This window comes from Domibacillus sp. F004 (assembly GCF_057814295.1).
In genome coordinates this window covers 403,355-461,025 of the sequence record NZ_JBVATB010000003.1, presented here as the reverse complement: position 1 = coordinate 461,025, position 57,671 = coordinate 403,355, and the positions used below count along the sequence as shown (strand labels likewise).

Genomic DNA, 57,671 nt, shown 5'->3' with positions numbered 1-57,671 from the left:
CAAACAAAAAATAATTTTGCGTCTCATTAGTTATTAGTTTTCAATATATTATCTAAATATTCAGAAAAAGGAGTGTTTAATTTGTCTAATGATGTGAATGTAATTGAAACATTGGAAGATAAGGCTTGTGATATTCGCAAAAAAATATTGACTCTTGCCCATCATGCAGGTTCTTTGCATGTTGGAGGGGATTTTTCTATGACGGATTCTTTGGTAGCGCTTTATTATTATGCGATGAATCATGATCCTCAAAATCCAGAATGGCCCGAGAGAGATCGATTTGTGCTAAGCAAAGGGCATGGGGCCGGAGGATTGTATACCATTTTAGCGGATATGGGCTACTTTGATGAAGAAGAATTAATGACTACTTATGGTCTGCTAGATAGCAAATATGGAATGCATCCTTGTAAAGATACAGTTCCTGCGGGGATCGAGATGTCTACAGGATCGCTTGGACATGGTTTATCAGGATGCGTAGGTATGGCTCTTGCAGCAAGAATGAATGACGAAAAATTCAGGATATTCACGCTAATAGGCGATGGTGAGTCAAACGAAGGTTCTGTCTGGGAAGCAGCGATGTCAGCTAGTCATTTTAAGCTTGGAAATATTGTAGCCATTATTGATAGAAATTCATTGTCATTAGATGGAAATACAGAAGAAGTTATGGGGATAGAACCACTAGAGGACAAATGGGAAGCATTCGGTTGGAATACCGTTAGAATTGATGGCCATGACATGTCAGCTATGGTAGATACACTGAATTCACTGCCTTCGGTTGATTCAGATAAACCAACTTGTATTATTGCTAATACTGTAAAAGGCAAAGGAATTCCTTTTATGGAAAACGACCCAGAATGGCATGCAGGTTCTGTTGATTCAGAATTACTTAAGACGTGTATGGAAATATTGGATAACTCAAGACATTCAAAACAAAAGGTTGAGGGGTGACTGATTTGACTAGTCAAGCAACAGGACAAACGATTAACTTTACTCAATGGTTTCACGAAGCAACAGCAAGAGAAGTGTATGGAAAAGAATTAGTAAACTTAGGTAAACAGAATAAGGATGTTGTCGTCATGACAGCTGATCTTATGCGTAGTAACAAGACAGGTGAGTTTAAAGATATGTTCCCTGATCGATTTTTCAACTTCGGCATTGCGGAACAAAACATGATGACTGCAGCAGCTGGAATGGCGATTGCAGGGAAAATCCCCTTCGTTTCAACATTTGCCGCATTTGCATCTATGCGAGCTTGCGAACAAGTGAGAACAGATATCGCTTATCCTAATCTGAATGTAAGAATTGTAGCGACTCATGCCGGTTTTACTGCAAATGGAGGAAATACTCATAATGCAATGGAGGATATTGCCATTATGAGAAGTATAGCCAATATGACAATTATTAACCCAGGAGATCCAAATCAAGTAGGAAAAGTGCTGCAAGCTTCAGCTGACCATAATGGCCCTATTTATATCCGAATTGGACGTGGCATGGAGCCTGTCGTATATACCGAGGATTATGAGTACGAAATCGGGAAAGCGATTACAGTAAAGGATGGAATGGACGCTACTATTGTTGGTACAGGCATTACTGTTGCGTATGCACTTGAGGCAGCGAACCGTCTAGCTGAAGAAGGCATCAATGTGAGAGTGATAGATATGCATACGATTAAACCGCTAGATACAGAAATTATTATGAAATCGGCTAAAGAAACAGGCATTATTGTTACGGCAGAAGAGCATAACATCATTGGTGGACTTGGAGGGGCTGTAGCAGAGTGCCTTGCGGAAGAGGGGACATTTGTTAAATTCAAAAGGTTAGGAATTCAGGATACATTTGTATCTATAGGACCGCCTGAGCAGCTCCATGCTAAATATGGTTTTGATAGTGAAGCGATTTATAATCAAGTAAAAAACATGTTGTAATCAAAGCATTCATTAAAGCTGAATACTATTAAATGACAAGTAAACATCCTTCTTTAAGAGAAAGGATGTTTACTTTCCTAAAGAAATGAAGTACGTATTATAGCCCGAACGTTCGAGATCTAATCCTTATTTATAATTGGCAAAAGACTTGCAAGAATGAAGGGATGAGTAAGAAGAAATTAATCATAAAACAACAAGGGGGGATAGCTTAATGAGTAACAATTCAATGACTCTAAATAATAAGGGAGTTGAAGGTTTAAATAAAAAGTTAACGTGGGGTATGATTGCTGTATTTTTCTTCATGGTAGGAGACGGCATTGAACAAGCTTTTTTATCAAAGTATTTGGTTGATTTAGGCTTTTCAGTCGGTGATGCAGCTCTTGTGTTTAGTGTATATGGGGTTACCTTGACAATTGCCTCCTGGCTTGCTGGCGTGTTATCTGAAATGTTTGGGCCGCGTCGTGTGATGCTAGCAGGTTTACTTATTTGGGTAGTATTTCATATTGGTCTGCTAACTTTTGGATTAGAGGCGAAAAATTACGGGATGATCCTGCTTATGTATGGAATCCGTGGTTTCGGATACCCGTTATTTGCTTTCTCTTTCTACGTATGGATTGCTAAGGTTGCACCAAACGAGAAACTTGGAACGATAATGGGATGGTTTTGGTTCGCATATGCTGGTGGATTAGGTTTTATAGGTGCCTATTATCCAAGTTTTACAATTCCACATCTCGGCTATATGGGTACTTTATGGTCTGCTATAGTCTTTATTCTTCTTGGTGGTATTTTAGGTGTCTTGATGGTGAAAAGTGGCTCAAGTCAAAATTCCCAGGAAAGCACGAATTCAGAAAAAGGCAAGTTTAAGAGTTTTCTTAAAGGAATTACGATTGTTTATGAAAACCCTAAGATTGGGATAGTTGGACTACTTCGCACCATTAATACAACTGCACAATACGGTTTCGTTGTTGTTTTACCCATTTATTTTACTGCCGTCATTGGTTTTACAATCTCTCAATGGTTGCTCATTTGGGGAAGTATGTCGGCCGTTAATATGTTTTTTTGCGTAATTTGGGGATACGTAGGGGACAGATTTGGAAGGAGATTCGTTATCACTTGGTTTGGATGTGTTGGAAGTGCGATTACAACACTTCTCTTCTATTACCTTCCATTGGCATTTGGAGAAGTATTTTGGGTTGCGGTGATGGTCTCAATGCTTTACGGAGTTACATTGGCCGCATTTTGCCCATTAGGAGCAATCGTACCAGGACTTGAACCTAAAAATACAGGAGCTGCTATGGCTATATTAAATTTAGGAGCGGGCCTTAGTACGTTTGTTGGACCAAGCATAGTAGGTTTAATCGGCGGTGAAAATGTGCAAGCCGTTATGTGGACATTTGCTGCACTTTACGTTGTAGGTGCCTTTCTTAGCCTATTTCTTAAAGCAAGCAGGGAAGAAAGTGTAAACAATGAAAAAGAGATGATGACTGGATAAAGTGAAACTTCATTCAGTGGAGGGGTTCTTCATTCCCCACTTATCCTTTTTTCTTTCCGAAGTCTTGAAGTGGGGATCTTACTGCCCGTTAATGCGGGATAAATGGTTAGATTCTTCATTTGAAATAGGGAAGTAACAATTTAGAGGAGGACGAAAAGATGGCAAAAACATTTATGGAAATGGTAGCAGAAGCTCGCGAACATGTACCTGGTATTAGTTCGGCTGAAGCAAAAGAGAGTATGGAGAAAAAGAAGAACACATTAGTTATCGATGTACAGGATGCATCGGATGTTGGTGCTTGCGGATTAATTCCAAGCAGTGTAAATATTTCACTTGGGATGCTGCCTATTCGTGCGGATCTTGAGCTGCCAGAACATTTACTGGAGCCACAGCTGAGTGATCGAAACAGATCTGTCATCGTTACTTGCGGCGCTGGTGGACAGGCGGCACTTGGAGCTTATCTCCTCAAACAAATGGGGTTTACAGATGTTTCCTATATTGAAGGGGGAACGGAATCGTGGAAGGCCGCTGGGTTTCAGGTGGATTTAATCTAATTATGTGAATGACAAGAAGCGAGTGTGAAACTACGGATCTTAACCTTGCCAATAAAGTGAAACTTCCATCAGTGGGGGTTTTACTGCCCGTTAATCTGCGATAAAACGGCGCCCATAACTAGAGATCTTATCTAGTTCACGTCAGTAGTCTTAAACAATCGTAATGGAGGAAATTTATTATGAAACTTTTTATTGATACGGCAAACTTACAGGATATTAAACAGGCGTATAAAATTGGTGTTTTATCCGGTGTCACAACAAATCCATCATTAGTCGCTAAAGAAGGGGTGAAATTCGAAGATCGCATCGCTGAAATTTTACAAGCAGTGCCTGAAGTCGAATCTGTATCTGCAGAAGTAACGCCTGATGCTGTTACTGCTGAAGAAATGATCGCAGAAGCGGAAGAATTGATTAAAATTAATGGCGGAGATCAAAACATTACAATTAAAGTGCCAATGACAGTAGCTGGCTTAGAGACAACTCGTTATTTGACTAAAAAAGGAATTAAAACAAATGTCACACTTGTCTTCACTGTGAACCAAGCGTTAGTAGCAGCTTGTGCTGGTGCAACATATGTTTCTCCATTCTTAGGTCGTTTAGATGATATTTCTGAAGATGGTGTACAATTAGTAGCAAAAATCGCTGAATTATTCCGCCTTCATAACTTAGACGCTCAAATTATTGCTGCTTCTGTTCGTCATCCAGATCATGTAACGCGAGTAGCAATGGCTGGAGCTCATATTGCAACAATGCCCTATTCAGTCATTGAGCAGCTGACGAAGCACCCATTAACGGATCAAGGTATTGAAAAGTTTGCTGTTGACTGGGAAAAAGCGCTCGTAAACTATACGGTAAGTGTGTAATAGAGTAACTTTTACACGTTAATGGGCAAGTGAGATCTCACTTTGGTTAACAATTAAGGACAACTTTGAAATATACTCAATCAATTTTGAAACGAAGGGATAGATATAGATGATGAAAGCAGCTGTTTGGTATGGTGAAAAAGATATACGAGTGGAAGAACGGGAACTACCTGCCGTTGGTTCTGATGAGGTGAAAGTAAAGGTCGCTTGGGGGGGAATTTGCGGCAGTGACTTGCATGAATACAGCCACGGACCGGTACAAATTCCTTATGAGGAAACAGATCCACTCACCGGCAACCAGGCTCCTTTAACGATGGGTCATGAATTTGCCGGAATCGTTGAAGAAACAGGAGAAAATGTTACCCTTTTCAAGCAAGGTGATCGAGTTACGATCAACCCGGGCATCACTTATGGCGAAAAAGAAGATCGTTTTGATATTTATGATGGTTACGCTGCCATCGGCCTACATACTGACGGAGGATTCGCCGATTATGTGGTCGTAAAAGAAAAGCATGTATATTCACTGCCGCATCCGCTTTCTTTAGAGGATGGGGCGTTGGTGGAACCGATGGCTGTTGGTGTCCAAGCGATCAAGGAATCCAATTTAACAATGGGACAGACGGTCGCCATTCTAGGTGCTGGCCCAATTGGCCTGCTCACAGTTATTGCAGCGAAAGCTGCAGGGGCTTCTAAAATTATTGCGCTGGACTTGTCCGAGGCTCGTCTAAAAAAAGCTAGAGAATTAGGTGCCACACATGTTATTAATTCTGGAGAAGAAGATCCTGTTAAAGCGGTAAAAGAAATCGTTCCTGATGGTGTGGATGTTTCCTTTGAAATAGCGGGAATCGGAGCGACATTTAACCAAGCCGTCAAAATGACACGATCCCGAGGTACGATGACTGTGGTTTCCATTTTCGCAAAGGAGATCGCATTTAATCCAATGTCCCTTACTACCTCTGGTGTAAAGATTACGTCGATATTTGCCTATGAACCGGATACTTTTCAGCAAACCATTGATATGATGGCAAATGGCCAATTGCGGCCTCAAGGTGTCGTAACAGACCGTATTGACCTTGACAACATTGTAAGAGATGGCTTTGAAGCACTGACAAACGACAAGTCTCAGGCAAAAATACTCGTCAAATTGAGCGGAGAGCAATAGTTTCTGAACAAAACAAAATATACTAAGCTTAGTAGCACAAACCAAGGCCATGGTTTGTGCTACTATTTTTTTATAGTAGAAATGAAGAACAGGTCGTGACAGCACTAGGATCTTGAGCTCGCAAAAAAACTGGCCTGCTTCACTGCCTTTAGATGAATCAGTTTCAGTATGTTGGATCCTCGAGATCGTGTATAAGAAAATGAAGAAAATGGAGCTACACTAAGTTAGATAGAAAAACTAGGGTCAATTAAAATTATATTTAACAAAGTTAGATAAAGTTCAAGAATCCCTATCATTACAAAATCATTATAATGGTAATGGAACAAGAACTTAAGAATAAGGATCATTTGACATTCATTAAACAAACGCAAAACCTAGGTTTTAGTAATAGTTTAAATGTAGTCAACATACTTGGTGTCCATCTGATATAAGGTAATAGCCCGAACACATAATGTAATATTACGTAGGATGTATTAACTCCAATAGGAGGAAATATATTATATTAGGAGGTTATTTTTTTTGGCTTGTGAACCTTGTGATCAGCTAGTAGACTTTTGTTGTACTTTTGTTGTGCCGGAGGGGTTTACCCCAGTACAAAACCCTGATGGGACCTTTAACGCTTCTGTGGCTTTTGACTCGGGGTGCTTATTCTGTAACACAGAGACTTGTGAATCAGAAATGACGATCCCTAACCCGTGTCCTCCAGGTAATCCCTTGCGATGCCCAGTTATACTTAACCGCCTTGTCGTACAAGGGTCCATTCGTTTCATTTCGTCCCTTGAAGTAATGGATAGTCATGGAAATAGTAGTCACATTTGCTCCCATGGAGAAAGTTGCGTAGATAATATTCTTTTATACACTTGTCAAGGTGTAGATCCGTGTGATGGCTTTGACTTGGATAACATCGATGTAGTGAACCTATCTGTTGCCCCGGCTGAATGTGGAAACGCATGCGACATGATTTTAACGCTTAGAGGTCAATTTGATTTCTGTGTCCCATCAACTGCTACGTTTAGCAATCCTGCACCTATTACTATTCCTGACAGCGGTACAGCGACTCCTTATCCTTCCGTAATTAATGTCGCCGGCTTGGATGGAACGATTAATAAAGTAACTGTTACCCTTAACGGTTTCTCTCACACTTGGCCTTCTGATGTCGATGTGATGCTTGTAGCACCGGATGGAATAACGAATACCATTCTTATGTCAGATCCTGATTCCTCCGTAGATGTTACCAATCTTACTTTGATATTTGACGATGCGGCAATAAACACAGTTCCATGCGGCGGTGTTCTTACTTCCGACACTTATAAGCCTACTAACTGTGGTAGTGGCACCTTCCCGGGACCTGCTCCCACCCCGAACCCTACTGTTGCATTGAGCAACTTTATTGGTTCAGACCCGAATGGTGAGTGGAAGTTGTTCGTTGTAGACAATGCTGGTGCGGATATGGGTTCCATCTCTGGAGGTTGGTCCATCACCATCACGACAACGTGCCCGTAAAGAAAAAAGGAAATAATCTAGCTATATGCATCATTGGCGTTAAAAATAGTCATGTAAAGACTGAAGATTAGGAACAATAAGGGATACTCTGTATAATACGGCTTCATACGATGAAACCGTATTATACAGAGTCCATCATTGTTCTATTTCACTCAAAATGAAAGAAGGTATGTGATATGCATGAACAGCCATCTTCTTTACCCGGGGTACAGACCCCAGAGGTGAAGGGGGAACAGACCGTATCCAAGAGACCAAAACGGCGTGCTTCAAGCTGCGGATGCAATAAAAGAACCAATTCAGCCCTTTCTTCAAATGTTGTCAATAGACAACAAGTCCATTCTTTTCAAAACAACAAGTCCATCAAGCGGCGAAAAAAAACGACCCATCACCATACACCTATCATAAAACAGGATCATCCTACTCCAACAAAATCTGTATCTGAAGAACAATCGATTGTATCTTCAAAGGACACTAATGTGTCTTATACCCCCCAGCGAGAACAGCAAAGCTATGTTGAAGAAAGCAGCTCGTTAAAGAAAATGTTAAGGTATTGGAAGCAGCTTCCCTTTTTTCAATGGCTCATGAAGCGACATGAGCTATAAATGGAACCCATGTCACCTTGGCAGTCAGCGGAAGTGATGAATTCTGCAAATATGGAAAATGATAAAGAAAAGAGTGTCCCGAAATAACGAAAATTTCGTATTTGGGACACTCTTTTTTATGATTCCTGTAATTTGGACAGATCATACTGTTTGACCCGGACCGGCTGCGCATCGATTTTCGAACACTTTTATTAATCTTAGTATGTTTCCTTTGATCTGAAAATTGAATCAAAAGCCCTGAGTTGTTTACCCAATCAAATTGATTTTTTTGGCATTATCTAAAAGTAACTTCAAAATAGGGAGTCAAATCAAATGATGGAAATTTCGTGGATAAACCTCGTTATTTTAACATTGGCTGCGTTTCGTTTTACCCGCCTAATCATGTATGATGACATTACTTCGTTTATTCGTGCCCCATTTTTAACGATTACTACTGATTATGATGACAACAACGTAGAAATCACTCACAACATTGAAATTAAAGGTTCAGGGTTACGCTATTGGATTGGAACGTTACTTACGTGTCATTGGTGTGTAGGGATATGGTCTTCTATTATCATTGTAGCTCTTTATTACTACCTGCCGTCCTCTTATCCACTGTTATTAATGTTTGCAATCGCAGGAGCGGCCGCACTGATCGCCTCTTATTTAGATAAATAAGAGGAGTTTGTCGACTTACCATCTTCGCAAATTGTCCCAAAATAATTCACAGAATCCAATATGAACAATATATTGGGTTTTTTTTCATTGGCATTGCATAAATCTTGAGTAATGCCTTTCATTTAGTTTGCAAATCGTAGATAAATACTTACAACAGAAAAGAAGAATAAATCATGCTCATATAGACAAACTGAAAGTAAATGTAGAAGTCATCAACCATGTCACTTATTTGACAGGTTGCACAAATAACTAATCGAAGAAAATAAGGGAGGTGTGCTCCATGAATGATGCAAATTGCGACTTTTCGCCGATGAAACAAGGGCTAAAAGAAGAGATACGCCAAGTTATCATGACACTACATAATAATTTAGAAGCAATGGATCATGAAGATTATTGTCTTCTCGGAAATATTGAAAAAGTGAAGGAACGATTTATACATATTGAAATGAAAGCGGCCACCTTTTATTTAAATTGTTATTTGTCTCCGTTTACAGACAAATACCCGGAACTATCAAGATGTTTACAAAATATGTCCAATTCAAGACATGGTGCTTTAATTGTCATTACAAGAGAAGATGCCCTTGATTCTTTCATTCAGCCGGGTATTTCAATAGGAGCAGAATTGACCCACTCTTTATTAGAATCCATATTTTTTCCAGGGAATCCGCTCCATGATGGTGCTGTCATCGTCCGTCTTAATCAGATCGATTCCGCCGCGAATGTTCTTCCACTTTCAGAGCGATATACAGGTGATAAAAAACTGGGTACGAGACATCGCGCTGCTCTAGGATTAACTGAACGAAGTGATGCCCTTGTTCTCGTCGTCTCTGAGGAAACAGGGAGAGTTTCATTTGCCTTAAATGGCGAACTTTACCCCATTACTACATCGTCATCTCTTTTGTGAGGATAGATAATTTGACAATCCCTTTTTGTACGTTTAAAATTATTTTGAATATGAGATATTTATATTCAGATTAATTTAAGGAAAAACACTTAGGAGGAGAGAATGTAATGACAAAAGATTTTTACACAGCTCTTAAAGAAAGACGTTCTTACTATGGGATCAGCAAAGAGGTACAAGTATCGGATGAAAGACTAAAAGAAATCGTTGAATTTGCTGTGAAACATACACCATCAGCTTTTAACTCTCAATCGGCACGTCTTGTTGTATTAACAGGTGAAGCACATGATAAATTATGGAACATTACGACAGAAACGTTAAGACAAGTTGTCGGAGAAGGCGATTTTGAAGGCACTCAACAAAAAATGGATTCGTTTAAATCAGGCTACGGAACGGTATTATTCTTTGAAGATGAATTGGTCGTGAAATCTCTTCAAGAACAATTCGCTGCATACGCTGATAATTTCCCTATCTGGTCAAATCAAGCATCCGGTATGCATCAACTCGTTGTATGGGCAGCTTTGGAAGCAGAAGGATTAGGGGCATCTTTACAGCATTATAATCCGCTGATTGACGATGAAGTGAAAAGTGAATGGAACATTCCTGGTAATTGGAAATTGATTGCCCAAATGCCATTTGGTCATCCTACGGTTTCACCAGGAGAAAAAGAATTCCAGCCGCTTGAAGACCGCGTTAAATTTTACAAATAAAATGAAAAGTCTGATGAGGCATTCTCATCAGACCTTTTTTATTTCAAGATGATTGAAAGGAGAGACAAACGTGAATGAAAAAAAAGTAGTTGGTGAAAAAGCAGCAGAATTTATTAAAGATGGCATGGTAGTGGGGCTTGGCACAGGATCAACGGTGTATTACACGATCATCAAATTGGGACAACTTGTAAAAGAAGGACTCTCGATTCAAGGAATACCGACATCGCTTCAAACAGAGGAATTAGCCAAAAAAGCAGGGATCCCATTAGGAAATTTTAAGGAGATTGAGCAGATTGATGTCGCTATTGATGGGGCTGATGAAGTTGATGCTCATTTAAACTTAATTAAAGGCGGGGGTGGAGCTCTCCTGAGAGAGAAAATCATCGCCAAAGCAGCTAACACATTTATTGTAGTCGCTGCACCATCTAAAATGGTGGAAACATTAGGGACATTTCGCCTGCCAGTAGAAGTGGTTCCTTTTGGTGCCGAATTAACAGAGAAACATATTCGCAAACTAGGCTGTGCTCCTTATTTGCGTCAAATGAAAGACACTCCCTATAAGACGGATAATGGAAACTATATTTTTGACTGTGTCTTTCCAGGAATATCACAGCCTAAACAACTAGAAGAAAAGCTGAATATGCTTCCAGGTGTAGTCGAAAATGGTTTATTTGTTGGAATGTCTGATCTGGTCATCTCATTAGACCAGGAAAATAATGTTGTGTTCATCGAGCAGTGATAAAGACAAAACGGACTGCAGTCCAAGAAAGTACAGCTATGCCGCACAATCCATATAAAAAATAATAGGAATGAGGTAAACAAAGATGAGTGTAATAAAAGTTGGTGTAATAGGAATAGGAAATATGGGTAAATCACATGCTCTTCAATTGGACAAAGGATTAATTGATGGAGCTGCGTTAACAGCCGTTTGCGGCCGGAAGGATCAAATTGAATGGGCACAAAATAATATGACAGGCGAAGTGCAGTGTTTCGAAGACGAAGAAGCCTTTTTTAATGAATCAGGTATTGAGGCCGTCATTATTGCGACACCGCATTATAGTCACCCTGAATTGGCCATAAAAGCTTTTGCCAAAGGGATGCATGTTCTTCTTGAAAAGCCAGCCGGTGTTTATACAAAAAATGTGTTAGAAATGAACGAAGCAGCTGCATCGAGCGGCAAAGTATTTGGCATGATGTATAACCAGCGTACAAATCCCCTTTATCAAAAATTACGTGAGCTCATTCAATCAGGTGAACTAGGCGAAATCAAACGGACCAATTGGATTGTGACCGATTGGTACCGTTCACAAAGCTATTACGATTCAAGTAAATGGAGAGCCACATGGAAAGGTGAAGGTGGAGGTGTCTTATTAAATCAAGCACCTCACCAATTAGACTTGTGGCAATGGACGACCGGTCTAATGCCAAAACGTGTTCACGCATTCAGTCATCACGGAAAATATCATGATATTGAAGTAGAAGACGATGTAACCGCGTATGTCGAATATGAAAATGGGGCGACCGGTGTATTTATTACCTCAACAGGTGAAGCGCCAGGGACGAATCGTTTTGAAATCGTTGGCGACCGCGGGAAAATGGTTGTTGAAAATGAAGGGCTTACTTTTTATCGCTTAACACAATCAGAACGTGAATTTAATGCATCGTATACAGGAGGTTTTGGCGAGCCGGACTGTTGGAAAATAGACATTCCTGTAAAAGGGGAAAACTCAGGTCATAGAGGGATTATTCAAAATTGGGCAGATACGATAGGGAAAGGGACGCCGCTGCTTGCACCAGGAGAAGAAGGAATAAAGGGGTTAGAAATGGCGAATGCCATTTACTTGTCTTCTTGGTTAAATGAAACGATAGAATGGCCGATTGATGCAGACTTGTATTATGAAAAATTACAAGAAAAAATCAATCAGTCAACAATCGAAAAAAAGAATGGATCGAACCTGATATGAAGAAATAAAGATGAAGATGTTAAATAAAGGTGTCAGCCCCGACTACGTTAATCCTTTAGCATAGTCGGGGGCTTGATTATTTTAATGGGATTGAACGGGATCACAACATAAGAATGCCGCCGATTAAATCTCTTTCTAATAATTTCTAAAGCGATTAGTAGCCTTGTGTGGAAATTACTTGAACAAAAAGAACAATTTTTTCAAACGGGTCAAAATGAATAAATCTCGAATTCGAGACTTTTAACTTGATTTCTTTTCAATTGAGTAGTAAATTGATGATGAGGTTAGCGATGGGGAGGGAAACGAAATGCGTAATAATACGATAGGCTCGTTAATCTGGTTACGTTTAATGCGTTTTACAAACCAAAGTAACCAGCTGTCGAATGATTTTTTAAAACGATTTGATTTAACAACAGCACAATTTGATGTGCTCATGCAAATTCATGTATATCAGCCGCTCACTCAAATGGAGTTGGCTGAAAAAGTAACAGTCACGCAAGGTGGTATTTCCCGTATGCTTGCACGGCTTGAGAAAGAAGGCTATATTGTACGCAAGCAAGATTGGAAAACGAAAACGATTAGTCTAACTGCAAAGGGTGAAGCGATAATAGATACGGCTATGCCAGCCCAACTTGCGTTTCAATCGTCATTTTTTGACGATGTTTTAAACGAGGAAGAAACGAAAACATTGTACACACTGATGACACGTGTTCATAAACATAGCCAAAAAAAAGAATTACCGCCCGAGTAATTTTTTTACACCATCACTTGATTAATCAAGTTAAAAATAAGGAGGAATCACTATGTATAAAATTCCTGGACATCATCATATTTCGATGATTACAAAGAATGCTCAATTGAATAATCAATTTTATCAAAAAGTGTTAGGATTGCGCCGAGTGAAAAAGACCGTTAATCAAGATGATCCTTTTATGTATCACTTATTTTACGGCGACTTAACAGGCAGTGCGGGAACAGAGCTGTCGTTTTTTGAAATACCTATTGTCGGAAGAACAACTCGCGGCACAAATGCCATTACACAAATAGGCTTGCTTGTACCATCATATGAAAGTCTAGAATATTGGAAAAAGCGCTTTGAGCTATTAGATGTTAAGCACGGTGAAATGACCACATATGCAGGCCGAGCAGCGCTTCCATTTGAGGATGCGGAAGGATTACGCCTTATTTTACTGAATAATAACGGCGAAGAGATACCAGAATATTGGTCGGCTTGGGAAGATTCCATCGTGGAGCAACAGCATCGGATTTTAGGGATGGGGACTGTGGAAATAACCGTGCGCTATTTGGAACGAACGGCTAAAACATTAAAGGATATGTTTGGCTATGCAGAAGTGACTCGTTCAGAAAATGAGGCCATTTATCAGTCTGTTGCAGGGCAAGCATTTGGAGAGATTGTCGTCAAACAGAAAGAAGGACCGAGTGAAAAGCCAGGTCGAGGTAGTATTCATCATTTAGCAATCCGTGTGAAAAACGAGGAAGAACTCATGTTTTGGGACGAAGTAGTAAAAGAACGTGGTTTTCAGTCATCAGGCGTTGTCGATCGTTTTTACTTCAAAAGCTTATATTTCCGCGATTCGAATGGTATTTTATTTGAAATTGCGACAGATGGTCCTGGGTTCACCGCAGACTCAACGGTTGAAGCGTTAGGAAAAATATTAGATTTACCACCATTTTTAGAAGAACGACGTGCAGAAATTGAAGCAAAGTTAACACCGCTGGATTAAAAAGGAGAGAGTAAACGTGGAACAATATCGTATCGATACAAATAAAGGACTTGAATTCGGTTTATATTCGATTGGGGATCATTTACCGAATCCACATACAGGTTCAATGATTAGTGCCAAACAGCGTATTCAAGAATTGATTGAGGCGAGTAAGCTGGCAGATGAGGCAGGACTTGATGTATTTGCTGTCGGTGAAAGTCACCAAACGTATATTACAACAGCACGATTTGAGATTTAAATTCTAGTGTATATCGTTTTTTTTCACAGAACTACTTTAACAACTTCTTATTATCGTATCTAGTTTTAAGCGTCCATTGAATAAGAAACGGACAAACCAACTGGCCGCTGATTTAGCCGAAAAACGAAAAGACCAAAATTGAATTCATCTGTTTCGAACAAGGATAAAGAATATTAAATAAAGGTGTCAGACCCCTGCATAGTCGGGGGCTGCTCTTTTTATGTGAAACTTGACATAAAAAATAAGATGGCATGCATATCTTTAATCGAATATGAGGAGTACGAAAGGGAGTGCATGCTGTGGTAACTTATGCGGGCAATTGGATTCCGACAAAAACGCTGGAACAAATGTCAAAGACAAATTATGATGTCCTCATCGTGGGGAGCGGGCCTGGCGGGGGAGCAACCTTGCAGAGACTTTGTGAACTTTGGAAGGGTCGAGGTGCTAAAAAGATCGGAATATTAGAAAAGGGAGATAAGTTATTTCATTCCCATTCCCTTAATATTCCTACGCAAAATGTAAATACGGCACGAGACCAACTTCTTCCAGCAAATTCAACTCCTTTAGGCAAACGTTTACCTCAATTTTCCGGTGCCACAATGGTATATGCTCTTGGGGGAAGGTCATTGTTTTGGAATGCGGCGACGCCAAGGCCTATTTAATCTGAACTAAATAAATGGCCGATTCATCCTCGGGAATTAAACGTATATTATGGGATGGCAGAGAAATTAATGCATGTTACAAAGGATTATGCTAAAGGTTCATCGATGCAAAATGTTCTTTTAAAGCGGCTCCATGCAAACGGTATTGATGAAGCAGATGATATGCCGCTTGCTTTTGATATGACACCTTCCCGGCAAGGAGAAGTCCATTCGAATCCTTGGTTTAGCTCGATCAATGCTCTAGCCGCCGCCCTGTTTGATAAGCCATACGATCTCGCTTTAAATGCTTATGTCTCTCGAGTCATTGCAGAGAATGGGAAAGTGGCTGGTGTTGAGGTATTTTCTGCGGACAAGAAAGCTCATACGATCCGGGCGAAAAATGTAGTAGTATCGGCTAGTACGTTAGAGACTCCGCGTTTATTGCTTAATTCCGGGATTCAGGGTCCTGCTATTGGGCGTTATTTAACAGGACATGTGTCTATCATTGCCATAGGCACTATAAGTCGAAGACAATTTTCTGATAAGCTTGGCAACCTGGCTGTTTTGAAATTTGAGACAAACGAATCTCCTTATCAAATTCAAATTCTGGGGCCTGATCAATACTTTTCATACCAGCAATTCGAAGATAAAGTACTTAAAGATCAGCTTATGGTTGTCTATGCATCCTTTGGAAGGGTGGAGCCTCGAGCGGAGAACAGAGTGTACCTTGATCCATCCGCAAAGGATGAATTCGGTGTACCGCTGCAGCAAGTTCAATATTCTTTAAGCAACAAAGACCGTCAAGTAGCCAATCAAGTTGCACAAGGCATTAGACAGTCTGCAGCTGCTATGGGAGTGACTCTTGATGAGTCTACTTTGACACTTCGGCCTCCTGGAGCAGATATGCATGAGGCTTCCACATGCCGAATGGGTGATGATCCAGCAACTTCAGCGACAAACCGCCACGGTCAAATACATGGTGTTCAAGGTTTATATGTAGCTGACAACAGCGTTCTGCCAACACTAACTGCGGCTGGCCCCGTTCTTTCTAACGTTGCTCTAGCCATAAGACTGGCGGATCATATTGCTCGTCAATCAGGGTAACGCTTTGAGATGAATGGTCATTACGTAAATGAAAAATGCCTTAATCCACTAGGGGATTAAGGCATTTTTTGTTTGTCGATCATCTTGTCTATTTCAGAAATTATTCAATGTTACTTTTTCTTTACTCATCCACCATCAAAACACGGATGAAAGAATAAAATGCTCTTGACACAAAAGAATACATGTATTATTATTATCTCATATTAGAGATTATTTAATTCGAGATAAATTATTGATTGATGGTTAAGATAAAAAAATGATACTAAGCCATTATAAATACTGTGGAGGTTCGTGTTCTGGAGGGAGATAAATGATGAAACATATTTTTAATAAGGGAAAAGATCTGACTAAACCAACGTTACTATTACTTCATGGTACTGGCGGAAATGAATTAGACTTGTTACCTCTTGTGGGGAAAATTGATGATCAAGCTTCTATCTTAAGTGTTCGTGGAAATGTATTAGAAAATGGAATGCCTCGATTCTTTCGAAGATTAGCTGAAGGTGTGTTTGATGAAGAGGATCTTATTTTCCGTACAAAAGAATTAAATGAGTTTCTTGATGAAGCAGCAGAAAAGTATGGTTTTAACCGAAATAATATTATTGCAATTGGTTATTCAAATGGTGCTAATATAGCTGCAAGTTTATTATTTCATTACCAACACGCATTAAAGGGGGCAATTCTTCACCATCCAATGGTACCCAGAAAAGGAGTTGACCTTCCTGATTTGTCAGGAAAGTCTGTGTTTATTGCTGCTGGAACAAATGATCCAATATGTTCGCCCGAAGAATCTACTGAACTTCAGTCTCTGTTGGAAAAAGCAAACACTACTGTACAAATCCACTGGGAAAATAGAGGTCATCAATTGACTGTTGAAGAAGTGGAAGCAGCAGCGAAATGGTATCGGGAAGTTACGTTTTAATTTTAAATATTAATATATATAAGAATTTTGGAGGTTTAATAATGGATTTGAAAAACGAAGTAGGAGCATTTATTTTACGTGTAGTACTAGGGTTAATATTTTTTGTTCATGGTTTAGTTAAATTTCAAGATGGCATAGAGAATACAGCAGGCTGGTTTAGCAGCATTGGGTTACCAGGATTTATGGCATATGGAGTGGTAATAATTGAATTAGTTGGTGGGTTGGCTTTAATTATTGGCTTGGGAACAAAAATCATTTCTGCTTTATTGGCAATACTGATGATTGGGGCAACACTTAAAGTAAAGCTTGCGGTTGGTTTCTTAGGCAATGGGCAAATGGCAGGTTACGAGTTGGATTTGGCATTGTTAGCAATGGCATTATATCTTGCTATCAGCGGAAGTAAGTGGTTGTCATTATCTCATTTGCTGTCTAATAGAAAAAAAGATGCAGATACTATTAAAAGAGCAGGTTAATTACTTTAATTAATAGCAACATGAATAAAGATGATCAATCTGCTGTGAAGCATCAAGCAAAACAAAACGCACATTGACAATTACCAAATGGATCAAAAAAGGCTAATCAGCCAATAAAAAGAGCCAATCAATTTTTCGATTGGCTCTTTTTAGCGCTTGTTACAGTTGAACAAGCCGCTTTCGAATTTTTGACAAGCATCATCTTATACACTGGAACTATCGGGATGGAGGAATGAAAGTGACGGATCAAGCTAAGAGACGCAGGGAAATCGAAAGAAAACCGACAATGGATGAATACCAATTGATTTGGGAAAATACAAACGACGCCATCTTTATTTTACGAAATGACGGCGCGATTCTTCAAGCAAATCCAGCTTTAACTCATATTTTAGGCTGGAGCTTGGAGGAAATTGCCGGTTTCTCAAGACCTCCTTTTTTCATGGAAGATTTCACTCCGGAAGATCATCAGAAACAACTCAATGGATTGAGAAGCGGGGAGAATATTCCTTATTTTGAAACAAAGCGAAAACATAAGGATGGCACGGTAAAAGAGATCTTGGCATCCTATCGAGTGATAAATAAAGATGACGTGTTAGCAGTGGCCATGTACAAGGACATAACAGAGGAAAAGAACACTCAACATACACTTAAAATGACTGAGAATTGCTACCGAACATTAGTGGAATACTCTCCGGATGCCATCTTAGTTCAAAGGGAAGGTAAGTTATCTTTTGCTAATCCGGAAGCAGTTAAAATACTAGGAGCCAAAAACCTTGAGCTGATTATCGGAAAGTCGATCGGGGATTTCATTAAATCGGGTAGCGCAGAGGATAATAGTAACTTTACAAAGGTTTTTCAGCATGGGGAAATAGCAAAAATGGAACCGACGATTGAAAAGCTAGTTCGATTTGACGGGACAAAAATATGGGTGGAAATCATTGCAATCCCTGTGCAATATGATGGAGGGACGGTCATTCAAGCTATACTTCGAGATGTAACAATAAGAAAGTATTATGAAGATCAGTTGACATACATGGCAACTCATGACCCTATGACAGGGGTCATAAATAGAAGTTCATTTATGGAGATTTTGGATAAAACGATTGAAAAAGCAAATGGATCAGGGGAGACGTTTGCCGTACTGTATATTGATATGGATGAATTTAAAGACATAAATGATTCACTTGGTCATGGGGCCGGAGATAAACTGCTTATACAATTTGCCAAGAGGATGAAGGAAAATGTTCGTAATCGAGATGTGGTAGGAAGAATTGGCGGCGACGAGTTTCTTATTTTAATAAAAGAGGTAAATAGGGAAAAAGTAGAAAGTATGGTAAAGAGAATGCGACATCATTTTTGCCAACCTTATTTGATCAAAGGGGAAAAAGTTCTTTCTACATCGAGCATCGGTGTTGCCATGTATCCAGTTGATGGGGAGAGCTCAAAAAGGTTAATACAAAATGCGGATCAGGCACTTTATAAGGCAAAGAAAAAACGAAATCATTTCGAGTTTTATACTAAATGACCCAAGAAAACCGTGCTTATCATTATCCAGTCTTCTTGGGGCGTACTCCTTATTTATCCCACTTTTTGGGGCCCTTAATTTTCAGCTTAAATGTATACCCTACTAGTGACACGTATAATGAAATCGATTCATATGTTCCTGTTTTATGTACATAACTAACTGAGAGAAATAAACCACTCAAAAGAAGAATGGTTAAGCAGGTTACATGCTTACATTGTGTGTTGATGTAAAATACCGGCTCTATTTAGTCAGCCGGCCTTGGACCAGCGGCTTTTCCAGTGTTCTCGACGGTCATGACCGGGCGAACGGTAATATCTCCATTCACAATAATTTGACAGGATAAACGCAAACAATCGTCAAATAAATGATCGTCCATTCCTTTATCCGTAAAGGCTTTCTTTTCCTTATTGGTTGCATCTAAGTAATCACCTGCCAGAACCTCTACTCGGCAAGTCGTACATTTTGCATTTCCTCCGCAGCGATGAAGGATATTTATATTGTTATCTTCCAGTGCTAATACTAACTTTTTCCCCATTTCTACTTCAAAAGTTTCTCCCCCATATACCGTTACGTAAGGCATGTTTTCCACCCCAGATAAAATAATATAATCAGTATAGTTATTCACTTCTTTCGCATCTTTAAGACATGAAAGAAGATAAATAAATAATTTTTCTGTGACCAATCTGACTAGAGGGGTGTATTTCTCTATTCTGCTTCTTCGGCCTCCCGAAGAATGGCGGCTTTTTTTCGCATCCACATATTCATCGTTTGATGGATTAGAAAAGAAAGCGAATGGTCAGAAAATGGGATGAGCGGCCAGAAATGAAAAATACATCGTTTTCGATAATCAATAAACGTGCCTTTTTAGAAAAAAACAGGAATCATCCGTAAACTATTGGAAAAGCAAACGCTTATTGAGAAGTTAATCACGACAAATACGAACGGCTTTTGTAAAATAGAGATGTGAGTAAAAGGGAAAGAATGATAGGGAAGTATACCATTTCTTTATAGAGGAGCAGATAAACATGAACTATCGTCGTCTTGGAAAGAGCGGGCTCGAAGTATCGGTTTTGGGACTAGGAACAAATGCGTTTGGAAAACGGGCGGATGAAGACACGTCTATAAAGATTATCCACCAAGCGTTGGACAGCGGCATTAATTTTATCGATACGGCAAATATTTATGCGAATTCAGAATCAGAAAGAATTATTGGAGAGGCTCTCGTTGGGGGAAAACGCGAAAACGTTGTATTAGCGACAAAAGCTGGTTTAGTGAAAGGGAAAGGGCCAAATGAAAGTGGTTCATCCCGCTATCATTTGCAGCAGGAGCTGGAAAACAGTTTGAGACGTTTAAAAACGGACTATATTGATTTGTATCAAATCCATACATTTGACCCGTATACCCCGCTTGAAGAAACGCTGCGAACGTTAGAGGATATGGTTCAAGCAGGGAAAATTCGATATATTGGCGCCTCCAATTACGCCGCATGGGAGTTAATGAAAGCGCTCGGTGTCAGTGAAAGAACAGGATCAAGTCGGTATGTTTCCACTCAATCTAGTTACTCTCTCGCAGATCGGACACCTGAAAACGAACTTATTCCGCTCTGTTTGGATCAGGGTGTAGGAATTATACCTTATTTTCCATTAGCTGGCGGCATCTTGAGCGGCAAGTATAGTTTAACGAATAAAACGCCTGTAAGGTCGAGAGCGGACACGGATCCGAACTTTCGTAAATTTCTGGCGGAGAGAACGATTAATCTAGGAGAAAGTGTAAGTCGCCTAGCGGCAGAACACGGGTATACGTCCAGTGCAATATCGCTTGCATGGCTCATGGATCGACCTGCTGTCTCTACCGTGATTGTAGGAGCGACACGCACCGAGCAGTTGGAAGAAAACGTGAAGAGTCTCGAGATTCATCTTGATGCGGTCGTCACAAAACAGCTAAACGACATGAGCGATCCATTTCGTCACGGCGAACCCTTTGCACTTTACCGTTTGTCTTAAATAAAGAGGACCATCCCGGTTCACTGATCAGTGACCCGGGATGGTCCTCTTGCTATCTGCCGCCATTGATACTTTCATTTCCTGGCATTCTTTTTCTCTTCAATCGACCAAAAAAGCAGCATTTCTTCTCTATTTTTTTAGCGAAGTGAATGGATCTAGATGTTTATCTATTAAACATTGAGGCTATTATAATAAAGAATTATTTACTGAGAATTTAACAAAGGAGAGGGATGTATCATGACACAAACAGAAATGTACCATACAAATGACACAGTAAAGGAAACCGGCAAATATCTTTGTACGTCAGGGGCCGTAAAAGAACTGCAAGAAGGAGATGCCTTTCCACATTGCCCGAAAACGAATGAACTGACAACGTGGCGTCCCGCAGACCACGAACAAAAAACAGAAGCCACGTATCATACAAATGACACAGTAAAGGAAACCGGCAAATATCTTTGTACGTCAGGAGCAATGAAAGAGCTGCAAGAAGGGGACGCCTTTCCACATTGCCCGAAAACAAATGAACTGACAACGTGGCGGCATGCAGACCATGAACAAAAAACAGGACCAGCAGGCCGGTATATCGATGAAAAGGATTTAGATGCGGATTTGAAAAGTGGACTCACATTCCCAACCCCAGACAAAACAGTCGATGATCTTGGTGACGAGGTGAATGTCAAAAGCGGACGCAGATTCCCAACTCCTCAGAAATCATAAAAGGATTTGAATCTTATGGACAAAGATCACTTCTTCAGAAGGTGATCTTTGTCCATTTTGAATGAATTCTCACATTGAAATGAAAAAAATGTCTTTTAATTAAGCATTAATGGTCCATTGCTGGAAAAAGAAGAGAGAAGCGCGTTCCTTTGCCTACTTCACTTTCTACTTTAATTTCGCCTTGCATGGCTTTCACAATGCTATAAATCACCATCGTTCCAAGGCCTGTTCCTTTCACTTTTGTCGTGTAATACGGTGTCCCCAACCGTTCAATTTGTTCACCGGTCATCCCGATACCGGCATCTGTCACGGTGATGACTGCTTTCCCGTCGTTCTCCTGCAAATGAATATGCAGTTTCCCGCCATCAGGCATGGATTCAATTCCATTTTTAATAAGATTAATAAGACACTGATGAAGTTTTTGCTTTTCCCCTGTCACATAGACTTCCCTCTTTTTTTGACAGTCGATCGTTACATTATTCAGCTCAGCAAAAGGATTGACAATATTAACGATATAATGTAATTCCTTCGTTAAATCTAAAAGTTCTACATGCTCCAATGATGGTTTAGCAAAGGTAAGGTAATCGGTAATCGTTGCTTCCGCTTTGTCTAATGCATCCATAGAGAAATCAATATACAATTTCTTTTCTTCCTTTGTCAGATCCGGATCCCGTAATAGTTGAATAAATCCTCTTGTTACCGTAAGTGGATTTCTTACTTCATGAGAAATGCTTGCAGCAAGTTCACTAACGGTTTTTAGCTTTTCTAAATTCTTTATTTCTTGAGTAAGAGTTGCTTCTCTTCTTGCTTTTTCATTAAAAACGACAAAGAATAGGATTCCAATCGGTTGAATGATAAGAGAAATAATGAAAATGGTGAAATAATCCACAGTGATGTTTTCTGACATCAACAAAAAGAATTTTGTTATCCGAGAAAACAATCCAAAGAAAGAAGCTAATAGGGCTAAATATATTTTCTTTTTCATCGTCATGCTTTTATTAAACGCGGGAATTATACACCATAATGAAAGAAGCAGCAGAAAATAGATGATGAAGGTCGTATCTGTATTAGGAATATTAAAAAACAGTCGATAAGTTACTAGAATAAAAGCTAAAAAAACAGTAACCTTGCGCCCGCCGTATAGTGCTCCAATAATAAAAGGAATTTGCAGAAAATCAAGGTTGTAACCAGTAGGAAGGGTGATGGGGAAGGTCATACATAGAATGATGGAAGTCCCTGAGACAAGCGCAATGATCAGTTCATTCGTTAATGCATGCGCTTTTCTTTCAATAAATCTAAAATAAAGGGAGAAACAAAAATAAACCAAAAAAATATTTAACAAAAAGGTTTGTAGAGGTTCTAATATAGTCGTCATATACGATTACTCCTGTCTTTCCACAAGTTCACATAGAAATAGAATTTAATTACTGGAAAATAAAGAGATTTATGGTGAAACAAATAGTATTAATAGGTAGTTTTCCTTATTATCCTATAACAAACAGTGGAAACCTATCTTTTTTATTCGTCAAATTATGTCAAAAATCGACATTGTGTTGCATACTGATTCGAGTAAAAGTGTTTTGGAAATGAAAAGACAGATTAGTTGAAGTAAAGCAAGTTTATCCGATAGAATAATTTTGATTATGGGAGAAAAGAGAAAAGTAAAAAAGGTGGAGGTTTTTGAATGAATCATCTCATTGTGTATGCACATCCATACGCGGACAGTTTTAATCACGCTATCTTGGAATCAGCAGTCCGTGCCTTAAAGAAAAACGGCCACGAAGTAGCGGTTCGTGATTTATATGCACTGGATTTTTATCCTGTTTTGAAACCGGAAGATACGGCAGCGATGAAAGCGGGAGAAACACCGGAAGATATTAAAACGGAACAAGCATTTATTACAAAAGCGGATGTCATTACCTTTATTTATCCGATTTGGTGGACGGGTCTTCCTGCTATTTTAAAGGGATACGTCGATCGTGTGTTTGCCTACGATTTTGCCTATTCAGTAGATGAACAAGGAAACGTTCCGTTATTGACAGGCAAGAAAGGCTTTATCATTAATACACATGATTATTCGAATAAAGTGTACGATGAGATGGGGATGACGGCTGGATTAAAAATCACCTCAGACATAGGGATTTTCGACTTTTGTGGGATTGAACCTGTCGATCATTTATTTTTTGGAGGTGTCGGTCAAGTAGAGGATGAAGCCTATAAAGAAATGTTAAATCAAGTGGAAGAGACTGTTCATTCCCTTTTTCCATAAAATAGATCCTTCTTTTAAGGCGAAAAAAGGTTTAAATGTTTTCTTATGAGGGCATCCTCTTATTAGGTGCATATTTCGACTGCGGTACTTAACCAAGCTTCAAAGACCTCATGGCACCTGTGAGGTCTTTTTTTATGAAAAAATATAACTTGTTCAAATAACAGGTATCCCTTTTGGGGTGCCTGTTTTTTCTCTTTCAGCTTTCTGCATTCAGGATAACGACACGATCAGAGTCATAATCCCCTTCTTTTGGTGTTGATAAATGTTATAAAAAGTCAGGTAGAACCGTTTTTTACAATTCGACAAGATCTGTTCCGCTTATAATCAAGAAACAAAAAAAGCATTCGCCTAATAGCTAAAAGACAGGTACAGCAACGAGAGAATGGGAATGTGAAGAAAGTTTAAAAACAGGGATGAAAGCGTTGTTTAAAAAAAATGGAGGAGTTGCCTTATGAAGATACAACAAGTGAAACATTTTTTAACATAATCAACACAGAAGATTTGGTGATAGGATCTACCATTTTGAAAAAAGAAATGAAAAGGATAAAACCATATTTCCAATCCAAAAAATAAAAAGGAGCAAATCAAATGGAAGCGATAAAATTAGAACAATTAAGTCAAGAACAAGAAAAACCAACGAAAAAACGGACAAGGGCCTCCCTCTATCAAACGGTCTGGAGGTGGCACTTTTATGCGGGCCTTATTTTTTCTCCATTTTTGATCATTCTCGCCTTTAGCGGAGGTGTCTATTTATTTAAACCGCAAATTGAATCTGTGCTTTATAAAGATTTGTATTATGTTCAAGAAGAAAGCGCATCTACGGTCGCACCTTCTGCCCAAATAGAAAAAATAAGGGAAAGCTACCCTGAGGCTACTATTTCCTCATTTAAAACGTACGATGATCCTTCTCGCACAAATGAAATTGGCTTAATGGAAAATGAACAAGCTCTTTCTGTTTTTATCAACCCTTATAACGGAGAAATAACAGGTTCATTAAACAATGAAGAAAAGTTCACAGAAATATTCAAAAAACTGCATAGTGAATTAATTGTTGGCGGTACATTCGCCAATCGGTTGGTGGAGCTTGCGGCATGCTGGGCCGTTATATTACTGATTACTGGATTATATATTTGGTGGCCAAGAAATAAAGCGTCCATATGGGGAACCATCTTGCCGAGGTTTACAAAAAACCGTAGAATCTTTTGGCGGGATATGCATGCCGTGCCAGCATTCTGGTTATCTGCAGGTATTTTGATTTTAATTGCAACTGGACTTCCATGGTCAGGCGTGATGGGAGAACAAATTGGGAAATTGGCGGTAGCCCCTCCATTTGCCTATGATTGGGGAGAAAAACCGGAATCCGTTACGTATACGGAAGATGTCGCAGAGGATGTTCCATGGGCAAATGAGAAATTACCCGTTCCTTCTTCATCAGTAGGTGAATATGTTCCTTTAACGCTGGAAGAAGTGACTCACATAGCAAGTAATGAAAACATTCAAAAGCCGTATACCATATCGTTTCCAGAAGGTGAAAAAGGAGTCTATACGATTTCAACTTCAGAAACACCTAAAGACTTAGCCACTGTGCACGCTGACCAATACAGCGGGGCTGTTTTGAGCGATGTTCGTTTTCAAGATTTTGGATTTGGGGCAAAAATGGTTTCACTTGGAATCGCTCTTCATGAGGGGCAACTGTTCGGTTTAGCCAATCAAATTCTTGGTCTTATCGTTTGTTTAGGTCTCATCGGTGTCGTGATGAGTTCGTTCATGATGTGGCGTAAACGAAAACCGGAAGGAAAGTTAGGATCACCAGCCAAATCAAAAGATAAGAAGGTAACGAGAACGGTATTCTTTATTATGTTAGTGATGGGCATCATTATGCCATTAGTAGGGATTTCTATTATCATTATCTTTTTATTGGATCGTTTCGTCCTGCCAAAAATAAAACCATTAAAAGCATGGATAGGTTAAGATAGCGAGGGGAATAAGTTGAAAAAAATAATTTTAAGCATGGCACTGATCTTCGTTTTGCTCTTTATTTCAGCCTGTACAGCAAACACCGATCAATCCAATACTACGACTTCTACTCCTAAAATAGTAGAAGTGGAAATTCTTTTACCAGAAAAGATCTCTCTAAACGAGGAAAGTATGCTGAAGGTTCAATTAACGCAAGATAAGCAAAGCGTAGAAGATGCAGATGATGTTCAATTTGAAATATGGAAAGCAAACAGCAAAGAAGAAAGTGAAATGGTTAAAGCGGAGCATGAAAAAGAGGGAATCTATAGCGTCAAAAAAACATTTCAAGAAGACGGGGTATATTATGTTCAAACCCACGTGACAGCCCGCGGCATGCATGTCATGCCAAAGAAACAATTCGTTGTAGGAACTGTTTCGGAAGAGGAACTAAACGCGCTTAAAGAAGAACCTCAAATTCAAGTTCAAGAGGGAAGTCAGGGTCATCATCATTAAATGACGACAAATGATTTACATGTGGAGAAATGGTGTTATTTATCGCAGATTACGTTTATTAACACCATGATGAAAAAACTGCTTCGTATAACAAACAAAAAAGTCCGGAGAGACATTCAACTTCTCTTCGGACTTTTTTGTTCCAGTATAAAACGAACAATCCTTCCGCGCACAATAGAAAAATGGCTGGTTATCCAACTAGAGAGTATATTGTTGCGCAGACTAGAGGACAATTATTGGATCATTCTATAAAACACTAAGTTTTTCGTCCCGCACATCACTAATAAACATATGGCCAGGGGCATGGGTAATCATAAGTGAAGGTTTGCTTTGTAAAGCAACTGCTTGAGGTGTCACACCGCAAGCCCAAAATACCGGAATCTCGCCTTCCTTAATAGTGACTGCATCACCGAAATCAGGTTTGGAGATATCGGTAATGCCAAGTTGACTTGGATCACCGATATGAATAGGGGACCCATGTACAGAAGGAAAGCGAGTTGTAATCTGAATGGCACGAATGGCATCTTCATGCGACATTGGACGCATGCTTACAACAGTTGGCCCTTCAAATACACCTGCTTTTTCACATGGAATATTCGTTTTATACATAGGAACGTTACATTTTTCTTCGATATGTCGAATAGGTATACCACTTTCAATGAGTGGTGTTTCAAATGTAAAACTACACCCTAGTAAGAAGCCGACCATATCATCTTCCCAATACTCTGTTATGTCTGTCACTTCTTCCGTGTAAATCCCATCCTTATAAATTCGATACTTAGGAATATCCTTTCGAATATCAGCTTCTTTAGCAATTTTACTCGGATGGAAAGAGCCAGGTTCTGTCACATCTAATAAAGGACATGGTTTCGGATTTCGCTGGCAGAAAAGCAAGAAATCAAAGGCATATTCTTTCTTTAAAATAACTAAATTGGCTTGTGTAAATCCTTTTGACATACCAGCAGTTGGCCCCGTAATGTCTTGTTTACGGATAAGTTCCCTTATTTCATTTGGAGCCATATATTCGTAACTTAACATGTGTAGACCCCCTTTAGAAATCATCATTTCTTATTTAAAAAGTAATGGGATTTGTTCAATTAATGTCATGATTCCTAAATACCCCATGACGACTACGACGAATCCGCCTGAAATCGTTAACCATAGTGGATGTTTATAATCCCCAACGATATTTTTCTTGTAAGCAGCTATTAAAAGCGTCCCTAATGCTATTGGTAAAATAAGAGCATTCAAAGCTCCAACTAATAATAAAATATTAACCGGTCGTCCGACTAAAGCAAACGTTACAGTTGATACTAAAATAAATAAGATAATAATCCAATTATGATACTTTTCGATTACTGGGCTGAACGAACGAATAAAGGAAACAGATGTATAAGCGGCACCTACGACAGACGTAATGGCAGCTGCCCACATAATCACACCAAACATTCGATAACCGATATCACCTGCAGCAAGTTGGAACACTGAAGCTGGAGGGTTTTCTGGATCAATGGCAAGACCTTGAGACACAACTCCGAGAACAGCTAAAAATAATGCGACACGCATGACACCTGTAACTGCAATACCTGTTACAGAACTTTTCGTCACTTCAGGTAATGATTCAACCCCTTTTATCCCCGCATCTAACAGACGATGCCCGCCAGCGAATGTAATGTATCCTCCCACCGTTCCACCAACGAGTGTTACGATGGCAAATATACTAATTTTTTCAGGAACGAACGTATTAGCAATTGCTTCTCCAACAGGTGGCGATGTAATGAATGCCACATACACCATTAAGATGATCATAACGAAACCGGCGATTTGAGCCACTTTGTCCATTGCTTTACCAGCTTCTTTAAATACGAAAATAAAGATAGCAAATGCTGCACTAATAATCGCACCTATAATAGGATCCATTCCAAGCATGGCATTTAATCCAAGGCCTGCTCCGGCGACATTTCCAATATTAAATGCCAGACCGCCTATGACGATAATAACCGCTAAAAACACACCTAGTCCGGGTAAAACCTTGTTAGCAATTTCTTGTCCACGCAATCCTGATACGGCAATAATTCTCCAAACATTCATTTGAGCAAAAACATCTAAAAGCAATGAAATTAAAATAACAAACGCAAAGCTTGCGGCCAATTGCTGAGTAAATACCGTCGTTTGCGTTAGAAATCCAGGGCCAATCGATGATGTCGCCATTAAAAAAGCGGCACCAAGCAAAACACTCTTACTTACTTTCTTTTTAGCTTTAACTGCTCCATTCTTCTGTTCTGTCATAAAGGTGTCCCCATTCTATTCGATAATTGATGAAACAACAATCTTATTATTTTCTAACGTTTCTTTAATATACTTCGCAAAAGCAAGTGCATGTTCGCCATCTCCGTGAATGCAAACGGTGTCTGCTTTTAAAGAAACTTCCGTGTTTTGTTGAGAAGTGACTTTTCCTTCTGTCACCATTTTGACGACTTGTGATACCGATTGTTCTTCATCTGTTATTAAAGCGTCAGAATGTGAACGAGAAGTTAACGCACCATCAGATTGATATGTACGATCGGCAAAAACTTCGTGTGCTGTCCGTAAGCCGATCTTTTCTCCTGCTTTCGTCAACTCACTTCCAGCAAGTCCAAATAAAATTAAAGATGGTGAAATGTCATATACCGCCTGGGCAATAGCCTCAGCAAGCTTAGGGTCATTTGCTGACATATTGTACAAAGCTCCATGTGGTTTAACGTGCTGCATCGTTTCATTACATGTGGATAAGAACCCTTGAAGAGCACCAATTTGATAAACAACCATATCATATGCTTCTTGCGGTGTAATTTTCATTTCGCGGCGTCCGAATCCATTTAAATCCGGCAAACCGGGGTGGGCACCAATTTTCACGTTATTTTCAATGGCAAGCTTGACCGTTTCCCTCATCACCCTCGGATCGCCTGCGTGAAAACCACACGCAATATTCGCTGATGTTACATATTTCAATATTTCTTGTTGTTCACTGAGTGTATATCGCCCATAACTTTCCCCTAAATCACAATTCAAATCTACTTTAAGCACCCTTTTCCCCTCCAAATAGTTTAGTTAGATTCCTGCCCACTTTTAAATAAAGGTAAGCGTTTACAAGATAAAAACATAATAAGTTCCGAATTAAGGAACAGTAGTTTTGAAATGCAAATTTATTTTATCATAAAAAAAAATGTCTGAATAGACACCATTATCGAATTTATTGAAAATACCGAAATGAGCTACTTTTGAAATTTCCACACTTGTTTTTTTATTTTTTAATAATTATAATTTGAGTAGTCCATTTTTAAGAACAATGGTACCGAATTTTGAAACCATGGAGGTGTTGAAAATGAGTCATTGTTCCACTGAAGTCATCATGAAACCTTTAGGTGATTCCGCACTAATTGTCCAGCTTGGCGAGGGAATAAGCCCGTCTATTCACCAAAAAGTTCAAGCGTTATCCATGTTGTTGAATACTTATCCTTTTGATGGTTTTATTGAATCCGTACCAGCTTTTAATAATATTACAATCCATTACGATCCGGTATTAGTGCATCATACACAATTGGATAACCTTGCAAATAATCAGCCGTCATTGACTTCTTTTCAAATAGTTTGCTCGAATATAAATGAATTAATTCAGGATATTGATGACACACAAAAATTTGAAGCAAGACTAGTTGAGATTCCAGTTTTATATGGCGGTGAATATGGCCCTGATTTAGATGATGTAGCAGCGTATCATAAGATATCACCAGAAGATGTGATTCGAATACATACTCAAAGTGATTGTTTAGTTTATATGTTAGGGTTTGCTCCAGGCTTTCCATTTATGGGGGGAATGGATGAAAGAATTGCAACGCCTCGTAGAGAAACGCCCCGGTTATCGATTGCACCCGGGTCAGTTGGAATAGCCGGAAAACAAACCGGTGTTTATCCGTTAGAAACACCTGGAGGCTGGCAGATTATTGGGCGTACTCCGTTAGATTTATTTCGTCCAGATCTTTCACCGCCGACATTGCTGCAAGCTGGAGACAAGATTAAATTTGTCCAAATTTCTCCTGAAGAATATCACACGTATAAGGAGAGAAAGTAATGACTGTAAAAGTACTTAATCAAGGACTGCTGACGAGTGTACAAGACTTAGGAAGATACGGTTTTCAACAATATGGTGTCATTGTTAGTGGAGCGATGGATAAATATTCGCTAAGAGTGGCAAATTTACTAGTAGGGAATAAAGAAAATGAAGGAGCTCTAGAAGTTACATTATTAGGTACGTCCCTTCGATTTGAAAAAGATCTGTTAATCGCGATAACAGGCGGCGATTTACTTGCTTCGATTGATGGCGAAAAAGCACCAACGTGGCGGCCTATATTAGTGAGAAAAGGCTCTGTATTGCAATTCAAATCTCCTTTAAAAGGATGCCGGGCATATGTAGCTTTCGCTGGAGGTATCGCTGTTCAAGAAGTAATGGGAAGTAAAAGCACATACCTCCGGGCGGGAATAGGCGGATTTAAAGGCAGAGCTTTGCAAAAAGAGGATGTCATCGAATGTGGTGAAATGAATGAATTCAGTACTTCGTTGTTTCATCAATTAAATAAGAGAAATAGCGATTTTACGTGGACAGTCAATTATGGTGCGCTCATCAATTTACAGCAAACTCAAACGATACGAGTAATAAGAGGCACGGAGTTTGACCGATTCGATGAAAAAAGTAAAAGAACACTTTTTAATGAACCGTATACATTAACGACTCAAGCCGATCGGATGGGCTATCGAATGGAAGGTCCTCCGCTCTCTTTAGCAAAGGAATTTGAATTACTATCTGAAGGCGTCACACACGGAACTATTCAAGTACCCCCAAACGGAAATCCAATTATTCTAATGGCGGACCGTCAAACAACAGGTGGTTATCCAAAAATCGCTCAAATTATTTCGGCTGATTTGCCGAGTATGGCGCAGTTACAACCGACCGCCAACATACATTTCAAGGAAATTTCACATAAAGAAGCAGAGAGTGAATTATTAAAGAAAGAACAAATAATAAATGAGATAAAAACAGGCATCCGCTTTAAAGGACTTTACATATGAGAGGGAATGACATAATGAAAGTAAATGAGTTCAAAGAATTAATTGACTATATTGAGCAGTCTTCTGTAGATGTACTTAATTTAGAGAACAAAGATATAAAATTATATTTTCAAAAACGCAATGCGTCGAATGTGACAATAAATTTGGCAGAACGAGTATCTCAAGCAGCCCAAATGGTTACGACAGATGAAACGATAATGGAATCCGAACAGCCTTCGTCAAATGAAGATGACGGATTTCATCGAATAGAGTCTCCTATGGTTGGAACGTTTTATTCACGTTCGAATCCAGACGCAGAACCTTTTGTTCAAGTAGGATCAGTAATTGAAAAGAACCAACCCGTTTGTGTGTTAGAGGCGATGAAGTTGTTTAATGAAGTTGTATCAGAGGTGGATGGAGAAATAATCGAAATATTAGCTAAAGATGGACAAATCATTGAATTTGGACAACCGTTGTTTATGGTAAAGGTGAGTGGCTGACATGCTTAAGAAAGTATTGATTGCCAACCGCGGGGAAATAGCCGTTCGGATTATTAGGGCATGCAAAGAGATGGATATACAAACAGTTGCCATCTATTCTGAAGCAGATAAAGAGGCGCTTCACGTAAAGCTAGCAGATGAAGCATATTGTATAGGTAGTGCTCCGTCAAAAGAAAGCTATCTTAACATCGTTAATATCATAAGTATTGCAACGATAACCGGAGTCGATGGAATACATCCTGGTTATGGATTTCTGGCAGAAAATGCCGATTTCGCTGAATTATGTCGTGACTGCCATATTGCATTTATCGGCCCCTCTCCAGAAGCTATTCAAAAAATGGGCATCAAAGATGTAGCTAGAGATACGATGAAGGAAGCTGGCGTTCCGATCGTGCCCGGTTCAGATGGAATAATAAAAGATGATAGGGAAGGTTTAAAGATTGCCGAAAAAATAGGCTTTCCAGTGATCATTAAAGCGACAGCAGGCGGCGGTGGAAAGGGAATACGTGTTGCACATGATCGAGAGGAATTAAAAAAAGGGATAGAAGTAACACAACAAGAAGCTGAAACGGCCTTTGGAAACCCAGGAGTTTATTTAGAAAAATTTATCAAAGACTTTCGTCATGTAGAAATTCAAATCATGGCGGATTCATATGGAAATGTCATACATCTAGGCGAACGTGATTGTACGATTCAACGAAGAATGCAAAAATTAATAGAGGAAACTCCATCCCCGGCTATTTCGACCGAAACCCGAGAAAAAATGGGGGAAGCGGCAATTCTAGCGGCAAAAGCAGTTGATTATATGGGTGCTGGTACAGTTGAGTTTATATATGATTACAAAGAAGATACATTCTATTTCATGGAGATGAATACTCGTATTCAAGTAGAACATCCGATAACAGAAATGGTCACTGGAGTCGATTTGATTAAAGAACAGATTCGAGTAGCTTCCCGTTATCCATTACAAATGAAGCAAGAAGATGTAACCATGACTGGATGGTCGATTGAATGCAGAATTAATGCTGAAAATCCAGCCAAAAACTTCATGCCTTCACCAGGAGAAATAAAAGAATATAATTTGCCAGGCGGTTTTGGGGTTCGAGTTGATTCTGCTGTATATGCAGGATATAATATACCGCCATTTTATGATTCAATGATTGCAAAATTAATTGTACATGGCAACACAAGAGAAGAAGCAATCAAGAAAATGATTCGCGCTTTAGATGAATTTACTGTAGAAGGAGTTTCAACAACGATTCCATTCCATAAAGCCCTTTTACAACATGAAGTGTTTTTAAGCGGCAACTTTAACACGAATTTTCTTGAATTACATAGTTTAGACATAGAAGAAATCTAAACTGAAAACATCCCCTATTTATTTCTGAAAAACAGGTGAATAGAGGATGTTTTTTTATGCTTTGATATATCCTAACCGTTCAGAAATTTGCTCCGCTGCCCGCTTAGCTTTTTCTGCGAAAAGAGGTATATTTTCATTTTGATAATTCGCTTCAATACCAGCAATACTAATGCCAGCAATCACGTCACCTTTATGATCAAAGATAGGAGCAGCGATGGCAGACGTATGATTCTCTAATTCAGAATGACTAATCGTGTAACCGTCTTTTTGAGCTTGTTTAATCGTTTTATATAAACGTTCCTCATCGGTGATCGTTCCCATCGCAAAAGGTTGTAGTTCAATCGATTCAATGTATTTATCAATTTCCAGACTCGGTAAAAAAGATAAAATAACTCGAGAACAAGCTCCTGCATATAAAGGGCTTCTTCTGCCAATTGCCGTATATAATCGAACTTTTTGATTCGTATCGATTTTTTCAATATACATCGCTTCATTATTTTGTTTAACAATTAGATTAACGGCTTCATTTACATCATCATGCAGCTCTTGCATGATAGGGTAGGCAATTTGCCGAATATCAAGCCTGGAAGAAACTAATTGACCGAAATGAAGAAACATTAAACCTAATCGATATTTTGAATCTGCCCCCTTCTCTAAAAACCCCATCTCCTCTAAAGACATTAACATACGATAGACAGATGTTTTCGGAATGCCAGATAAACCAATAATTTCTTGGAATGTTAATTGTGCATGGTCTATAAATAAATTTAAAATATCCATTGAACGGACAACAGTTTTGTTTTTATTCTGCATTGCTTTTCTCCTTTATGTAGATATTATACTTTACATATTTGATAATTTAAGATTGAGCCACTACGAAAATGTCTACATAGAAAGTGGAAGAAAAGAGATTCTCTATGACTTAATAATATATTATCAAATTTTTGAAAGACGTAGAAGGTAATCACAAAGACATATTCAATATTTTTTGATAGTTCAAGAAATATCGTTTTAGCTATTTTTATTTTTGATATATTGGGATGGTGTTAAGGAAGTCATTTTTTTGAACACTCTACTGAAATAATTTAAATCATTGAAACCGACCATAAAAGCAATTTCTGTAATCGATAGATTTCCTCTTTGTAAATACAACTTTGCTTCTTCTACCCTTTTTTGATGAATATAATCAATGATATTCATATTGGTATCTTCCTTAAACTTGCGTGAAAGATGGGAAGAGTTCACATGGATGGTTGCTGCAATATCATGAAGTGTTAAAGGATTTTCTATATTTAAATGAATATAATCGATAGCCTTTTTCACAATAGGGCTATAATGACGTGTCGAAAATTCATTTACAACATCACAATATTCATTCATCATGACGGTACTTAATTTTTTCAAATAAGGCAGATTCGGGGCTCTTTCAATTAAAATAGCGAACTTTTCTGAAATCATGTGAATATAAACGGGATGAACGCCTCCTCTTTCAGCAGCGATTCTACACAGTGTGTTCAAAACCAATGATATATTTTTAGCGGATCGAATCGGGCTTTCGGGTATTCGATCAGAAATAGTTAAGAGACCGCTATTTTCTTTTGAGATATGGGCTATTTCCTCTTTATCTCCTCTTGCAATCGCATTCATTAGTTGCTTCTCATAGGTATATCTAATTTCAATAATAGTTTTACTTTCAGCAATAGTGGTTTTTAGCACCTCTTTGTTTTGTGCTGGTGTGACGATATCAGAGGTGATGAGTTGTGAGTCAACATGAGGGTGTATACACATATTAACAAGTAAATCTCCGATGCTGTTAGAAGCATTGCTGCTTAGAACGGTTAAAGATGTATAGAATTCTTGGAGTTGTCTTCGTTCACTGACAGGCAGTCTGTTTTTAGCGATCATATCACTCGTAAAGTCCATAACCGGTATACTCGAAAGAAAAGGACCGATTAAAATGAAACCAGAGAAAGATCTGTTTTTCCATAGACCCGCGGCAATATACTCAAGACCATAGGAATTTATATAGTAATAGTAGCTATTCGATTTATTTATCCTTAATGTTTCATTAATTGTAAGATACTCATGATCGACGTTTTGCAGCACGGCTGGAATGTCATGATTCACTAGTTGTAAAAGAGCATTCCCATCCTTATCAATGAACCGAACATCCAGTTTAGTAATAGTATTCAATATCGTACATACTTTACTGAAATCGTTAACATCCAATTTTGGTTTTTCCAACATACGATCACCTTTCCGTTTCATTATGGCTATTATTATAATCGTCAACGCGTTAAAAAGCTATATATGTGCTAGTCTAGTCAAAATAGTGCGATTTTTAATAAGAACAATCATCTATAATGAATTTAAGCGCATTCAAATGATAGAAGGAAGAAACAAGACCGTTTCGTATATCTGTTAGTCGTTTTGGAGACGATTAACTTGTCATCATGCCGGCAGTGAGAAGACAAAACGAGGAGGAAAAACGATGAGAAAAATAATGAATATAAATCGCGAATGGAAATTTATAAAGCAAGATGAAGCAAACGCAATGGATCAAGCTTATAATGATGAAAATTGGGAAGCCGTTCATGTTCCTCACACGTGGAACGCAATTGATGGCGCAAATGGATTTGATTTTTATAAAGGGGCTTGTTGGTACAGAAAAGAGTTTGTCTTAAATACTTTGGCACAAGGAAACAAAGTATTTATTGAATTCGAAGGATCTAACAGCATTACGGATGTATATGTGAATGGCAGGCATATGGGACAGCATAAAGGTGGGTATTCTACTTTTCGATTTGATATTAGTGACGTTGTTGAATTTGGAACGAAGAATACGCTAGCTGTCAAAGTGGACAATACAGTTGTGGATGACGTATATCCTCAAATGGCGGATTTTACATTTTACGGCGGGATTTACCGCGATGTTAATCTAGTGATAGCGAATCATGTTCATTTCGACTTAATGGATTATGGCTCAAAAGGAATTTATGTGATTCAAGATGATGTAAACGAAGAACAAGCTTTACTCACAATTAAGTCAAAGATAACAAATGATCGTGATGAAGAGACAAAAGTAAGACTGTGGGCAGATATTTTAGATGCTGAAGGTCAACATGTTGCTTATGCAGCCAAAGAAGTCGTACTTGCATCAGGTGAAACGAGAGACGAAGAAATGTCAGTTGTCATCGAAAACCCAATATTATGGAATGGCCGAAAAAATGCTTATATGTATGAAGCCAAAGTTTCAATGACTAGTTTTAATGATACGGTAGATGAGCTTTCCATTCCATTTGGTGTCAGATACTTTGAAGTGAATGCGGATAAAGGATTCTTCTTAAATGGAGAGCATCTTGCTTTAAATGGTGTTTCAAGACATCAAGATCGAAAAGATATGGGCTGGGCGATTACAGAAAAAGAACATATAGAAGATATGGAGTTAATGAAAGAGGTAGGAGCGACTTCCATCCGATTAGCGCACTATCAACATGACCAATATTTCTATGATCTATGTGATCAAGAAGGGATGGTTGTTTGGGCTGAAATCCCATTTATCTCTGTCATGTCAAAAACGGAATTAGAAGGTATAAATGCCAAACAACAAATGATTGAACTCATTAGACAAAACTTTAACCATCCATCCATTATGTTCTGGGGGATTCAAAATGAAATTCAAATTAGCGGAGAAAGACCAGAACTTCGAAAACTTGTGAAAGAATTAAATGAGTTAACGAAAAAAGAAGATCCGACTAGATTAACGACAATGGCCAATGTGATGTTCGTGAAAGACGAAGATGAGTATAATTATATGACAGATATCGTTGGTTATAATAAATATTATGGCTGGTACAACGGTGTGGCTGAAGATTTTGCCGGCTGGCTTGATAGATTTCATAAGACGAATCCGACTGTGAAATTAGGGATATCTGAGTACGGGGCAGAAGGGATTTTGCAATATCACAGCAATGATCCAAAAGTAAAAGACTACACGGAAGAATATCATGCGTTATATCATGAAACCGTTTGGAAAATATTCGCAGAACGTCCCTTCCTTTGGTCAACCTATGTATGGAACATGTTTGATTTCGGTGCCAATATACGAGACGAAGGTGGCGTAAAAGGAAGAAACAACAAAGGGTTAATTACGTACGATCGAAAGATTAAAAAGGACGCTTTCTATATGTATAAAGCAAATTGGTCAGATGAAAAATTTGTGCATATTACAAGCAAACGATTTGTCGATCGAGCAGATAATGAAATCAATGTGAAAGTGTACTCGAACTGTGAGGAAGTCACCCTTTATGTAAATGGAACGGAAGTATCTACCAAAATAAGTGATGATCGAATCTTTCTTTTTGAAAACATTGCTTTACATGATGGAATGAATGAGATTAAAGCAATCGCTAACCGAGAAGGTAACCGCTTTGAAGATGTCGCTAGATTCAATAAAGTGAATGAACCAAATGAAAGCTATAAAGCGCCTGAAGACGAAGGCGGCTCCGTATCTAACTGGTTTGAAATGCCAGAAGGAGTAGAAGATGTTGTTGTAGGAGAAATACATATCACTGATGATGTGTATTCAACACGCTGCACCTTTGAAGAGCTTTTCAAAAATGAAGAAACGAAGGCAGTGCTTGATAAGTATTTAGCCGGCATTGAAGATCATCCAATGTTCGGAATGATACAGACTATGACCGTTGATACGATGTCTGAATTGGCATCAGAACAATTTAATGAAAAAATGCTGTATACCCTTAATAAAGAACTAACCATCATTAAAAAGTCATAAATAATAATGAAGAAAGAGGCTGCTTTTTATCTAAGTAGCCTCTTTTCAATTTCAAAATGAAAAACCTCTTAACGATTGAATATGGGGCGTCATTCAACGATAGAGTATATTGTTGTGCAGATGAGAGAACAATAATCGGTCTTAGAAACAATGTTTAACCCACATCAAATAAGGTATTGTAGAAATAGGGGGAGGGCAATGAGATGTCGTTAGATGAACGAAGTGTTAATTTACTGCATGCTTTGCAACAGTCTTCCAATCTAAAAATGAATCAATTACAGGAACAAACAGGTTTGACCCGCAGACAAATTCAATACAGTATTGGAAAAGCGAATGACTGGCTTCAATTTCATAGCTATCAACCGATTCAGTATGACCGACAAGTAGGATATTACTTGTCTGACAAAATTCAAGAGGAAGATTTACAAGGAAAACTGACGAAACGCACGTATATGTTCTCTGAAACAGATCGAGAAAAGGTCTTTTATCTGATGCTATTACTAAGCCAGGAGCCTTTGTCTGTTTATCACTTTCAGTCGATTACGGGGCTTTCACGGAATACCGTACTGAAAAACTTGCAGGGGCTCAAGAAACATGCACAATCACTGCAGTTGCACATTCTCTATTCGAAGCAGAATGGTTACGTAATAAAAGGAGACAGCAATAAAAAGAGGTTCGTCCTCGAACAGCTGATCCATGATGTATTGCATAGCACGAATAGTCATCTCATCATGGAGTGTATATGGGGAGATCAACACGAACAAATAAACGCGTTGCGGGTACAGCTGGAAAAAGTAGAACAAGCATTAGGGATTACCTTTACGGATGAGCGTCTGCAAGAATTAACGTATCTCTTTTTATGTACCGACCAGCTGATTGGAAAGGGAGAAAGTTTACATACGATTCTTAGCTGGGAACCGTTGATCCTAACGGAAGAATTCAGCATCATTGAACAAATGACTCAAACGGATGCCATTCATTCTGTTTGGAGTCAAACAGAAAAGTTATATGCAACTTTGCATGTATTAAGCATGAACCGGACAAAAGATGTATCGCCGCTGGAAGAAGATACGGTCATTCAAACGATCCTCAGTGAAATTACGGAAGAGTTTGAACGACTAGCATGTATCCATTTACAGGATAAAGAACAATTCTATCAACAATTATATGTTCATTTCAAACCTGCTTATTATCGGATGAAGTATCGGATATCGTTAACAAATCCAATGGCTGAGAGGGTTCAAAAAGTGTACCCCGAGCTTTATCATTTGACCAAAAAATCATTGGGCCCGCTTGAAAAAGAGATTGGGTATCCTGTATCTGAAGAGGAAGCAGCGTATTTTACGATCCATTTTGGCGGATGGCTCCGGAAGCAAGGGACCACATTTGACGATCGAAAACGTGCGATTGTTGTCTGTCCAAATGGAATCGGCATTAGTAATATTTTGATCTATACGTTACGAGAATTGTTTCCGGATATTTTATTCTTGGATGTTTTATCTGTTCGGGATACGGCTAGTTATGCATTATCGTACGATTTAGTGTTTTCAACGGTGCATCTTCGAACAGATGCGGCTTTGTTTGTCGTCCCGCCTATTTTAGAAACACAAGATAAGCATAAGCTGCGGCAGCAAGTGATGCAGGAGTTGTATGGATACACGATGCAAAATGTAGATGTGACGGCTTTGTTAAAAGTGATTTCTAAATATGCAACCATTCATAAACGAGATGAACTTGAAAAAGCACTGCAATCCACCATTTATACGCATGCAGAAAAAATAAACAAGCATTCATTGAAGGAGGCGAAGAAACCTGTGCTGGAAGAATTACTTACTTTGCAAACAGTTCAACTAGAGTCACGTGTTTCGGACTGGAGAGAAGGAATAACAGTGGCAGCGAAGCCTCTGGTTGAACTCGGAACGGTAGAAGAAAGCTATGTAGACGCGATGATCGATTCGATCGAGGCGAATGGGCCCTATGTCGTGATTACGCCGGGAGTAGCGATTCCACATGCGCGACCGGAACAAGGAGTACGGTCTTTATCCATGAGCTTGTTAAGACTGGATGAACCCGTTCACTTCGCAGCAGATAAACCCGTTCAACTCATTATTGTCTTGGCGGCTGTAGACAGTGACTCCCATTTGCGTGCCTTAATTCAGCTAACAAAATTATTGGGTGAACCATCTAATATTGAGGATATGTTACAAAGTGCAGACAAAACGGTCTTGCTTGATTACATTCATAAATATTCGAAGGAGGAAACAGCATGAAAATTATGGTTGTTTGCGGGAATGGATTAGGAAGCAGTTTTATTATGGAGCTCAATGTAAAGAAAGCGTTAACGGAAATGAACAAAACAGCAGAAGTAGATCATACAGACTTAACATCCGCGAAAACGGTCCAAGCCGATATTTACCTGGGCGCTGCAGATATCGTCGGACAGCTGGATGATGGAAGCCGCACAATTGTCACATTAGAAAATATGATGAGTATTCCGGAAATTAAGTCGAAATTAGAACCGCATTTTTCATAAAAGAAGGAGGAAGATAAAATGAAAATCATGGTTGTTTGCGGGAATGGATTAGGAAGCAGTTTTATTATGGAGCTCAATGTAAAGAAAGCGTTAACGGAAATGGGCAAAACAGCAGAAGTAGATCATACAGACTTAACATCCGCGAAAACGGTCCAAGCCGATATTTATCTGGGCGCTGCAGATATCGTCGGACAGCTGGATGATGGAAGCCGTACAATTGTCACATTAGAAAATATGATGAGCATCCCAGAAATTAAATCGAAATTGGAGTCACACCTGAATTAATGTCTTTCAGGTAAAGGAGGTTAAGGGTAATGTTAGATGTTATTATGAAAGATATTTTAGGCACACCGGCTATATTGGTGGGACTGTTCGCTTTAATTGGGTTGTTATTGCAGCGTAAATCGAGCGCAGATGTGGTATCCGGAACATTAAAAACGGTTATGGGCTTTATTATTATTAACGCAGGTGCAGCGGTTCTCATTGGCTCACTTAACATATTTAGTCAAATGTTCGACCACGCTTTTAATGTGAAAGGGGTCATCCCGAATAATGAAGCGATTGTCGCGGCTGCACAAAGCGATTTTGGCACCCCGACCGCACTAATTATGGTATTTGGGATGATCGTAAACATTTTACTCGCTCGCTTTACCCCATTTAAGTATATTTTCTTAACGGGTCATCACACTTTATTTATGGCCTGCTTAATTGCCGTTACATTATCGGTTGGCGGTTTGAATGGAGTGCCGCTTATCGTAGCGGGATCGATTATTTTAGGATTCTGTATGGTTCTTTTCCCGGCTCTGCTTCAACCGTACGTGCGTCAAATTACGGGAAGCGATGATTTTGCGATTGGCCACTTTGGTACGATTGGGTATTTTGTTTCTGCAAAAGTTGGCGGATGGTTTGGAAATAAGGAAAAAACGACAGAAGAGATTAAAGTACCAAAATCACTCGGTTTTTTACGAGATACATCCGTAGCTGTCTCACTCACAATGACAATCTTCTTTGTTATTGTCGCTTTATTTGCGGGACAAGACTATATTGAAACAACCCTTTCCGGCGGTTCAAATTTCATTGTATTCTCCTTTATACAAGCGATCACGTTTGCGGCAGGAGTGTACATTATTTTAGCCGGTGTCCGGATGTTGATTGCTGAAATTGTTCCTGCCTTTAAAGGAATTGCCGATAAAGTAGCGCCAAATACAAAGCCAGCATTAGATTGTCCGACTATCTTTCCATTTGCACCAAATGCGGTCATTCTTGGTTTTCTATTCAGCTTTTTAGCAGGACTCTTATCTATGTTCATTCTTCCTGTATTAGGATTAAAAGTCATCGTACCAGGGCTTGTTCCTCACTTCTTTACAGGGGCAGCGGCAGGAGTATTCGGAAATGTCACAGGCGGGAAACGCGGAGCCATGTTCGGGTCGTTTGCCAATGGACTGATCATCAGTTTCATACCAGCTATTTTACTCGTTTTGCTTGGGGATATTGGATTTGAAGGAGCCACATTTGGTGATTCAGACTTTGGAGTAGTAGGTATATTAATCTTGAGTATTATGAAACTTTTAGGATTATCTTAATTAAATAGGAAGTTGTTCTTATTTGATTAAAAAAAATGGTGAACATTCTCTAAAAGCTGAACCCTTGATCTATCAGGGGTTCTTTTTATTTTGTTCAATCACTATTATTTTAAAAAGAAGAAGGATAAAAATCGAAGGGATTGTACAAACTAAGAGGGGAGAAGTATGCATTAAAAGCAATGAAATTTCTCCCTTTCACCGTACGAAAAAACAATCGGACGTTTACTTATAAGAAACGGGGGTATTTACAAGATGAAAATTATATATTTAACGATGGAACTTATCAATCTTAAAGGAGCATTCGATGGCTGCTAAAACTACTCATTCTAATGAATCAAATCGTTCTGTCTACTCCGCGCGCAATGTATGGGCGGGTATTCTGTTCGGCCTTGGTCTAGTCGGCTTTATAGACGAAACCGTTTTTCATCAGCTGTTGCATTGGCATCATTTTTATGACAAGTCCACAACCGACATAGGATTGGTCTCCGACGGCTTATTTCACGCTTTTAGCTGGTTTTCAACAATCGGGTCGTCGTTTCTGATTGCTGACCTTCACCGCCGAAATGCCTTTTGGTTTACAAGATGGGCAGGAGGTGTATTGCTTGGGGGAGGGGCCTTTCAATTATACGACGGGATCATCCAACACAAGCTCATGCGGATACACCAGATTCGCTACAACGTCGATATTTTTCCGTACGACTTCATCTGGAACATAATAGCCGCTATTATGATCATTATTGGGATGATTCTTCTTGTTCGTACTAAACAGCGAAGCACGATAAATAGGGGTGAGCGCTTCGAATGAACTATGGCCACATTCATCAGAATAATGGAGTTTCCTCCGAACTTATGCAGGCGCTGCCGTTTGTACTGCTTATCGTTTTGTATATTTTGGCTGCTGTCGTATCCAATCGTTCGTACAAACAATGGCCGCTATACCGTTACGTCTTCTGGATTTTCGGCGTTCTCTGCGTAGCCTCATCTGTGATTGGACCTTTAGCGAACAGTGCCCATCAAGATTTTACCGTGCACATGCTCGGTCACCTGCTGCTCGGAATGCTTGCTCCGCTTCTTATGGTGCTCGCTGCCCCAATGACGCTTGTTTTTCGCACATTAAACGTGTCTTTGGCGCGGCATCTTTCACGTATGCTAAAGAGCAGACCGGTGCGCATTTGGAGTCATCCAGTAGTTGCTTCCTTCCTCAATATCGGCGGGTTATGGGTGCTTTATACAACCGATTTGTATTCAGCGATGCAGCAGGACATTCTTTTGCATATTTTTGTACACATACACGTATTTTTTGCAGGCTACCTGTTTACCGTTTCCATGATTTATATAGATCCGGCACCTCATCATTTTCGTTTTGACTACCGGGCTATCATGTTAATTATGGCCTTGGCTGGCCACGGAATTCTATCAAAGTACCTATATGCCCATCCACCTAAAGGCGTTCCTGCAGACCAGGGAGAAACAGGCGGAATGCTTATGTATTATGGGGGGGATATTATTGATCTTGTTCTTATTAGTATCCTTTGCTTTCAATGGTACAAAGCGACTCGGCCTCGAGCATCGATTTCTACGGCTTAGTGAACGCAAAATTACACAAAAAAGCCTGTAAACAATGTTTACAGGCTGGACCTTTTCTCCTCTTTAAACTGTACAAACTATCTTTTTTCTACTCATTAGATTCTTTACCTTCTGAGTAATTATAGTTATATTGTGAACGGTCTACCGGCGTAAAGTTTTCAGGAGTATAGAACCGTAATAAATCTCCATTCACGACCCGATCTGAAAGCATTAATTTATATTCTGCGATTTCCCGGTATTTTTCCGCTTCAGCTAATTGATTTTCTTCCAGTGGACGTCCTGTTTTAGAGTCGTAAAACTCACCATCAACAGATGTAACAGTCGGACTTACAAAGTCACCATTTCGAAATGGAGTAAGCGAATCATGATTTTCAGATAATAAATCTGTTCCAAATTGTATGTTATCTTTTGTATCTATGCCCAGCAAGTGAAGAAGGGTTGGAAGTACATCGATTTGTCCTCCGTATTCGTGATTAACTCCACCTTCTATACCTGGCACTCGAATGAATAATGGTACCCGTTGCAGGCCTGTATTTTCAAAAGGGGTCATTTCTTTTCCGAGAACTTGTTCCATCGCTTTATTATGATTTTCTGAAATCCCATAATGGTCACCGTACATAATAATAATGGAGTTATCATATAAACCAGATTCCTTTAGATACGTAAAAAACTGCTCTAACGCTTCATCTGCATAACGAGCGGTCTGGAAGTACGTATCGACTGATTTATCACCCGTTGTATGCGGAGCAATTGAAGCATCTTCTTCATCAATTGGATACGGATAATGGTGCGTAACGGTCATAAACTTTGAATAAAATGGTTGGGGCAATGATTCTAAAAGTGAAGTAGATTCCTTAAAGAACGGCTTATCCATTAGCCCATAGTCCGCAAGTTCTTCACGCTTCATTTCATAGTAGCTTGAATCAAAAAACTTGTTATATCCAAATGATTTATAAATTTCATTGCGATTCCAAAAGGTTCCTGAATTCGGATGAAACACCGCAGACGTATAGCCTTCCTGACCTAAAATAGCCGGAGCAGCCTGATACGTGTTTAACCCTTTTGTTGTAAAGGCTGAACCTTGCGGCAATCCATACAATGAATTTTCGATCATAAATTCAGCATCAGCTGTTTTACCTTGCCCTGTTTGATGAAAGAAATTATCAAAATAAAGTGTATTTTCTTCTCTCGTCAATGAATTTAAAAACGGTGTTACTTCTTCTCCATGTAACTCGTAATCTATAAGGAAGTTTTGAATGGATTCAAGATGGAGATAAATGACATTCATTTCTTTTCCGGCACCAAAGTAAACCGGATTTGGCTCAGCATAGTTGGATTTTGTAAAGTTGATGACTTCTGTAATGTCATCGCTATCCGCCAATACCCTTTTCGCAGAAGCTTTCGTACTTTGAACAGCATCATAAATAGTGTAATTGTACATACCTAAATATTTCACGATATAGGTTCGATCAAATCCCCTTGTCAACAATTGAGGACGATCGATCTCAGCTAAAGCTAGATTGGCTGCTGAAATGGCTAGACCCAATGAAAAGATAGCAGCAACTTTCCGCCGATTCATGTCTTTAACTTCAATTTTTACACATTTAAAAGAAAGCAATACGATCAAAACAATCAGATCCATGAAAAATAACAAGTCATATGGTTTTAAAAGGGAGCCCACACTGCTGCTTACATCACCAAAGTTTTGTGTTTGAGTTAAAGTCGGTAATGTAATGAAATCATTAAAAAATCGGTAATATAAAACATTGGCATATAAAAGGAAAGATAAAAGAAAATCAATCACAAGCAGCCAAATATACTTTTTTCTTCCTTTGAAGAAGAAAGCAAAACCTAAAAATAATATGGAAGACCCTAAAGGGTTTAGGAATAATAAAAACGTTTGAATAGAATTTTCAATCCCTAAGTCAAACTGTGTTAATTGAACGATATATGTTTTCATCCAAAATAGAACAGCAGCCACAAAGAAAAAGCCAACATATTTATTGAAAAAAATTTGCCCTTTTTGAAATACGTTATTCATTTTTACACCTCGCAGGCCAACTATAATACATGATTTTATTTAATTATGCAAGTATAAAGATAGAAACAATTGAACCTGTTTTAACACGCGAGACAGTCGACCTGTTTTTTACCTCTGCAAAAAATGAATCTTATAGGGTGCTGTAAATGAAAAGCATATGCACATTAGAAAAGCATTTACTTATATAATTAAATTATTATATACTAATGTTGAGTTGGAGGGATGGTATATGAGCATTGATACAAAGCTTGATACGCAGGAAGTGGCTCAAATTATGAAGCTGCTTGGGGATAAGACACGCCTTACGATGATGAAAATGCTTCAAGCCCAGGATTTCTGTGTATGTGAATTTGTTGAACTTTTTAATATGAGCCAGCCATCTATTAGCCAGCATTTGCGCAAACTAAAAGATATTGGTCTGGTAAAGGAAAGCCGGAAAAAGCAATGGGTTTTCTATTCCTTTAACCGGGATCACGACTGTGCTCTTTTAATCGAAGAGTTATTACACCACCTTCCGGATCAAAAGGAACGATTAGTTGAACTGGAAGCACAGGGGTTACGCATTTCCTGTGAATAGAAAGGAGCAAGACATTTGTTCTCTGTTATTGCAGCATCCGTTATTTTTTTGATCACCCTTGTCTTTGTCATTTGGCAGCCGAAGAATTTATCCATCGGCTGGTCAGCTTGTATAGGAGCTGTGGTTGCTTTATTGGCAGGGGTGGTGGACTTTGGTGACGTGATCGATGTTACATCCATTGTTTGGAATGCCACATTAGCGTTTGTTGCCATTATTATTATTTCCCTCATCTTGGATGAGATTGGTTTCTTTGAATGGTCGGCTCTACATATGGCCCGCATGGCCAAAGGTAATGGCGTTAAAATGTTTGTTTATGTATCGATTCTAGGTGCTTTAGTTGCCGCTTTCTTTGCGAATGATGGAGCTGCACTGATTTTAACGCCGATTGTTCTCGCGATGGTCCGTAACTTGAAATTTGAAGAGAAGATGGTTTTTCCTTTTATTATCGCCAGTGGATTTATTGCAGATACAACAGCGCTTCCATTAGTCGTCAGTAACCTGGTAAATATCGTTTCGGCCGATTATTTTGACATTGGATTCGCGGAATATGCGTCACGGATGATTGTGCCAAACTTCTTTTCATTAGTGGCCAGTATTACTGTGCTCTATCTCTACTTCCGCAAAAGCATTCCGAAGCAGTATGACATGTCCATGCTAAAAGCGCCCGATGATGCGATTAAAGACCATAAAATGTTTCGTTTGTCCTGGTTTGTACTTGGTATCCTGCTGATTGGTTACTTCGTCAGTGAATTTCTGAACGTGCCGGTTTCCATTATCGCCAGCATCGTCGCGCTGTTCTTTTTGGCCATGGCCCAAAAAAGTCCGGCCGTTCACACGAAAAAGGTCATTAAAGGAGCGCCATGGTCCATTGTATTTTTCTCCATCGGCATGTATGTCGTCGTATACGGCTTGCGTAATGCCGGATTAACATCGGTTCTTGCGGACGTGATTCAAGGAACGGCAGAACAAGGATTATTCGCCGCCACAATTGGTATGGGCTTTATCGCCGCTATTTTATCGTCCATTATGAATAACATGCCAACGGTGATGATCAATGCGCTTGCGATTTCTGATACAGCTACATCGCCTGTGATCAGGGAAGCCTTAATTTACGCAAACGTCATTGGATCGGATTTAGGTCCGAAAATTACCCCAATTGGATCACTTGCGACGTTATTGTGGCTTCATGTTCTTCATTTAAAAGGGGTTAAGATTTCATGGGGCACATACTTTAAAACGGGTATCATCTTAACCATTCCAACCTTGTTTATCACGTTAGTTGGGCTGTATCTGTGGTTACTGCTTATTCATTAAATACTAAAATATCAAATGGAATGGAAAAGGAGAATGCTGTTATGACTAAAAAAATCATTTATTTCCTATGCACAGGAAATTCTTGCCGTAGCCAGATGGCAGAAGGATGGGCAAAAAAGCATCTAAACGATGAGTGGGAAGTGAAAAGTGCAGGTTTGGAAGCACATGGATTAAATCCTAATGCTGTTAAAGCCATGAATGAGGCTGGCATTGATATTTCAAATCAAACATCAGACGTGATTGATCCAGAAATTCTTAACAGTGCGGATTTAATTGTTACATTATGCGGCCATGCGGCTGACAACTGTCCAGTTACGCCTTCTCACATTAAACGTGTTCACTGGGGATTCGATGATCCTGCGAAAGCAGAAGGAACAGGAGCAGAAAAATGGGCATTCTTCCAGCGTGTTCGCGATGAAATCGGTGAACGCATCGAACGTTTTGCGAAAACGGGCGAATAACAAAGAGAAAAAAGCCGTGAGAAGTTCTCACGGCTTTTTCTCTATCACGAGACTATCTTAAAGAGAGAATACAAGCCCTTTATCCAGTATCAATAAAGGAGAGCAAACAGCATTCTTATCATTGGCAAGTGACAGAGCGTAATGCTGTTACTTGCCATTTTTGTTGGAAAATAAGACGAAAGATGAACGTTATTTAACATGCATAAATAAAAAAGGTATTTTTTTATGCTGTACTAAAGGGGAGGGAGAAGTTTTGCACCATAGCAGGCATTTATGTGGAAAGAATGGCCCGGCATATGTGGGTTCGAATATTCAACTAGCGGAGCAGAGTAGAATATCTTGTTAGTAGGGGTGATGTGATGAAATATGTTTGTCCATGTTGTGGCGAAGAATTACTAGACACTGATGAAAGATGTGAGATATGTTGTTGGGAAGATGATGGGGGGGCTGTTTTGAACGCCTGTTTATTATAGCGTAAAAGATGGGCAGTCTATACCCATTTTTTAGTCGGATTTCTTCAACCATGCATATAATATGTTTAGCTGTCATTAAAAAGCCTTGATCCAGAACTAGATCAAGGCAGTTCTTTTACCATTTAATGCTATTCCAAATTCTTTTATTATCATCATCGCGGTCGTCTCTACGGCGTCTGTCACGGTCGTCATCGCGGTCATCATCTCTATGGCGTCTGTCGCGATCATCCTCGCGGTCGTCTCTGCGGCGTCTATCGCGGTCATCATCACGGTCGTCATCGTGGTCGTCTCTGCGGCGTCTATCGCGGTCATCATCGCGGTCGTCTCTGCGGCGTCTATCGCGGTCATCATCACGGTCGTCATCGCGGTCGTCTCTGCGGCGTCTATCGCGGTCATCATCACGGTCGTCTCTGCGGCGTCTATCGCGGTCATCATCACGGTCATCATCGCGGTCGTCTCTGCGGCGTCTATCGCGGTCATCATCACGGTCATCATCGCGGTCGTCTCTGCGGCGTCTATCGCGGTCATCATCACGGTCGTCTCTGCGGTCGTCTCTGCGGCGTCTATCGCGGTCATCATCACGGTCATCATCGCGGTCGTCTCTGCGGCGTCTATCGCGGTCATCATCACGGTCGTCATCGCGGTCGTCTCTACGGCGTCTATCGCGGTCATCATCACGGTCGTCTTTATGATGATGCCGATCATCATCACAGTCGTTTCCGCGGATGTCACCACAATCCGGATTAAACCAAACCGTTCTGCAATCGTTCGTATCGCTCCATCTCCAGCATTTTTTCTTTCTATGATCGTGGTCGTTACAATTACAACTCATAATCATTTCCCCCCTTTACTTAAAATTGCAAGGTTATCATTCATCCTCGCACTATATAGTATGATTTAAGGGGTAATTGGTATAGTTTGTTGTACTAGTAAAAGGTAATATAAATAGATAATGGAAAATATCCTTCTGAAATAAGCCGAAAAAGACACCGTTACGTCCTTTTATTAATTTTTTGTACCAAATAAGTAAAAAAGTTTTGAATTTTCTGTGAACATGTAGTATGATAGCTTTACAAACTACTTAAGGAGTGATTGATATGGATCGAGTATTGACGAAGCGTTTAAATAAACAGGGACTTATTTTTGCGGCGGTCCATACGGTATTTTTCCTTAACCTTGCAATTGAGTTTATAATCTCTTCTTAATTTTAAAAAAATAAGTATCGGTTCACTGCTCCATGCAGTGGCCTTTTTTTTATTTTGTATATGTAAATAGCAGGATGTGTACATAATGAATACCGACTTTGCCGGCGGCTGGCAGCCAAGGGGTGCTTATGGTTTTTAGGAATATAGTTAGCAGTTTGAAATAATTTAATAATCTGACTAATTCATTGACTTAAATAGATTAATAGGTTTAATATAAACATGAATACATCGTTCATTTAAAAGGAGTGTTATCTATGTTACGGACTATATCGAAAGTTGTCGTTGCTTATGATGGATCTGAATTGGGAAAAAAAGCATTAGACAGAGCAATCACTCTAGCAAAATGGGATGAAAAAATAGAAATAAATGTTATCACTGTTATTGAACAGCCTACTCCTGTCATTTACTATGGGGCGTATTCGAGCAAAAACATCGCAACACCAGAGGCAAATATTGAAAAAGCGAAGCAAGTAATGCTAGAAGTAGAGGAAAAATTGAAAGCGGTTTCTAATAAGACAGAGACCTTTATTATAGAAGGACACCCCGCACAAGCGATTGAGGAATTTGCCGAAAACAATAATGCGGATCTTATTATTATGGGCAGCCGGGGACTAGGCGGACTCAAAGAGTTATTCTTAGGCAGTGTGAGCCATCATGTCGTTCAAAAAGCGTCGTGTGAAGTCATTATTGTTAAATAATGACTAAAATGCGGGATGAAGACATGAAGTTTACTATAAAAAGAGTATATTTTACCTAAAAGGAGCGGTTAAAGATTATGACAAAAATTGTTGTTGCTTATGATGGATCTGAATTAAGCAAAAAAGCGTTGCAAAGAGCAATTAATCTAGCAAAACAGGATGAAAAAGTAGAAGTAAACATCATCACGGCTATACCTCGGCCTGTAGCTACCATTTATAATTATGGTGCAATAGGTGATACAGTGCAGGAAGCAAATCTCGAAGTGGCAAGGGAAATGATGAAAGAAGTAGAAGAAAAATTAAAAACCATTCCGAATAAGACCGAAACATATATTGTAGAAGGAGACCCTGCACAGAAAATTGAAGAATTTGCCAAAAACAATAATGCGGATCTTATTATTATGGGCAGCCGGGGATTAGGCGGACTCAAAGAGCTATTTTTAGGCAGCGTGAGCCATCATGTCGTTCAAAAAGCGTCATGTGAAGTCATTATTGTTAAATAATTAACTAAACAGTACGTTGAAAGCATGAAGTTTACTGTAAGCAGTGTGCTGATTCATAAAGGAGCTGTTAAAGATATGTCAAAAGTTGTCGTTGCTTATGATGGATCTGAATTGAGTAAAAAAGCGTTGGAAAGAGCGGTTTATCTGGCCAAACGAGATAGAAAAGTGGAATTGAACGTGATTACTGCTATCCCTCGATTAATTCCAGCCGTCTATAATTACGGTGTGACAGCTGTTACGGAACATGAAGCAAAGCTTGAACATGCAAAGGAAATCATGCTTGACGTAGAAGGAATATTGAAAGTAATTCCGAATAAGACCGAAACATTTATTGTAGAAGGAAATCCAGCACAGGCGATCGAGGAATTTGCGGAAAATAATAGCGCAGATGTAATTGTCATAGGCAGCCGGGGATTAAGTGGATTAAAAGAAATGTTCCTCGGAAGCGTCAGTCATCATGTCGTTCAAAAAGCGTCCTGCGAAGTCGTTATTGTTAAATAACATTTTACAAGCATAAAGATAACTGCACCTCCAATTGGTACCTGTACCTAACAATTGGAGGTGCAGTTTTTTTTAGAGGCTTGTTTTTTGTTTTATTATTGTGAGCGAATTGTTCACGATAAGCATAAAACGACGTTAAAAGGGCACACTTTACATAATGATGTAAAGTGGGAGGAATTGAATGTTGAACACAGCAGAAAATACATTGTCGATCGTTGCTTTAGGTGGCGTGAATGAAATTGGGAAAAATATGTATGCACTACAATATGCAGACGATATTATAGTCATCGACTGTGGATCTAAGTTTCCAGATGAAAGTTTATTAGGAATTGATTTAATTATCCCGGACATTACCTACTTGCAGGAAAATAAGGATAAAATTCGGGCTTTAGTTGTAACGCATGGACATGAAGATCATATTGGGGCCATCCCATACATATTAAAGCAATTAAATATGCCGATATATGCAACACGATTAACGTTAGGTTTAATCGAAGTGAAGTTAAATGAACATGGATTGCTTCGGGAAACAGAGCTTATCACGATTAACTCTGATTCGAGTATTGAGTTAGGAACGACTCGTTTAACTTTTTTTAAAACAAACCATAGTATTCCCGATTGTCTAGGCGTTGCTCTTCATACACCTGAAGGGACCGTCGTCCATACGGGTGACTTCAAGTTCGATTTAACGCCGGTAAATGATCAATATCCGGATATTCATAAAATGGCCAGTCTCGGTAAGAATGGTGTGTTAGCTCTCTTATCTGAAAGTACAAATGCGGAGCGTCCAGGGTTTACGCCATCTGAAAGATTTGTAGGAGAGCACATTGAAGAAGCGTTTAACAAAGCGAAAGGAAAAGTGTTTATTTCGACTTTCGCCTCAAACGTTCATCGCGTTCAACAAGTTGTAGATGCGGCAATAAAAACGAATCGAAAGCTTGCCTTGCTTGGCCGAAGTATGGTAAACGTCGTATCCGTTTCATTGGAACTTGGTTATTTAACGATTCCTGATGGCATGTTAATTGAAGCAAATGAAGTGAATCAAATGGCGCCAGAAAAGGTGGCGATTCTTTGTACTGGAAGTCAAGGAGAGCCAATGGCCGCTTTATCCCGTCTATCTAGTTCGAAATATCGGCAAGTAGAAATTATGCCGGGTGATACTGTGATATTATCTTCAAGCCCCATACCAGGGAATGAACGGAACGTAGCACGGATTATTGATAATTTATTTCTTCTAGGAGCGAAAGTGATCTATGGATCGGGAAGCGTGACCGGTCTGCACGTATCCGGACATGCCAGCCAGGAAGAATTAAAATTGATGCTTACGTTAATGAAGCCGAAATATTTTATTCCGATCCACGGTGAATATAGAATGCTGCATCAGCACCGTATATTAGCCGAATCGGTTGGAGTCGAGAAAGAAAACATTTTTATAGTGAACAATGGAGATGTGGTCGATATTCAAGATAAAGTGGCCAGGCAGACACGGACCATCCCTTCAGGGAACATTTTTGTAGATGGACTGGGAATTGGAGATGTAGGAAATATTGTGTTACGCGACCGGAAACAACTGTCTGAGGAAGGAATGCTCATTATCGTGATTCATCTTAGTAAAACAGAAGGCAAAATTGTTTCGGGTCCGGATACGATTTCCCGCGGGTTCGTCCATGCTCGCCATTCGGAAGAGCTTTTAAATGATGTCAATCAGCTCGTGACAACGACTGTTCACAACTTACAAGGCGGAAAAGTAAACCAATGGAAAGTGATCAAAAAAAGCGTAAAAGAATCGGTCGGGAAGTTTTTATACGCGGAAACAAAAAGACGGCCGATGATTGTTCCGATTATCATTGAAGTGTAAAACGATGAAAAAGAGTATGTGTTTTAACAAATCATGGTACAATAAAGGTTGGATTGATGCTTCACTTTATCAAAAAGAAGTTGAAAGAGAAGGGGATTAGATCGTTTGAATAATAAAGAAACCAAAAGTGAGTTACCTGCACATTTTAAAGAATTAAAAAAATCAGCCAATCGAACGTCTAATTGGAGAGAACGTTTAGACACCGTTGAAGAGTTAGGCCAGTGGAAAAACGAACAAACCATTAAGCTGCTAACGCGTATGATGATGACCGATACGGTGTATAAAGTGCAAGAAGCTGCTTTCCGTCAGCTGAAAAAATGGGGCGAAGATGTTCAATTACCGCCCAAGAAAAAAAGTGACGCGATTAAAGGCGTCACGAAAATCTTGCTGCGAATTAAGAAAAGTTTGCCAGAAGATCATACGTTTAAAGAATTTGAAGAGAAGTTTAAAAAAATGAGACTCGATGTGTACGATACGTACGAAGGAGAAATGGGAGCCGACTTTAATAAGTGGCTTGAAAACACATGGGCATCGCTCCCGCTGTCGAATAGGTAATGTCTGTTCAATTTTGCAAAAATCATAAAAACTCCGATTGTGTGTATGTGCAATTGGAGTTTTTGTGTGCTAGACAGGGACAGTTATAGGACAAAATGCATTGTTTTGCCTCTATGAATCGACTATAATCTTCCTGAACTGCGCAAATGGAGGATGGGGAAAGATGAAAAAATGGATGGCAAGTTTTATCGTGTTAATGCTTTTATTTTCTGTTTCTTCTGTAAAGGCTGATGCGGCGGGATTCGTTGGATTTGGCGATAGCAATACGGAAGGAAAGTATTTTGAAAAGCAATACCCGAATCACGTACATCAAACATGGGTGAAGCAGACAGGTGCAACGAATGCAGGAGTAAGCGGCAACGACACAAACCAAGCAATGAAACGATTCCAAACCGATGTATTGGCAAGGAATCCAACCAGTGTGTCGATTATGTTCGGTCAAAACGATGGGTTGTTATTGAACAATGGACAGCCACAGGTGAGTAAAGCCCAGTTTGAAAAAAATATGACAAGCATGGTCAAACAGCTAAAAACCAAAAAGGTAAAAGTGTTGTTAATGACAAGCATACCGGTCCAACAAACACTTTATTATAATAAATATCCAGAAGTAAAACCGCTATATGCGAATAAAGGCGGCATACGGTTATGGCTGAACAGCTACAATGAGATTATTCGTAAAGTTGCCAAGAAGGAAAAGGTTTATCTTGTTGATCATTATGCGAATGCAGTCCTTAAAGCAGGCGGCGCGACAGATGCCAAGCTTGCGAAAAGTGGTTTAGTTGACGAGGAACTAGGTTTTCATTGGACGCCAAAAGGTCACAATATGATGACGTACTCCGTTCAACATTATTTAGCAAAATAACAAATAATAACCGGCAGCGGAATTTCCGCTGCCAGTTATTTTAAATGGGGCTCTAAAAAGCAATTAGGCTAATGTGAAAAAATTATACATCAATATGGTTCAGCGTCGTGGCCTTTTTTCACCGCTTTTTCAGGAGCTTGATCACCGTCTTTGTTGCCAAGCGGTTTCTGGCTCGATCCGCTTTTTGGTGCATTCTCCAAGCCTTCTCTTAAGCGGCGGCCATATTCTTCGTCTGCTTCTTCTGCCAAAGCAATCATTTTATCTTGAATTCGTTGATCACACTTAGAAAGGTCTCCGACAAGGTTTGAAATTAATTCATCTTTTTCCCAGTCTTCAAAATTGCGGTATGTTTCACCCGCTTGTTTCGTATTGCTTTGCCGGTCGATAGACTCACGCACAAGTTTGCCTTCAACGTGCGGTGTATGTTCTTTGCCCGCTTGTTTGGCTTCTTTTAGCCCGCCCAAAATCGATGGCTCATAGTTAATATGAGGGTTTTGGCCAAGAGCGCGGTCTACTTTATATTGCATTTGTCCACCGCTTTGATTCGTTGCCACCCTTTTTTTCGGCGCATTAATCGGTAATTGCAAATAATTCGCACCTACGCGGTGACGCTGTGTATCTGAGTAAGAAAACGTTCGGCCTTGAAGCATTTTATCATCCGAGAAATCCAGACCGTCTACAAGGACGCCTGTACCGAACGCGGCTTGTTCCACTTCCGTAAAATAATCTTCAGGGTTTTTATTCAAAATCATTTTTCCAACAGGCAGCCATGGGAACTGATCTTCCGGCCACAGTTTCGTGTCATCAAGCGGATCAAAATCCAGTTCCGGATGTTCATCGTCGCTCATAATTTGGACAATCAGTTCCCATTCCGGATAATCGCCACGGTCAATGGCATCATACAAATCTTGCGTCGCATGGTTAAAATTGGTCGCTTGAATTTCGCTTGCTTCTTTTTGCGTTAAGTTTTTAATACCTTGTTTCGGTTCCCAATGATATTTAACAAGAACGGCCTCGCCTTCGCTGTTTACCCATTTATACGTATTTACTCCGGATCCTTGCATCATGCGGTAGTTTGCCGGAATGCCCCACGGTGAATAAACAAATGTCACCATATGGAACGATTCAGGGGAGCTTGCACAAAAGTCGAAAAAACGTTCTCCATCTTGAAGGTTCGTCACGGGATCCGGTTTAAAGGCATGAATCATATCAGGGAATTTTATCGCATCACGAATAAAGAAAATCTTTAAGTTGTTACCAACTAGATCCCAGTTTCCGTCTTCTGTATAAAATTTAACAGCAAATCCGCGCGGGTCACGAAGCGTTTCTGGCGAATGACCTCCGTGAATAACAGTTGAAAAACGAACGAAAACAGGTGTTTGCTTCCCTTTTTCTTGAAAGAGTTTTGCTCGCGTGTATTTTGAAACCGGCTCGTCTCCCGCTGTTCCATACGCTTCGAAATAACCGTGCGCCCCAGCACCGCGTGCATGAACGACACGCTCCGGAACACGCTCTCGATCAAAATGGCTAATTTTTTCGATAAAATCATAGTTTTCTAACGCAGCAGGGCCGCGATTACCGACCGTCCGGATATTTTGGTTATTCGTAACAGGATGTCCCTGTCTGTTCGTCAGCGTGTCTTCATTTTCCACATTCATTTTTTCATTGTCGCGACTGGATTGATCTTTTGTCATTCTTCACCCTCCTCAGAGCAATATATATCGGTCGTTTTTTGGAACAAGAAATTTCTTGTATCCCCTTTACACTGTTCCCCCAATTCCCGTAAAATATTCCATTCGATTTACTTTTATCCAGTTACCTCCGCTAAAAGGTGAGAGGAGATAAAGCTTTTGTTTCTTCTATATGAATAAAGGCGTTATATCTTTCAGATAGCCGGGAAGGGACATAATTTCCGAGCCGCTCCATTAAAGGATGGTACACAACACCGATGGCACGGTGCCCTAATATATCCCGAAATACATCTTGGTTTTCTTCCGTAAAGAGAAGGTATTTGTTATATGGACCAGCTTGATGAACCAAGTCCTCCCAGCTTCCCTTTTCCGCTTTTGGAACCGTCATAACTTCTGCGGGTTCTCCCCATTTTTGGGCGGCGATCACGGTGCCATGGTGCGTGCCGAAGCCGATCGCATACACGTTTTCTGGTCCGTATTTTTCACGGGTAAGCTGGCCGACATTAACCGTTCCATCGTTTGCCATATCAGTAGCACGGGCATCTCCAATATGAGTGTTGTGTTCCCAGATAATCCCTTTCGCATCCTTGCCGTAATATTGTCCAATGTGGTCCAGAGCTTCAACCATATGCCGGTCCCGAATATTCCATGACTCGTTTCCGCTCGTGACCATGGCATGGTAGTAAGCCTCTGCATTGCTTGCAACGAGAGCGTTTACCTGCATATTAAGGGAGGACTCAAGATCGCCGCCATAGGAATGTTTATGTTGATGAATCGTTTGAAGAAGGCTCATAATTTCTTGTATACAGCTTTCTCCATAAAAAGCAGCCGAAATGCCATACTCTTCCGCTTGTCGATGAAAAGGTTCAAAGCATTCAAACGCCTTTTTCGCTTTTTCTATATCAGGGGATTCAATTTTTTCCAAATAATGAATGATGGCTTCCATCGATTCCCATAAGCTATACACGTCCATTCCATAAAATCCAACTTGTTTATTCGCGGTTTTATGGTGTTGATTAAAAGCGTGAAGCCACTCAACGAGGTGCT

The 57,671-nt window shown here is 39.5% G+C and carries 57 protein-coding genes and 1 pseudogene (1 of these 58 cut by a window edge); 47 read left to right on the top strand and 11 right to left on the bottom strand.

All coding sequences use genetic code 11. From position 1 onward, the window contains the following. Nucleotides 1-81: 81 nt before the first annotated feature. The 21 genes and pseudogenes from ACZYRN_RS10905 (at nucleotide 82) to ACZYRN_RS10805 (ending at nucleotide 18,984) form a co-directional block, all read left to right on the top strand. Nucleotides 82-948, top strand: coding sequence for a transketolase (locus ACZYRN_RS10905; RefSeq protein WP_488911608.1), 867 nt, complete (start codon nucleotides 82-84; stop codon nucleotides 946-948). A 5-nt stretch (nucleotides 949-953) separates the two neighbouring features. Continuing rightward, on the top strand, nucleotides 954-1,925 hold the full coding sequence (locus tag ACZYRN_RS10900; RefSeq protein ID WP_488911607.1) for a transketolase family protein: 972 nt from the start codon (nucleotides 954-956) through the stop codon (nucleotides 1,923-1,925). A gap of 211 nt (nucleotides 1,926-2,136) precedes the next feature. Beyond that, entirely contained in the window at nucleotides 2,137-3,417 is a 1,281-nt protein-coding gene (locus ACZYRN_RS10895) for an MFS transporter (protein WP_488911606.1), read from the top strand. A 158-nt stretch (nucleotides 3,418-3,575) separates the two neighbouring features. Then, the gene (locus ACZYRN_RS10890) at nucleotides 3,576-3,971 is read left to right on the top strand and encodes a rhodanese-like domain-containing protein (protein ID WP_488911605.1); all 396 of its coding nucleotides are present in this window, start codon (nucleotides 3,576-3,578) and stop codon (nucleotides 3,969-3,971) included. Nucleotides 3,972-4,150: 179 nt separating this feature from the next. Then, nucleotides 4,151-4,834: a fructose-6-phosphate aldolase gene (gene fsa, locus ACZYRN_RS10885; protein WP_488911604.1), complete on the top strand. Its 684-nt coding sequence runs from the start codon at nucleotides 4,151-4,153 to the stop codon at nucleotides 4,832-4,834. A 112-nt stretch (nucleotides 4,835-4,946) separates the two neighbouring features. Further along, nucleotides 4,947-5,996 (top strand): 2,3-butanediol dehydrogenase, encoded by a 1,050-nt coding sequence (locus ACZYRN_RS10880; RefSeq protein ID WP_488911758.1) that lies wholly within the window; start codon nucleotides 4,947-4,949, stop codon nucleotides 5,994-5,996. A gap of 519 nt (nucleotides 5,997-6,515) precedes the next feature. Beyond that, complete coding sequence (locus ACZYRN_RS10875; RefSeq protein WP_488911603.1) at nucleotides 6,516-7,499, top strand: hypothetical protein; 984 nt, start codon at nucleotides 6,516-6,518, stop codon at nucleotides 7,497-7,499. Nucleotides 7,500-7,675: 176 nt separating this feature from the next. Beyond that, nucleotides 7,676-8,101, top strand: coding sequence for a hypothetical protein (locus ACZYRN_RS10870; RefSeq protein WP_488911602.1), 426 nt, complete (start codon nucleotides 7,676-7,678; stop codon nucleotides 8,099-8,101). Between the two features lie 312 nt (nucleotides 8,102-8,413). Further along, complete coding sequence (locus tag ACZYRN_RS10865) at nucleotides 8,414-8,761, top strand: DUF1360 domain-containing protein (protein ID WP_488911600.1); 348 nt, start codon at nucleotides 8,414-8,416, stop codon at nucleotides 8,759-8,761. Nucleotides 8,762-9,041: 280 nt separating this feature from the next. Continuing rightward, nucleotides 9,042-9,665: a sporulation-specific diadenylate cyclase CdaS gene (gene cdaS / locus ACZYRN_RS10860; RefSeq protein ID WP_488911598.1), complete on the top strand. Its 624-nt coding sequence runs from the start codon at nucleotides 9,042-9,044 to the stop codon at nucleotides 9,663-9,665. Nucleotides 9,666-9,772: 107 nt separating this feature from the next. After that, on the top strand, nucleotides 9,773-10,372 hold the full coding sequence (locus ACZYRN_RS10855; RefSeq protein ID WP_488911597.1) for a nitroreductase family protein: 600 nt from the start codon (nucleotides 9,773-9,775) through the stop codon (nucleotides 10,370-10,372). Between the two features lie 70 nt (nucleotides 10,373-10,442). Further along, nucleotides 10,443-11,111: a ribose-5-phosphate isomerase RpiA gene (gene rpiA, locus ACZYRN_RS10850; protein ID WP_488911596.1), complete on the top strand. Its 669-nt coding sequence runs from the start codon at nucleotides 10,443-10,445 to the stop codon at nucleotides 11,109-11,111. Nucleotides 11,112-11,196: 85 nt separating this feature from the next. Further along, nucleotides 11,197-12,336, top strand: coding sequence for a Gfo/Idh/MocA family protein (locus tag ACZYRN_RS10845; RefSeq protein ID WP_488911595.1), 1,140 nt, complete (start codon nucleotides 11,197-11,199; stop codon nucleotides 12,334-12,336). Nucleotides 12,337-12,643: 307 nt separating this feature from the next. Then, a complete protein-coding gene (locus ACZYRN_RS10840) occupies nucleotides 12,644-13,087 on the top strand; it encodes a MarR family winged helix-turn-helix transcriptional regulator (protein WP_488911594.1) in 444 nt (147 codons plus the stop codon). Nucleotides 13,088-13,139: 52 nt separating this feature from the next. After that, nucleotides 13,140-14,081, top strand: coding sequence for a ring-cleaving dioxygenase (locus tag ACZYRN_RS10835; protein WP_488911593.1), 942 nt, complete (start codon nucleotides 13,140-13,142; stop codon nucleotides 14,079-14,081). 16 nt (nucleotides 14,082-14,097) lie between these two features. Then, nucleotides 14,098-14,301, top strand: a pseudogene (locus ACZYRN_RS10830) (LLM class flavin-dependent oxidoreductase); the annotation flags it as partial. Between the two features lie 317 nt (nucleotides 14,302-14,618). After that, the gene (locus ACZYRN_RS10825) at nucleotides 14,619-14,981 is read left to right on the top strand and encodes a phosphoheptose isomerase family protein (RefSeq protein WP_488911591.1); all 363 of its coding nucleotides are present in this window, start codon (nucleotides 14,619-14,621) and stop codon (nucleotides 14,979-14,981) included. A 21-nt stretch (nucleotides 14,982-15,002) separates the two neighbouring features. Further along, complete coding sequence (locus ACZYRN_RS10820; protein ID WP_488911757.1) at nucleotides 15,003-16,064, top strand: GMC oxidoreductase; 1,062 nt, start codon at nucleotides 15,003-15,005, stop codon at nucleotides 16,062-16,064. A 313-nt stretch (nucleotides 16,065-16,377) separates the two neighbouring features. Beyond that, nucleotides 16,378-16,986 carry an alpha/beta hydrolase gene (locus ACZYRN_RS10815; protein ID WP_488911756.1) on the top strand — a complete coding sequence of 203 codons (609 nt, stop codon included), beginning with the start codon at nucleotides 16,378-16,380 and terminating at the stop codon, nucleotides 16,984-16,986. A gap of 41 nt (nucleotides 16,987-17,027) precedes the next feature. Then, nucleotides 17,028-17,459: a DoxX family protein gene (locus ACZYRN_RS10810; protein WP_488911590.1), complete on the top strand. Its 432-nt coding sequence runs from the start codon at nucleotides 17,028-17,030 to the stop codon at nucleotides 17,457-17,459. 238 nt (nucleotides 17,460-17,697) lie between these two features. After that, nucleotides 17,698-18,984: a diguanylate cyclase domain-containing protein gene (locus ACZYRN_RS10805; RefSeq protein WP_488911589.1), complete on the top strand. Its 1,287-nt coding sequence runs from the start codon at nucleotides 17,698-17,700 to the stop codon at nucleotides 18,982-18,984. Nucleotides 18,985-19,228: 244 nt separating this feature from the next. Here ACZYRN_RS10805 and ACZYRN_RS10800 read toward each other — a convergent pair whose 3' ends face one another. Then, a complete protein-coding gene (locus ACZYRN_RS10800; protein ID WP_488911588.1) occupies nucleotides 19,229-19,564 on the bottom strand; it encodes a 2Fe-2S iron-sulfur cluster-binding protein in 336 nt (111 codons plus the stop codon). Between the two features lie 445 nt (nucleotides 19,565-20,009). Between ACZYRN_RS10800 and ACZYRN_RS10795 the strand changes: the two genes are divergently transcribed. Then, nucleotides 20,010-20,987, top strand: coding sequence for an aldo/keto reductase (locus ACZYRN_RS10795; RefSeq protein ID WP_488911587.1), 978 nt, complete (start codon nucleotides 20,010-20,012; stop codon nucleotides 20,985-20,987). Nucleotides 20,988-21,224: 237 nt separating this feature from the next. Continuing rightward, nucleotides 21,225-21,704, top strand: a complete 480-nt coding sequence (locus ACZYRN_RS10790; RefSeq protein WP_488911586.1) for a hypothetical protein — start codon at nucleotides 21,225-21,227, stop codon at nucleotides 21,702-21,704. A gap of 106 nt (nucleotides 21,705-21,810) precedes the next feature. Here ACZYRN_RS10790 and ACZYRN_RS10785 read toward each other — a convergent pair whose 3' ends face one another. Continuing rightward, nucleotides 21,811-23,079, bottom strand: coding sequence for an ATP-binding protein (locus ACZYRN_RS10785; protein ID WP_488911584.1), 1,269 nt, complete (start codon nucleotides 23,077-23,079; stop codon nucleotides 21,811-21,813). 309 nt (nucleotides 23,080-23,388) lie between these two features. Here ACZYRN_RS10785 and ACZYRN_RS10780 point away from each other — a divergent pair, with 309 nt between their 5' ends. From ACZYRN_RS10780 to ACZYRN_RS10770, 3 genes are all read left to right on the top strand, one after another. Continuing rightward, nucleotides 23,389-23,973, top strand: coding sequence for an NAD(P)H-dependent oxidoreductase (locus tag ACZYRN_RS10780; RefSeq protein ID WP_488911582.1), 585 nt, complete (start codon nucleotides 23,389-23,391; stop codon nucleotides 23,971-23,973). Between the two features lie 588 nt (nucleotides 23,974-24,561). Then, on the top strand, nucleotides 24,562-25,944 hold the full coding sequence (locus ACZYRN_RS10775; RefSeq protein ID WP_488911580.1) for a PepSY-associated TM helix domain-containing protein: 1,383 nt from the start codon (nucleotides 24,562-24,564) through the stop codon (nucleotides 25,942-25,944). An 18-nt stretch (nucleotides 25,945-25,962) separates the two neighbouring features. Beyond that, nucleotides 25,963-26,442 carry a FixH family protein gene (locus ACZYRN_RS10770; RefSeq protein WP_488911578.1) on the top strand — a complete coding sequence of 160 codons (480 nt, stop codon included), beginning with the start codon at nucleotides 25,963-25,965 and terminating at the stop codon, nucleotides 26,440-26,442. A 246-nt stretch (nucleotides 26,443-26,688) separates the two neighbouring features. Here ACZYRN_RS10770 and ACZYRN_RS10765 read toward each other — a convergent pair whose 3' ends face one another. The 3 genes from ACZYRN_RS10765 to ACZYRN_RS10755 are packed head-to-tail and all read right to left on the bottom strand — an operon-like array spanning nucleotide 26,689 to nucleotide 29,508. After that, complete coding sequence (locus tag ACZYRN_RS10765) at nucleotides 26,689-27,480, bottom strand: putative hydro-lyase (RefSeq protein WP_488911577.1); 792 nt, start codon at nucleotides 27,478-27,480, stop codon at nucleotides 26,689-26,691. A gap of 30 nt (nucleotides 27,481-27,510) precedes the next feature. After that, entirely contained in the window at nucleotides 27,511-28,731 is a 1,221-nt protein-coding gene (locus ACZYRN_RS10760; protein WP_488911575.1) for an NRAMP family divalent metal transporter, read from the bottom strand. 15 nt (nucleotides 28,732-28,746) lie between these two features. Next, the gene (locus ACZYRN_RS10755; protein WP_488911573.1) at nucleotides 28,747-29,508 is read right to left on the bottom strand and encodes a LamB/YcsF family protein; all 762 of its coding nucleotides are present in this window, start codon (nucleotides 29,506-29,508) and stop codon (nucleotides 28,747-28,749) included. Between the two features lie 298 nt (nucleotides 29,509-29,806). Here ACZYRN_RS10755 and pxpB point away from each other — a divergent pair, with 298 nt between their 5' ends. The 4 genes from pxpB to accC are packed head-to-tail and all read left to right on the top strand — an operon-like array spanning nucleotide 29,807 to nucleotide 33,387. Continuing rightward, the gene (pxpB, locus tag ACZYRN_RS10750) at nucleotides 29,807-30,553 is read left to right on the top strand and encodes a 5-oxoprolinase subunit PxpB (RefSeq protein ID WP_488911571.1); all 747 of its coding nucleotides are present in this window, start codon (nucleotides 29,807-29,809) and stop codon (nucleotides 30,551-30,553) included. After that, nucleotides 30,553-31,548 carry a 5-oxoprolinase subunit C family protein gene (locus ACZYRN_RS10745; protein WP_488911570.1) on the top strand — a complete coding sequence of 332 codons (996 nt, stop codon included), beginning with the start codon at nucleotides 30,553-30,555 and terminating at the stop codon, nucleotides 31,546-31,548. The genes pxpB and ACZYRN_RS10745 overlap by 1 nt, the downstream gene beginning before the upstream one ends. Nucleotides 31,549-31,562: 14 nt before the next feature. Beyond that, a complete protein-coding gene (accB, locus tag ACZYRN_RS10740) occupies nucleotides 31,563-32,027 on the top strand; it encodes an acetyl-CoA carboxylase biotin carboxyl carrier protein (protein WP_488911569.1) in 465 nt (154 codons plus the stop codon). Nucleotide 32,028: 1 nt separating this feature from the next. Continuing rightward, a complete protein-coding gene (gene accC / locus ACZYRN_RS10735; protein WP_488911568.1) occupies nucleotides 32,029-33,387 on the top strand; it encodes an acetyl-CoA carboxylase biotin carboxylase subunit in 1,359 nt (452 codons plus the stop codon). Nucleotides 33,388-33,441: 54 nt separating this feature from the next. Here accC and ACZYRN_RS10730 read toward each other — a convergent pair whose 3' ends face one another. Next, nucleotides 33,442-34,200, bottom strand: coding sequence for an IclR family transcriptional regulator (locus ACZYRN_RS10730; protein WP_488911567.1), 759 nt, complete (start codon nucleotides 34,198-34,200; stop codon nucleotides 33,442-33,444). 198 nt (nucleotides 34,201-34,398) lie between these two features. Continuing rightward, on the bottom strand, nucleotides 34,399-35,634 hold the full coding sequence (locus ACZYRN_RS10725) for a helix-turn-helix domain-containing protein (RefSeq protein ID WP_488911566.1): 1,236 nt from the start codon (nucleotides 35,632-35,634) through the stop codon (nucleotides 34,399-34,401). 244 nt (nucleotides 35,635-35,878) lie between these two features. Between ACZYRN_RS10725 and ACZYRN_RS10720 the strand changes: the two genes are divergently transcribed. The 7 genes from ACZYRN_RS10720 to ACZYRN_RS10690 all read left to right on the top strand — a co-directional run bounded on the left by ACZYRN_RS10720 (nucleotide 35,879) and on the right by ACZYRN_RS10690 (nucleotide 43,885). Next, nucleotides 35,879-38,182, top strand: coding sequence for a glycoside hydrolase family 2 protein (locus tag ACZYRN_RS10720; protein WP_488911565.1), 2,304 nt, complete (start codon nucleotides 35,879-35,881; stop codon nucleotides 38,180-38,182). A 203-nt stretch (nucleotides 38,183-38,385) separates the two neighbouring features. Further along, nucleotides 38,386-40,452 (top strand): BglG family transcription antiterminator, encoded by a 2,067-nt coding sequence (locus tag ACZYRN_RS10715; protein ID WP_488911564.1) that lies wholly within the window; start codon nucleotides 38,386-38,388, stop codon nucleotides 40,450-40,452. After that, nucleotides 40,449-40,715: a PTS sugar transporter subunit IIB gene (locus tag ACZYRN_RS10710; RefSeq protein ID WP_488911563.1), complete on the top strand. Its 267-nt coding sequence runs from the start codon at nucleotides 40,449-40,451 to the stop codon at nucleotides 40,713-40,715. The genes ACZYRN_RS10715 and ACZYRN_RS10710 overlap by 4 nt, the downstream gene beginning before the upstream one ends. A gap of 18 nt (nucleotides 40,716-40,733) precedes the next feature. Further along, nucleotides 40,734-41,000: a PTS sugar transporter subunit IIB gene (locus ACZYRN_RS10705; RefSeq protein WP_488911562.1), complete on the top strand. Its 267-nt coding sequence runs from the start codon at nucleotides 40,734-40,736 to the stop codon at nucleotides 40,998-41,000. Nucleotides 41,001-41,029: 29 nt separating this feature from the next. Then, entirely contained in the window at nucleotides 41,030-42,298 is a 1,269-nt protein-coding gene (gene ulaA / locus ACZYRN_RS10700) for a PTS ascorbate transporter subunit IIC (RefSeq protein WP_488911561.1), read from the top strand. Nucleotides 42,299-42,602: 304 nt separating this feature from the next. Further along, nucleotides 42,603-43,103 (top strand): DUF2243 domain-containing protein, encoded by a 501-nt coding sequence (locus tag ACZYRN_RS10695; RefSeq protein WP_488911559.1) that lies wholly within the window; start codon nucleotides 42,603-42,605, stop codon nucleotides 43,101-43,103. Then, nucleotides 43,100-43,885 carry a cytochrome c oxidase assembly protein gene (locus ACZYRN_RS10690; RefSeq protein ID WP_488911558.1) on the top strand — a complete coding sequence of 262 codons (786 nt, stop codon included), beginning with the start codon at nucleotides 43,100-43,102 and terminating at the stop codon, nucleotides 43,883-43,885. Before ACZYRN_RS10695 ends, ACZYRN_RS10690 begins: the two co-directional genes overlap by 4 nt. A gap of 88 nt (nucleotides 43,886-43,973) precedes the next feature. Here ACZYRN_RS10690 and ltaS read toward each other — a convergent pair whose 3' ends face one another. Further along, on the bottom strand, nucleotides 43,974-45,926 hold the full coding sequence (gene ltaS / locus ACZYRN_RS10685; RefSeq protein ID WP_488911556.1) for a lipoteichoic acid synthase: 1,953 nt from the start codon (nucleotides 45,924-45,926) through the stop codon (nucleotides 43,974-43,976). 229 nt (nucleotides 45,927-46,155) lie between these two features. On the opposite strand from ltaS, the gene ACZYRN_RS10680 reads away from it, so the two are divergent. The 4 genes from ACZYRN_RS10680 (at nucleotide 46,156) to ACZYRN_RS10665 (ending at nucleotide 48,751) form a co-directional block, all read left to right on the top strand. After that, entirely contained in the window at nucleotides 46,156-46,503 is a 348-nt protein-coding gene (locus ACZYRN_RS10680) for an ArsR/SmtB family transcription factor (protein ID WP_488911555.1), read from the top strand. A 15-nt stretch (nucleotides 46,504-46,518) separates the two neighbouring features. Beyond that, entirely contained in the window at nucleotides 46,519-47,817 is a 1,299-nt protein-coding gene (locus ACZYRN_RS10675) for an arsenic transporter (RefSeq protein ID WP_488911554.1), read from the top strand. Nucleotides 47,818-47,858: 41 nt separating this feature from the next. Continuing rightward, nucleotides 47,859-48,278: an arsenate reductase (thioredoxin) gene (gene arsC / locus ACZYRN_RS10670; protein ID WP_488911553.1), complete on the top strand. Its 420-nt coding sequence runs from the start codon at nucleotides 47,859-47,861 to the stop codon at nucleotides 48,276-48,278. Nucleotides 48,279-48,637: 359 nt separating this feature from the next. Further along, nucleotides 48,638-48,751: a CPCC family cysteine-rich protein gene (locus ACZYRN_RS10665; RefSeq protein ID WP_488911551.1), complete on the top strand. Its 114-nt coding sequence runs from the start codon at nucleotides 48,638-48,640 to the stop codon at nucleotides 48,749-48,751. Between the two features lie 96 nt (nucleotides 48,752-48,847). On the opposite strand, the gene ACZYRN_RS10660 is transcribed toward ACZYRN_RS10665, so the two are convergent. Further along, nucleotides 48,848-49,459 carry a hypothetical protein gene (locus tag ACZYRN_RS10660; RefSeq protein ID WP_488911550.1) on the bottom strand — a complete coding sequence of 204 codons (612 nt, stop codon included), beginning with the start codon at nucleotides 49,457-49,459 and terminating at the stop codon, nucleotides 48,848-48,850. Between the two features lie 751 nt (nucleotides 49,460-50,210). Between ACZYRN_RS10660 and ACZYRN_RS10655 the strand changes: the two genes are divergently transcribed. The 6 genes from ACZYRN_RS10655 (at nucleotide 50,211) to ACZYRN_RS10630 (ending at nucleotide 54,933) form a co-directional block, all read left to right on the top strand. Next, nucleotides 50,211-50,654 carry a universal stress protein gene (locus ACZYRN_RS10655; protein ID WP_488911549.1) on the top strand — a complete coding sequence of 148 codons (444 nt, stop codon included), beginning with the start codon at nucleotides 50,211-50,213 and terminating at the stop codon, nucleotides 50,652-50,654. Nucleotides 50,655-50,731: 77 nt separating this feature from the next. Further along, entirely contained in the window at nucleotides 50,732-51,157 is a 426-nt protein-coding gene (locus ACZYRN_RS10650; protein WP_488911548.1) for a universal stress protein, read from the top strand. A 75-nt stretch (nucleotides 51,158-51,232) separates the two neighbouring features. After that, nucleotides 51,233-51,658, top strand: coding sequence for a universal stress protein (locus ACZYRN_RS10645; protein ID WP_488911547.1), 426 nt, complete (start codon nucleotides 51,233-51,235; stop codon nucleotides 51,656-51,658). 184 nt (nucleotides 51,659-51,842) lie between these two features. Beyond that, a complete protein-coding gene (locus ACZYRN_RS10640) occupies nucleotides 51,843-53,516 on the top strand; it encodes a ribonuclease J (protein WP_488911755.1) in 1,674 nt (557 codons plus the stop codon). A gap of 105 nt (nucleotides 53,517-53,621) precedes the next feature. After that, nucleotides 53,622-54,071, top strand: coding sequence for a HEAT repeat domain-containing protein (locus tag ACZYRN_RS10635; protein WP_488911546.1), 450 nt, complete (start codon nucleotides 53,622-53,624; stop codon nucleotides 54,069-54,071). 163 nt (nucleotides 54,072-54,234) lie between these two features. Then, complete coding sequence (locus ACZYRN_RS10630) at nucleotides 54,235-54,933, top strand: SGNH/GDSL hydrolase family protein (RefSeq protein ID WP_488911545.1); 699 nt, start codon at nucleotides 54,235-54,237, stop codon at nucleotides 54,931-54,933. 89 nt (nucleotides 54,934-55,022) lie between these two features. Here ACZYRN_RS10630 and ACZYRN_RS10625 read toward each other — a convergent pair whose 3' ends face one another. Beyond that, complete coding sequence (locus ACZYRN_RS10625) at nucleotides 55,023-56,627, bottom strand: catalase (RefSeq protein WP_488911544.1); 1,605 nt, start codon at nucleotides 56,625-56,627, stop codon at nucleotides 55,023-55,025. A 130-nt stretch (nucleotides 56,628-56,757) separates the two neighbouring features. Beyond that, on the bottom strand, nucleotides 56,758-57,671 hold the 3' portion of the coding sequence (locus ACZYRN_RS10620) for an erythromycin esterase family protein (protein ID WP_488911543.1). It continues 346 nt past the right edge of the window; the window shows 914 of its 1,260 coding nt (coding positions 347-1,260); its start codon lies off the right edge, out of view; it ends in the stop codon at nucleotides 56,758-56,760.

What these genes read in the sequence shown, in the direction of transcription:
- ACZYRN_RS10725 (WP_488911566.1), bottom strand. Translation starts at nt 35,634, where the DNA reads ATGTTGGAAAAACCAAAATTGGATGTTAACGATTTCAGTAAAGTATGT.
- ACZYRN_RS10730 (WP_488911567.1), bottom strand. Translation starts at nt 34,200, where the DNA reads ATGCAGAATAAAAACAAAACTGTTGTCCGTTCAATGGATATTTTAAAT.
- ACZYRN_RS10650 (WP_488911548.1), top strand. Translation starts at nt 50,732, where the DNA reads ATGACAAAAATTGTTGTTGCTTATGATGGATCTGAATTAAGCAAAAAA.
- ACZYRN_RS10745 (WP_488911570.1), top strand. Translation starts at nt 30,553, where the DNA reads ATGACTGTAAAAGTACTTAATCAAGGACTGCTGACGAGTGTACAAGAC.
- accB (WP_488911569.1), top strand. Translation starts at nt 31,563, where the DNA reads ATGAAAGTAAATGAGTTCAAAGAATTAATTGACTATATTGAGCAGTCT.
- ACZYRN_RS10895 (WP_488911606.1), top strand. Translation starts at nt 2,137, where the DNA reads ATGAGTAACAATTCAATGACTCTAAATAATAAGGGAGTTGAAGGTTTA.
- ACZYRN_RS10660 (WP_488911550.1), bottom strand. Translation starts at nt 49,459, where the DNA reads ATGATGATCGGCATCATCATAAAGACGACCGTGATGATGACCGCGATA.
- ACZYRN_RS10780 (WP_488911582.1), top strand. Translation starts at nt 23,389, where the DNA reads ATGAATCATCTCATTGTGTATGCACATCCATACGCGGACAGTTTTAAT.
- ACZYRN_RS10890 (WP_488911605.1), top strand. Translation starts at nt 3,576, where the DNA reads ATGGCAAAAACATTTATGGAAATGGTAGCAGAAGCTCGCGAACATGTA.
- ACZYRN_RS10710 (WP_488911563.1), top strand. Translation starts at nt 40,449, where the DNA reads ATGAAAATTATGGTTGTTTGCGGGAATGGATTAGGAAGCAGTTTTATT.
- ACZYRN_RS10795 (WP_488911587.1), top strand. Translation starts at nt 20,010, where the DNA reads ATGAACTATCGTCGTCTTGGAAAGAGCGGGCTCGAAGTATCGGTTTTG.
- ACZYRN_RS10835 (WP_488911593.1), top strand. Translation starts at nt 13,140, where the DNA reads ATGTATAAAATTCCTGGACATCATCATATTTCGATGATTACAAAGAAT.
- ACZYRN_RS10775 (WP_488911580.1), top strand. Translation starts at nt 24,562, where the DNA reads ATGGAAGCGATAAAATTAGAACAATTAAGTCAAGAACAAGAAAAACCA.
- ACZYRN_RS10880 (WP_488911758.1), top strand. Translation starts at nt 4,947, where the DNA reads ATGAAAGCAGCTGTTTGGTATGGTGAAAAAGATATACGAGTGGAAGAA.
- ACZYRN_RS10760 (WP_488911575.1), bottom strand. Translation starts at nt 28,731, where the DNA reads ATGACAGAACAGAAGAATGGAGCAGTTAAAGCTAAAAAGAAAGTAAGT.
- ACZYRN_RS10695 (WP_488911559.1), top strand. Translation starts at nt 42,603, where the DNA reads ATGGCTGCTAAAACTACTCATTCTAATGAATCAAATCGTTCTGTCTAC.
- ACZYRN_RS10680 (WP_488911555.1), top strand. Translation starts at nt 46,156, where the DNA reads ATGAGCATTGATACAAAGCTTGATACGCAGGAAGTGGCTCAAATTATG.
- ACZYRN_RS10715 (WP_488911564.1), top strand. Translation starts at nt 38,386, where the DNA reads ATGTCGTTAGATGAACGAAGTGTTAATTTACTGCATGCTTTGCAACAG.
- ltaS (WP_488911556.1), bottom strand. Translation starts at nt 45,926, where the DNA reads ATGAATAACGTATTTCAAAAAGGGCAAATTTTTTTCAATAAATATGTT.
- pxpB (WP_488911571.1), top strand. Translation starts at nt 29,807, where the DNA reads ATGAGTCATTGTTCCACTGAAGTCATCATGAAACCTTTAGGTGATTCC.
- ACZYRN_RS10845 (WP_488911595.1), top strand. Translation starts at nt 11,197, where the DNA reads ATGAGTGTAATAAAAGTTGGTGTAATAGGAATAGGAAATATGGGTAAA.
- ulaA (WP_488911561.1), top strand. Translation starts at nt 41,030, where the DNA reads ATGTTAGATGTTATTATGAAAGATATTTTAGGCACACCGGCTATATTG.
- ACZYRN_RS10785 (WP_488911584.1), bottom strand. Translation starts at nt 23,079, where the DNA reads ATGACGACTATATTAGAACCTCTACAAACCTTTTTGTTAAATATTTTT.
- ACZYRN_RS10840 (WP_488911594.1), top strand. Translation starts at nt 12,644, where the DNA reads ATGCGTAATAATACGATAGGCTCGTTAATCTGGTTACGTTTAATGCGT.
- ACZYRN_RS10645 (WP_488911547.1), top strand. Translation starts at nt 51,233, where the DNA reads ATGTCAAAAGTTGTCGTTGCTTATGATGGATCTGAATTGAGTAAAAAA.
- ACZYRN_RS10855 (WP_488911597.1), top strand. Translation starts at nt 9,773, where the DNA reads ATGACAAAAGATTTTTACACAGCTCTTAAAGAAAGACGTTCTTACTAT.
- ACZYRN_RS10705 (WP_488911562.1), top strand. Translation starts at nt 40,734, where the DNA reads ATGAAAATCATGGTTGTTTGCGGGAATGGATTAGGAAGCAGTTTTATT.
- cdaS (WP_488911598.1), top strand. Translation starts at nt 9,042, where the DNA reads ATGAATGATGCAAATTGCGACTTTTCGCCGATGAAACAAGGGCTAAAA.
- ACZYRN_RS10870 (WP_488911602.1), top strand. Translation starts at nt 7,676, where the DNA reads ATGCATGAACAGCCATCTTCTTTACCCGGGGTACAGACCCCAGAGGTG.
- arsC (WP_488911553.1), top strand. Translation starts at nt 47,859, where the DNA reads ATGACTAAAAAAATCATTTATTTCCTATGCACAGGAAATTCTTGCCGT.
- ACZYRN_RS10790 (WP_488911586.1), top strand. Translation starts at nt 21,225, where the DNA reads ATGACACAAACAGAAATGTACCATACAAATGACACAGTAAAGGAAACC.
- ACZYRN_RS10625 (WP_488911544.1), bottom strand. Translation starts at nt 56,627, where the DNA reads ATGACAAAAGATCAATCCAGTCGCGACAATGAAAAAATGAATGTGGAA.
- ACZYRN_RS10800 (WP_488911588.1), bottom strand. Translation starts at nt 19,564, where the DNA reads ATGCCTTACGTAACGGTATATGGGGGAGAAACTTTTGAAGTAGAAATG.
- ACZYRN_RS10765 (WP_488911577.1), bottom strand. Translation starts at nt 27,480, where the DNA reads ATGTTAAGTTACGAATATATGGCTCCAAATGAAATAAGGGAACTTATC.
- fsa (WP_488911604.1), top strand. Translation starts at nt 4,151, where the DNA reads ATGAAACTTTTTATTGATACGGCAAACTTACAGGATATTAAACAGGCG.
- ACZYRN_RS10815 (WP_488911756.1), top strand. Translation starts at nt 16,378, where the DNA reads ATGAAACATATTTTTAATAAGGGAAAAGATCTGACTAAACCAACGTTA.
- ACZYRN_RS10690 (WP_488911558.1), top strand. Translation starts at nt 43,100, where the DNA reads ATGAACTATGGCCACATTCATCAGAATAATGGAGTTTCCTCCGAACTT.
- ACZYRN_RS10865 (WP_488911600.1), top strand. Translation starts at nt 8,414, where the DNA reads ATGATGGAAATTTCGTGGATAAACCTCGTTATTTTAACATTGGCTGCG.
- ACZYRN_RS10720 (WP_488911565.1), top strand. Translation starts at nt 35,879, where the DNA reads ATGAGAAAAATAATGAATATAAATCGCGAATGGAAATTTATAAAGCAA.
- ACZYRN_RS10655 (WP_488911549.1), top strand. Translation starts at nt 50,211, where the DNA reads ATGTTACGGACTATATCGAAAGTTGTCGTTGCTTATGATGGATCTGAA.
- ACZYRN_RS10665 (WP_488911551.1), top strand. Translation starts at nt 48,638, where the DNA reads ATGAAATATGTTTGTCCATGTTGTGGCGAAGAATTACTAGACACTGAT.
- ACZYRN_RS10810 (WP_488911590.1), top strand. Translation starts at nt 17,028, where the DNA reads ATGGATTTGAAAAACGAAGTAGGAGCATTTATTTTACGTGTAGTACTA.
- accC (WP_488911568.1), top strand. Translation starts at nt 32,029, where the DNA reads ATGCTTAAGAAAGTATTGATTGCCAACCGCGGGGAAATAGCCGTTCGG.
- ACZYRN_RS10630 (WP_488911545.1), top strand. Translation starts at nt 54,235, where the DNA reads ATGAAAAAATGGATGGCAAGTTTTATCGTGTTAATGCTTTTATTTTCT.